This window comes from Brevundimonas sp., from assembly GCF_041648615.1.
Lineage (GTDB): Bacteria > Pseudomonadota > Alphaproteobacteria > Caulobacterales > Caulobacteraceae > Brevundimonas.
Genome location: NZ_JBAZOS010000003.1, coordinates 1 through 56,624, shown reverse-complemented (window position 1 = coordinate 56,624; position 56,624 = coordinate 1). Strand labels below are relative to the sequence as shown.

Annotated in this window: 53 protein-coding genes, 2 tRNA genes and 4 pseudogenes (1 of these 59 running past the window's edge); 15 read left to right on the top strand and 44 right to left on the bottom strand. The window is 68.1% G+C overall.

All coding sequences use genetic code 11. The annotated features are described in order from the left end of the window. A protein-coding gene (locus tag WC555_RS02500; protein ID WP_373250861.1) for a COX15/CtaA family protein crosses the window boundary here: on the bottom strand, window positions 1–135 show its beginning. The gene continues 933 nt to the left of window position 1, outside the view; the window shows 135 of its 1,068 coding nt (coding positions 1–135); its start codon is at window positions 133–135; the stop codon falls past the left edge of the window. Between the two features lie 134 nt (window positions 136–269). Here WC555_RS02500 and WC555_RS02495 point away from each other — a divergent pair, with 134 nt between their 5' ends. Then, complete coding sequence (locus WC555_RS02495) at window positions 270–521, top strand: transglycosylase (RefSeq protein WP_373250860.1); 252 nt, start codon at window positions 270–272, stop codon at window positions 519–521. A 2-nt stretch (window positions 522–523) separates the two neighbouring features. Next, on the top strand, window positions 524–730 hold the full coding sequence (locus tag WC555_RS02490; protein ID WP_373250859.1) for a DUF2842 domain-containing protein: 207 nt from the start codon (window positions 524–526) through the stop codon (window positions 728–730). A gap of 80 nt (window positions 731–810) precedes the next feature. Here WC555_RS02490 and WC555_RS02485 read toward each other — a convergent pair whose 3' ends face one another. From WC555_RS02485 to WC555_RS02430, 12 genes are all read right to left on the bottom strand, one after another. Continuing rightward, on the bottom strand, window positions 811–2,037 hold the full coding sequence (locus WC555_RS02485) for an efflux RND transporter periplasmic adaptor subunit (RefSeq protein ID WP_373250857.1): 1,227 nt from the start codon (window positions 2,035–2,037) through the stop codon (window positions 811–813). 4 nt (window positions 2,038–2,041) lie between these two features. Next, window positions 2,042–4,417: an ABC transporter permease gene (locus WC555_RS02480; protein ID WP_373251032.1), complete on the bottom strand. Its 2,376-nt coding sequence runs from the start codon at window positions 4,415–4,417 to the stop codon at window positions 2,042–2,044. Window positions 4,418–4,422: 5 nt separating this feature from the next. Beyond that, a complete protein-coding gene (locus WC555_RS02475; RefSeq protein WP_373250856.1) occupies window positions 4,423–5,166 on the bottom strand; it encodes an ABC transporter ATP-binding protein in 744 nt (247 codons plus the stop codon). A gap of 109 nt (window positions 5,167–5,275) precedes the next feature. After that, window positions 5,276–6,547, bottom strand: a complete 1,272-nt coding sequence (locus WC555_RS02470; protein WP_373250854.1) for an MgtC/SapB family protein — start codon at window positions 6,545–6,547, stop codon at window positions 5,276–5,278. 319 nt (window positions 6,548–6,866) lie between these two features. Continuing rightward, entirely contained in the window at window positions 6,867–8,372 is a 1,506-nt protein-coding gene (locus WC555_RS02465; protein WP_373250852.1) for a CHAD domain-containing protein, read from the bottom strand. A 278-nt stretch (window positions 8,373–8,650) separates the two neighbouring features. Beyond that, a tRNA-Pro gene (locus tag WC555_RS02460) sits at window positions 8,651–8,727 on the bottom strand. Window positions 8,728–8,781: 54 nt separating this feature from the next. After that, on the bottom strand, window positions 8,782–9,207 hold the full coding sequence (locus WC555_RS02455; protein ID WP_373250850.1) for a MerR family transcriptional regulator: 426 nt from the start codon (window positions 9,205–9,207) through the stop codon (window positions 8,782–8,784). Window positions 9,208–9,212: 5 nt separating this feature from the next. Then, the gene (locus tag WC555_RS02450; RefSeq protein WP_300468990.1) at window positions 9,213–9,521 is read right to left on the bottom strand and encodes an integration host factor subunit alpha; all 309 of its coding nucleotides are present in this window, start codon (window positions 9,519–9,521) and stop codon (window positions 9,213–9,215) included. Between the two features lie 75 nt (window positions 9,522–9,596). After that, window positions 9,597–10,574, bottom strand: coding sequence for a beta-ketoacyl-ACP synthase III (locus WC555_RS02445; RefSeq protein WP_373250848.1), 978 nt, complete (start codon window positions 10,572–10,574; stop codon window positions 9,597–9,599). Next, window positions 10,571–11,659 carry a phosphate acyltransferase PlsX gene (plsX, locus tag WC555_RS02440; protein WP_373250846.1) on the bottom strand — a complete coding sequence of 363 codons (1,089 nt, stop codon included), beginning with the start codon at window positions 11,657–11,659 and terminating at the stop codon, window positions 10,571–10,573. Before plsX ends, WC555_RS02445 begins: the two co-directional genes overlap by 4 nt. Window positions 11,660–11,752: 93 nt before the next feature. Next, window positions 11,753–12,265: a DUF177 domain-containing protein gene (locus WC555_RS02435; RefSeq protein ID WP_373250844.1), complete on the bottom strand. Its 513-nt coding sequence runs from the start codon at window positions 12,263–12,265 to the stop codon at window positions 11,753–11,755. Then, window positions 12,262–12,795, bottom strand: a complete 534-nt coding sequence (locus WC555_RS02430) for a ubiquinol-cytochrome C chaperone family protein (protein WP_373250842.1) — start codon at window positions 12,793–12,795, stop codon at window positions 12,262–12,264. The genes WC555_RS02435 and WC555_RS02430 overlap by 4 nt, the downstream gene beginning before the upstream one ends. Before the next feature lie 83 nt (window positions 12,796–12,878). Between WC555_RS02430 and WC555_RS02425 the strand changes: the two genes are divergently transcribed. Next, complete coding sequence (locus WC555_RS02425; RefSeq protein ID WP_373250840.1) at window positions 12,879–13,355, top strand: outer membrane protein assembly factor BamE; 477 nt, start codon at window positions 12,879–12,881, stop codon at window positions 13,353–13,355. A 107-nt stretch (window positions 13,356–13,462) separates the two neighbouring features. Here the strand turns inward: WC555_RS02425 and WC555_RS02420 are convergent, their stop codons facing one another. The 11 genes from WC555_RS02420 to WC555_RS02370 all read right to left on the bottom strand — a co-directional run bounded on the left by WC555_RS02420 (window position 13,463) and on the right by WC555_RS02370 (window position 22,761). Further along, a complete protein-coding gene (locus WC555_RS02420) occupies window positions 13,463–15,610 on the bottom strand; it encodes a sodium-translocating pyrophosphatase (protein ID WP_373250838.1) in 2,148 nt (715 codons plus the stop codon). Window positions 15,611–15,788: 178 nt separating this feature from the next. After that, on the bottom strand, window positions 15,789–16,217 hold the full coding sequence (locus tag WC555_RS02415; protein WP_373250836.1) for a hypothetical protein: 429 nt from the start codon (window positions 16,215–16,217) through the stop codon (window positions 15,789–15,791). Window positions 16,218–16,254: 37 nt separating this feature from the next. Next, complete coding sequence (gene thiL, locus WC555_RS02410) at window positions 16,255–17,244, bottom strand: thiamine-phosphate kinase (protein ID WP_373250834.1); 990 nt, start codon at window positions 17,242–17,244, stop codon at window positions 16,255–16,257. 7 nt (window positions 17,245–17,251) lie between these two features. Beyond that, entirely contained in the window at window positions 17,252–17,782 is a 531-nt protein-coding gene (gene nusB / locus WC555_RS02405) for a transcription antitermination factor NusB (RefSeq protein ID WP_373250832.1), read from the bottom strand. Beyond that, window positions 17,779–18,243 carry a 6,7-dimethyl-8-ribityllumazine synthase gene (ribH, locus tag WC555_RS02400; protein ID WP_373251031.1) on the bottom strand — a complete coding sequence of 155 codons (465 nt, stop codon included), beginning with the start codon at window positions 18,241–18,243 and terminating at the stop codon, window positions 17,779–17,781. The genes nusB and ribH overlap by 4 nt, the downstream gene beginning before the upstream one ends. Continuing rightward, the gene (gene ribB / locus WC555_RS02395; protein WP_373250830.1) at window positions 18,237–19,370 is read right to left on the bottom strand and encodes a 3,4-dihydroxy-2-butanone-4-phosphate synthase; all 1,134 of its coding nucleotides are present in this window, start codon (window positions 19,368–19,370) and stop codon (window positions 18,237–18,239) included. Before ribB ends, ribH begins: the two co-directional genes overlap by 7 nt. Next, the gene (locus WC555_RS02390; protein WP_373250828.1) at window positions 19,370–19,960 is read right to left on the bottom strand and encodes a riboflavin synthase; all 591 of its coding nucleotides are present in this window, start codon (window positions 19,958–19,960) and stop codon (window positions 19,370–19,372) included. The genes ribB and WC555_RS02390 overlap by 1 nt, the downstream gene beginning before the upstream one ends. Window positions 19,961–20,114: 154 nt before the next feature. Continuing rightward, entirely contained in the window at window positions 20,115–20,759 is a 645-nt protein-coding gene (locus tag WC555_RS02385) for a RibD family protein (protein WP_373250827.1), read from the bottom strand. Continuing rightward, a complete protein-coding gene (nrdR, locus tag WC555_RS02380) occupies window positions 20,759–21,217 on the bottom strand; it encodes a transcriptional regulator NrdR (RefSeq protein ID WP_325743850.1) in 459 nt (152 codons plus the stop codon). The genes WC555_RS02385 and nrdR overlap by 1 nt, the downstream gene beginning before the upstream one ends. Before the next feature lie 7 nt (window positions 21,218–21,224). Beyond that, window positions 21,225–22,508 (bottom strand): serine hydroxymethyltransferase, encoded by a 1,284-nt coding sequence (glyA, locus tag WC555_RS02375; RefSeq protein ID WP_373250825.1) that lies wholly within the window; start codon window positions 22,506–22,508, stop codon window positions 21,225–21,227. A gap of 67 nt (window positions 22,509–22,575) precedes the next feature. Next, a complete protein-coding gene (locus WC555_RS02370; RefSeq protein ID WP_373250824.1) occupies window positions 22,576–22,761 on the bottom strand; it encodes a hypothetical protein in 186 nt (61 codons plus the stop codon). A 29-nt stretch (window positions 22,762–22,790) separates the two neighbouring features. Here WC555_RS02370 and WC555_RS02365 point away from each other — a divergent pair, with 29 nt between their 5' ends. After that, a complete protein-coding gene (locus WC555_RS02365) occupies window positions 22,791–23,303 on the top strand; it encodes a hypothetical protein (protein WP_373250823.1) in 513 nt (170 codons plus the stop codon). Here the strand turns inward: WC555_RS02365 and hemA are convergent, their stop codons facing one another. The 5 genes and pseudogenes from hemA to WC555_RS02340 form a co-directional block, all read right to left on the bottom strand. Beyond that, window positions 23,304–24,530 (bottom strand): 5-aminolevulinate synthase, encoded by a 1,227-nt coding sequence (gene hemA / locus WC555_RS02360; protein ID WP_373251029.1) that lies wholly within the window; start codon window positions 24,528–24,530, stop codon window positions 23,304–23,306. A gap of 175 nt (window positions 24,531–24,705) precedes the next feature. Then, window positions 24,706–25,665 (bottom strand): annotated as a pseudogene (gene mmsB / locus WC555_RS02355) (3-hydroxyisobutyrate dehydrogenase); the annotation flags it as partial. A gap of 25 nt (window positions 25,666–25,690) precedes the next feature. Then, window positions 25,691–26,464, bottom strand: a complete 774-nt coding sequence (locus WC555_RS02350) for a class I SAM-dependent methyltransferase (protein ID WP_373250821.1) — start codon at window positions 26,462–26,464, stop codon at window positions 25,691–25,693. Window positions 26,465–26,522: 58 nt separating this feature from the next. Continuing rightward, on the bottom strand, window positions 26,523–27,572 hold the full coding sequence (locus WC555_RS02345; RefSeq protein WP_373250819.1) for an enoyl-CoA hydratase/isomerase family protein: 1,050 nt from the start codon (window positions 27,570–27,572) through the stop codon (window positions 26,523–26,525). Window positions 27,573–27,595: 23 nt separating this feature from the next. Then, window positions 27,596–28,735: an isobutyryl-CoA dehydrogenase gene (locus WC555_RS02340; RefSeq protein WP_373250818.1), complete on the bottom strand. Its 1,140-nt coding sequence runs from the start codon at window positions 28,733–28,735 to the stop codon at window positions 27,596–27,598. A gap of 306 nt (window positions 28,736–29,041) precedes the next feature. Here WC555_RS02340 and hemB point away from each other — a divergent pair, with 306 nt between their 5' ends. Further along, window positions 29,042–30,046, top strand: a complete 1,005-nt coding sequence (gene hemB / locus WC555_RS02335; protein WP_373250816.1) for a porphobilinogen synthase — start codon at window positions 29,042–29,044, stop codon at window positions 30,044–30,046. On the opposite strand, the gene WC555_RS02330 is transcribed toward hemB, so the two are convergent. From WC555_RS02330 to WC555_RS02305, 6 genes are read right to left on the bottom strand one after another with little or no spacing between them, the layout of a single operon-like run. Further along, window positions 30,043–31,119 (bottom strand): alpha/beta fold hydrolase, encoded by a 1,077-nt coding sequence (locus tag WC555_RS02330; protein WP_373250814.1) that lies wholly within the window; start codon window positions 31,117–31,119, stop codon window positions 30,043–30,045. The two genes, hemB and WC555_RS02330, sit on opposite strands and share 4 nt — an antisense overlap. Then, window positions 31,116–31,943: an MBL fold metallo-hydrolase gene (locus WC555_RS02325; protein ID WP_373250813.1), complete on the bottom strand. Its 828-nt coding sequence runs from the start codon at window positions 31,941–31,943 to the stop codon at window positions 31,116–31,118. Before WC555_RS02325 ends, WC555_RS02330 begins: the two co-directional genes overlap by 4 nt. Continuing rightward, window positions 31,940–32,728 carry a TatD family hydrolase gene (locus tag WC555_RS02320; protein ID WP_373250811.1) on the bottom strand — a complete coding sequence of 263 codons (789 nt, stop codon included), beginning with the start codon at window positions 32,726–32,728 and terminating at the stop codon, window positions 31,940–31,942. The genes WC555_RS02325 and WC555_RS02320 overlap by 4 nt, the downstream gene beginning before the upstream one ends. Further along, a complete protein-coding gene (locus tag WC555_RS02315; RefSeq protein ID WP_373250810.1) occupies window positions 32,728–33,705 on the bottom strand; it encodes a DNA polymerase III subunit delta' in 978 nt (325 codons plus the stop codon). The genes WC555_RS02320 and WC555_RS02315 overlap by 1 nt, the downstream gene beginning before the upstream one ends. Further along, window positions 33,702–34,328, bottom strand: a complete 627-nt coding sequence (tmk, locus tag WC555_RS02310; protein ID WP_373250808.1) for a dTMP kinase — start codon at window positions 34,326–34,328, stop codon at window positions 33,702–33,704. The genes WC555_RS02315 and tmk overlap by 4 nt, the downstream gene beginning before the upstream one ends. A gap of 39 nt (window positions 34,329–34,367) precedes the next feature. Next, on the bottom strand, window positions 34,368–35,240 hold the full coding sequence (locus tag WC555_RS02305) for a septal ring lytic transglycosylase RlpA family protein (protein ID WP_373250806.1): 873 nt from the start codon (window positions 35,238–35,240) through the stop codon (window positions 34,368–34,370). Window positions 35,241–35,336: 96 nt separating this feature from the next. On the opposite strand from WC555_RS02305, the gene WC555_RS02300 reads away from it, so the two are divergent. After that, window positions 35,337–35,426, top strand: a tRNA-Ser gene (locus tag WC555_RS02300). A gap of 95 nt (window positions 35,427–35,521) precedes the next feature. Here WC555_RS02300 and WC555_RS02295 read toward each other — a convergent pair. Next, window positions 35,522–36,565 carry an NAD(P)-dependent alcohol dehydrogenase gene (locus WC555_RS02295; RefSeq protein ID WP_373250804.1) on the bottom strand — a complete coding sequence of 348 codons (1,044 nt, stop codon included), beginning with the start codon at window positions 36,563–36,565 and terminating at the stop codon, window positions 35,522–35,524. A gap of 99 nt (window positions 36,566–36,664) precedes the next feature. On the opposite strand from WC555_RS02295, the gene WC555_RS02290 reads away from it, so the two are divergent. Continuing rightward, window positions 36,665–37,612 (top strand): LysR family transcriptional regulator, encoded by a 948-nt coding sequence (locus WC555_RS02290; protein WP_373250803.1) that lies wholly within the window; start codon window positions 36,665–36,667, stop codon window positions 37,610–37,612. A 757-nt stretch (window positions 37,613–38,369) separates the two neighbouring features. Beyond that, a complete protein-coding gene (locus tag WC555_RS02285) occupies window positions 38,370–38,693 on the top strand; it encodes a hypothetical protein (RefSeq protein ID WP_373250802.1) in 324 nt (107 codons plus the stop codon). Between the two features lie 203 nt (window positions 38,694–38,896). Here WC555_RS02285 and WC555_RS02280 read toward each other — a convergent pair whose 3' ends face one another. Next, window positions 38,897–39,829, bottom strand: coding sequence for a LysR family transcriptional regulator (locus tag WC555_RS02280; RefSeq protein WP_373250800.1), 933 nt, complete (start codon window positions 39,827–39,829; stop codon window positions 38,897–38,899). A gap of 85 nt (window positions 39,830–39,914) precedes the next feature. Between WC555_RS02280 and WC555_RS02275 the strand changes: the two genes are divergently transcribed. Genes WC555_RS02275 through WC555_RS02265 form a run of 3 tightly spaced genes read left to right on the top strand, consistent with a single transcriptional unit; the run spans window position 39,915 to window position 43,657 of the window. Further along, window positions 39,915–40,949, top strand: a complete 1,035-nt coding sequence (locus tag WC555_RS02275) for an SDR family NAD(P)-dependent oxidoreductase (RefSeq protein ID WP_373250798.1) — start codon at window positions 39,915–39,917, stop codon at window positions 40,947–40,949. 58 nt (window positions 40,950–41,007) lie between these two features. Next, window positions 41,008–42,459, top strand: coding sequence for an OB-fold domain-containing protein (locus tag WC555_RS02270; protein WP_373250797.1), 1,452 nt, complete (start codon window positions 41,008–41,010; stop codon window positions 42,457–42,459). A gap of 1 nt (window position 42,460) precedes the next feature. Further along, window positions 42,461–43,657, top strand: coding sequence for an acetyl-CoA acetyltransferase (locus WC555_RS02265; RefSeq protein WP_373250796.1), 1,197 nt, complete (start codon window positions 42,461–42,463; stop codon window positions 43,655–43,657). A gap of 86 nt (window positions 43,658–43,743) precedes the next feature. Here WC555_RS02265 and WC555_RS02260 read toward each other — a convergent pair whose 3' ends face one another. After that, complete coding sequence (locus tag WC555_RS02260; RefSeq protein ID WP_373250795.1) at window positions 43,744–46,065, bottom strand: TonB-dependent receptor; 2,322 nt, start codon at window positions 46,063–46,065, stop codon at window positions 43,744–43,746. A 321-nt stretch (window positions 46,066–46,386) separates the two neighbouring features. Between WC555_RS02260 and WC555_RS02255 the strand changes: the two genes are divergently transcribed. After that, entirely contained in the window at window positions 46,387–47,871 is a 1,485-nt protein-coding gene (locus WC555_RS02255; protein ID WP_373250792.1) for an aldehyde dehydrogenase, read from the top strand. On the opposite strand, the gene WC555_RS02250 is transcribed toward WC555_RS02255, so the two are convergent. Beyond that, entirely contained in the window at window positions 47,866–49,473 is a 1,608-nt protein-coding gene (locus WC555_RS02250) for a GMC family oxidoreductase (protein WP_373250789.1), read from the bottom strand. The genes WC555_RS02255 and WC555_RS02250 overlap by 6 nt on opposite strands. A 58-nt stretch (window positions 49,474–49,531) precedes the next feature. After that, window positions 49,532–50,563 (bottom strand): Rieske 2Fe-2S domain-containing protein, encoded by a 1,032-nt coding sequence (locus WC555_RS02245; protein WP_373250787.1) that lies wholly within the window; start codon window positions 50,561–50,563, stop codon window positions 49,532–49,534. A gap of 386 nt (window positions 50,564–50,949) precedes the next feature. On the opposite strand from WC555_RS02245, the gene WC555_RS02240 reads away from it, so the two are divergent. Beyond that, window positions 50,950–52,419: an AMP-binding protein gene (locus WC555_RS02240; protein WP_373251027.1), complete on the top strand. Its 1,470-nt coding sequence runs from the start codon at window positions 50,950–50,952 to the stop codon at window positions 52,417–52,419. Window positions 52,420–52,512: 93 nt separating this feature from the next. After that, window positions 52,513–53,304: an enoyl-CoA hydratase/isomerase family protein gene (locus tag WC555_RS02235; RefSeq protein ID WP_373250784.1), complete on the top strand. Its 792-nt coding sequence runs from the start codon at window positions 52,513–52,515 to the stop codon at window positions 53,302–53,304. 19 nt (window positions 53,305–53,323) lie between these two features. On the opposite strand, the gene WC555_RS02230 is transcribed toward WC555_RS02235, so the two are convergent. Next, entirely contained in the window at window positions 53,324–54,640 is a 1,317-nt protein-coding gene (locus tag WC555_RS02230; protein WP_373250781.1) for a spinster family MFS transporter, read from the bottom strand. An 815-nt stretch (window positions 54,641–55,455) separates the two neighbouring features. Here WC555_RS02230 and WC555_RS02225 point away from each other — a divergent pair. Then, complete coding sequence (locus tag WC555_RS02225) at window positions 55,456–55,611, top strand: hypothetical protein (protein ID WP_373251040.1); 156 nt, start codon at window positions 55,456–55,458, stop codon at window positions 55,609–55,611. A gap of 151 nt (window positions 55,612–55,762) precedes the next feature. On the opposite strand, the pseudogene WC555_RS02220 reads toward WC555_RS02225, so the two are convergent. The 3 pseudogenes from WC555_RS02220 to WC555_RS02210 form a co-directional block, all read right to left on the bottom strand. Beyond that, a pseudogene (locus WC555_RS02220) lies at window positions 55,763–55,978 on the bottom strand (hypothetical protein); the annotation flags it as partial. Further along, a pseudogene (locus WC555_RS02215) lies at window positions 55,965–56,150 on the bottom strand (ABC transporter transmembrane domain-containing protein); the annotation flags it as partial. The pseudogenes WC555_RS02215 and WC555_RS02220, both read right to left, overlap by 14 nt. A gap of 121 nt (window positions 56,151–56,271) precedes the next feature. Beyond that, window positions 56,272–56,553 (bottom strand): annotated as a pseudogene (locus WC555_RS02210) (ABC transporter transmembrane domain-containing protein); the annotation flags it as partial. Window positions 56,554–56,624 lie beyond the last annotated feature (71 nt).

Below are 56,624 nucleotides of genomic sequence, written 5' to 3'. Positions count from 1 at the left end.
CTCGGTGATGGAGAGGCCCGAGCCGGTCAGACGGGTCACGCCTCCGACCACCACCATGGCGAAGACCAGCACGGCGCAGGCGAACAGCCAGATGGCCACGGCCCGGCTCTGATCGCCCCCGATGAAACGCTTCATTCGACGCCCGCCGTCCCGACCGTTACAGTGACCGCGCGTCTCTGGTCCGACGCCGGACTGAGCGGTATGCCCGCCCTGTGCGGCGAGATCGAGTCGCTTTTCGGCGTCGCATCGCCGCAAGTCAGGAGAGGCCGTTGCAGTACGCCGACATCGCCATCGCCATTCTGGGGGCCTTCGCCCTGGCCTGGCTGGCTGATCTGCTCACCGGCCGCCGCGGCCTGTTCGCGACCTCCCTGGTCTCGGGCGTCGCCGCCGCCGCCGGATGGTTCCTCGCCATCCGCGTCTTCGCCATCGGCACGATGGACGAATGGGACTGGGTCGCCTGGTCGCTGACCGCCTCCGCCCTGGCCTTGGGCGGATTCTTCCTGTTCCGGAGCAAGCGTTGACCATGGGCCCCCGCACGCGCCGCTTCGTCGCCATGCTGGGCGTCGTGGTTTTCCTCGTCGTCTGGATCTGGGGCGCGATCGCGATCCGGGGTCTGTTGCCGGCCTCGCCGCTGATCGATCTGCTGGTCTACGCCGTCGCCGGCGTCGGCTGGGGCGTGCCGCTCTACCCTCTGTTCCGCTGGGCCGAAGGCGGCTCGGAAAGGAAATAGACAGCGGGTCGGACAGCGGATTTTTGCCGCGTTCACACGGGGCCGTGTTTAACGGTCAGCGAGCAAGGATCGAGGTGAGGCTATTTGCGGTCGGGTGTGGACGATCGAACGCGTACCGCCAGGCCGTCAGCGATGGACTGCCCCGGATGGAGCACCACCCGCTCCCCCGGACCCAGCCCGGCGCGAACCTCGGCGAACTCACCGTTGCTGTGGCCGATCTCGACCCGCTGCAGGCGGGCGCGGCCGCCCACGACCTTGAACACCGCCCACTGGCCCTGATGGCGGAACAGGGCGGACACGGGCGCCCGGACCACCGCGTCCGCGCTCCACACCGTGACCGCCGCCTCGACCCGATAGCCGTGGCCGACCGCCGCCCAGGCGGCGGGAGGATCGACGGGATCGATGATCACATTGACCCGCTGCTCCTCGACGCCGAGGGCCGAGACCTTGAGGAAGCCATAGGGTTCGACCTGCCGGACCCGGCCCTGGAGCGCCGGACCCTCGCCCCAGGCGTCGATCACGGCCGGCGCCCCGGCGGAAATCCGCGCCGCATCGCTCGACAGCAGTTCGGCGACCACCTCGAGATCGCGAGGGTCGCCGATCTCCATCACCGGCGCGCCCTGGACGACCACGCTTTCGCTCTCCTGCAGCACCCGCAGGACCCGCCCGGCCACCGGCGCCCGGATTGTCACCGTGCGGCCGCCGGAACTCGCGGCGGCCGGCTCGATCAAACGCACGCGGGCCGCCTCGAGGGCCGCCTGCCGGACGCCGACGCCGGCGCGGGCGTTGCCGACGGCGGCCGCGGCGGTGCGGACATCGAGGCGGGCGCGGTCCAGGGCGCTTTGCGACGCGATCTCCGCGGCGAACAGGGTCTCGGTCCGTTCGGCCTCGATCCGGGCATGGGCCAGCCGGGCTTCGGCGCCTTCCAGCTCCGCGCGCGAGAGAGCCAGGGCGGCTTCGGCCGAACGAACCCCGGCCTGGATTTCCTGGCGGGACCGTTCGTCGACAAACACCGCGGGACCTGGCTGGATGACCGCGATCACCGCCCCCGCCTCAACCCGTTCGCCCGTGCGGTTGCCCACCCGCAGCAGCCGCCCGGAAACAGGAGCCGAGACTACATAGATGTCGCGCACGCGGGTGCGCGCCTCGTCGCGAACCGCGACCGTCAGCGCGCCCCGGGTGATCTCCCCGAGGTCCGCCAGGACCGGCCGCGGGCGGAAGGCGAAGACCAGCAGCGCCGCCAGCGCCAGCGCGGCGGCGACCCAGAACAGCGTCCGGAATTTGAGATTGAACCGGTTGATTTTCACCGCGCTACTCTCCGGTCTTCAAGGCTTCGGCCAGGTCGAGCCGGTCGATCTGTCGCCGCACCATCAGGCTCGCCACGACCGTGATGACCAGCACCACCGCCGCGGCCAGGCCGAAGGTCGCGGGAGCGACGGCGAAGGGCAGCCGGAACAGGTCCGAACTCATGGCATGGGCCAGATACCAGGCGAGACCGGCCCCCGCCGCCGCGCCCAGCGGCAGGGCGAGCAGCGTCAGGAAGGCGACCTCGCCCAGCAATATGTAGGACACTTCGGCGCGTGAGAAGCCGAGCACACGCAGCGACGCCAGCTCACGCTGACGCTCGGCGAAGGAAATGCGCACCGTGTTGTAGACCACGCCTGAAGCGATCAGACCGGCGAAGAAGAAGAAGGTCAGGATGGATCTCCCGAGGTTCTCATCGAGCATGGCGGCCAGGCGTTTGACGGCCTCAGCCTGCAATCCCACGCCGGCGACCGAGGGAGTCTCCTTCAAATGGGCATAGAGATTCCCGGTCCGGTCGCCGTCGACCGTCAGCCAGGCGCCTGACACCTGAGGCCCCTCGCCCAGCGCCCGGTTCAGGTCCTCGATCCGCATCCGCGCTCCGGAGCCCACATAGCTGACGGTGACGGCCGAGACCGGAAGCGCGAGCAGCGGCCGGCGGCCTTCCGTGACCTGCGCCTCGACGATGTCGCCCGCCTCGATCCGGAGCCTGGCGGCCAGGTCGCTGGACAGGACCAGGCCGCCGGGATGCGGCTGGACCGGCCGGTTGTGCGTGTCGACCATCCTCGACAGGGTCCCGTCCAGCGGCGCGCCGGTGATCACCGCCCGCTCCTCGCGGGCGCCGTGGCGCAGGCGGACCGGGACGATGCGAAAGGGCTCGGCCGCCAGCACGCCGTCCTCGCGGGCGAGACTGAACAGGGCGGCGCGCGACCGGGGCTCGACGAAGCTCACCGAGACATCGTGGGGGTTCGATACGGTGAAGCTGGAATCGATCATCACCTTGATCCCGTCCATCATCGACAGGGTGCCGATCAGGAGGGCGCCGGAGGCCGCGATCCCGGCCACGGTCAGGGCCGCCCGCCAGGGCCAGCGGATGATCTGGCGCAGGATCATGCGCGATTGCTGGTCGAGAACCCTCATTCGGGTGATCCAGGCCCCCGCGGCGCGGGAATAGTCGGGCGGGGGCGCGGGGGTCATCGCTTCCGCCGGGTTCAGGGCGGCGGCCCGCCGCACCGCCAGGGCCGCGCCGCCCATCACCGTCAGCATCGCCACGCCGACCACGGTGGCGTAGTCGGCCGGGTCCGCCTGGAACAGCAGGAAGGGGAAGCGGTAGTATTCCATATAGAGCTCCGCCATGCTCCGACCGAGCCAGATGCCCGCCGCGCCCCCGATCAGCACGCCCGTCGCCGCGATGACGGCGACCAGCTTGAGATAGTGTCCGATGATGTCGCGGTCCCGATAGCCGAAGGCTTTCAACAGTCCGATGCCGGCGCGCTGGACGGCGATCAGCCTTGAAACCACGACATTCACCAGGAAGGCCGCCACCAGCAGGAAGACCGGCGGCAGCACCCGCCCCATGGTCGCCAGCTGGTCGATCTCGCTGGACACGAAGGCGTCCGAGACCTGATCGGCGCGGCCGTAGGCGCCGGGCGCGCCATAGGGCTCCAGAAGGCGGTCCAGCCGCGCGATCACCGCCGGCTCGGAGGCGTCGCGAGAGAGGCGCACCACCGCCTCGTTGAAGGCCTCGTCCTGGTTGACGGCCTGCGCCAGGGCGCTGCGTCGCATCCAGAGAACGCCGAACAGCCGGTCGTCGGGAACGAACTGGCCCGGGCCGATGGCGTAGACGTGCTCCGGCGACAGCGCGATCCCGACCACGCTCAGACGCCGGCGGCCGCCATAGAGGGTGGCCGGAACCGTGTCGCCGATCTCGAGCCGGTGCGCGTCGGCGAAGGCCTGGAGCACCACCGCCTCATCCCGCTGTCCGGTGGTCGGAAGGCGACCGCGGACCAGGTGGAGCCGATTGACCGCCGCCTCTCCCACGTCCGGCAAGGACAGGACCTCGCCGGTGGCGGGCGCGCTCATCCCCTCCATGGCGAAGAGCGCCGGAACGCGGATGCGGGTCGCCGCGGCCTGGACGCCCTCGATCACCCGAATGTCGGCGATCAGGCGCTGCGGCGCGCGCACCACCGGGGCCCAGACGTCGGCGAAAAGATAGCGTTCATAATAGGCGCGCCGGGTTTCCTGCAGCGAACTCAGCATCCCGGCGGCGAGCAAATGGACGGCGACGCCGCCTGCGATGACGAAGGCGATGGCGAGAGCCTGGGTCTTCATGCGCCAGAGCTCGCGCACCAGCTTGCGGTCCAGCGCGCCCATCCAGGCCGGCATGCGGTTCACCAGGAGATCTCCCCGGGCAGTCGCTTGTCGGCGTTCTCGCGCACCTCTCGCACGCGCCCGTCGGCGAAGATGACCACACGATCGGCGATGGCGGCGATGGCGGCGTTGTGGGTGATCAGCAGGGTTGTGGCGCCCAGGCTGTCGTTGACGGTCTTGAGCGCCTCCAGAACCCGCACGCCCGTGGCGGAATCCAGCGCGCCCGTCGGCTCGTCGCAGAGCAGGACCGACGGCTGCTTGGCCACGGCGCGGGCGATCGCCACCCGCTGCTGCTCGCCGCCGGACATCTGGGCGGGGAAGTGATCCAGCCGGTTCTCCAGACCGACCATGGCGAGGGCCTCTTCCGGACTCAGCGGGGCCTCGGCGATCTCGGTGACGAGGGCGACGTTCTCGCGCGCCGTCAGGCTCGGCATCAGATTGTAGAACTGGAAGACGAACCCGACATGCCGGCGGCGGTATTCGGTCAGCTGATGCTGGTCCGCCCGGCTGATATCCTCGCCCCGGAACAGCACCTCGCCGCCGGTCGGCGTGTCCAGCCCGCCGAGAATGTTCAGAAAGGTCGACTTGCCGCTGCCGGACGCGCCAAGCACCACGACCATCTCGCCCTCCGGCAGATCGATGTCGACGCCGCGCAGGGCGTGGACCGCCGCCGGACCGGAGCCGTAGACCCTGGTCACGGCGCGGGCCCGGAAGCAGAGCCGGGATGACGCCGCCCCGGCGAGCGTGTCGACAGCGCCTCTCATGGGATCACGGTGACCCCGCTGATCGGCAGGAATCTGAAGCGGAAGCGCCCTGCGCCGTCGCCGCGCTGACGTCCGGAAGAGCGTGTCTGCGGCAACCGCGGCGGACGCATCAAGGCTGCTTCCCCATCGAGAGCCTTCCGGCTTCGCCGGTCAGGACTTCCAGGATCCCCCCCATCCAGAGGCCCGCAATCAGCAGCAGGACGCCGATGGTCACCTGGCGCCCGTAGGCTCGTCCCCCCGTCATAACGGCTGTCGGAATCTTGACGGCCATGTTGGTGGTTAGGGCCAGAACCACCCCGAGCGCAGCCGCGGACAGTGCGATCCGCTCCCCTTCCAGTAGTGTGGCCATGGACACCGACGCCGCCTGCGCATCAGCGAGACCCAACACCGCGCCGCCCATCAGGGCTCCGGGCGCGCCAAGCCAGCGGATGAGCAGTTCGGCGACAAGGCTGAAGGCGCCCATCAGGGCCACGAACAGGAGAACCGCTCCGCCGTTGAAGGTCCGGCCGAGGGTTTCACCGCTTGCTGTGTTCGACGTGCGGCGCACGAGCCAGACGGCGTAGGCGAGCATCAGCAAGGCGGACAGGCCCAAAGGGATCGCCAGGACGATGATGAGCGGCGGACTGACGGCTGCAATGAGCGCCAGGAGATAGCCAAGGCTGCCGATCATTGAGGCGACCGCGCCCGCCGCGCTGGCTGCTGTCAGATCGGGTTGGGCCCTGGCGCGCGCACCCATGGCGGCGACCGTGGCCGTGCTTGAGACCAGTCCCGAGGCAAGGCCGGCGATCAGCAGCCCGTACCGTCCGCCCAGCAGGCGCTGTGCGACATGGCCCAGGAAGCCGAGCGCCATCCCCACTACGGCGAGGCGCCAGAGGGTGAAGGGATTGAGCAAGCCGAACGGATCGACCGGTCGATTGGGCAGGAGGGGAAGAATGACGACGGCCGCGATCGCGATAACCAGGGCGTCCAGGAGTTCCTGCTCCGTGATCCGGTCCCGCACTAGGCTGTGCAGTTGCCCCCGAAACGCCAGCAAGGCGGCAACCACGACGCCGACTCCAAGCGCGACGGAGGGCCGGGTCTGCGCCAGGACTCCAAGGGCGTAGGTCACGACAAGCGCCACCTCGCCGGTGAGTCCGGGATCCTTGCGATCTCCGAGCCAATAGGCCGCGAGGGCCCCGAGGGCGACAAAGCCCCCGGCCAACAGGACAAGGCCAGGATGGCCGATCAGGGCCGCGACACCCCCCAACAGTCCAACCAGTCCAAAGGTGCGCAACCCGGCGGCCGAACGGGTTCCGCCATCACCCTTGCGCCGTTCGCGATCGAGGCCGATCAGCAGTCCGATCGCCAATGCGACCACCAGCGGCCATTCAGGTCGGTTCAACCAGGGCGCGGGGTCATGGGCAGGCATGGGCTGACGCGCAGGGAGCCGTCGCGGCGTTTTCAACGGTCAGGTCTTCGATATCCTCGACAAAGCCCTTCACAGAGGGTCTCCTCGTTTGATCCCGCGGACGCCACCGCGTCGGAGAACGTCAGTCAATGGCGACGACCGCGTCGTGAACCCCCAGAGGCCTGAGCGCTCGCACGCCCCCGTCGAGGCCGAGGTCCGCCAATCCTGACCCTCGCGCGTTCGCAGACTTTGTCCTTGATCGAGATCATGTCGCGACAGGCCCGGCGCCTTGGCGCAGCTACGCGTGAGGCCGTCAGGGGATGCGGGCGACAGGCGTTCGGACGGCCGGGTGCGCCCCGGCCCAGAAGGGCTTCAGATCGAACACTTCCTTGTAGGCTCTCGCGGCCGATTTGATGGACCGACGCTTGTGCAAAGCGGGTCGCCCGCCATGCGCCGCGTCGGTCAGGTCGAAGCGCTCGAGCAACGCGCTGCCGGTCGCATGATCGGTCAGGCGTCCCAGATGGGTCTGAAGACGTTCGACGGCTCCCATGAAAGCCTCGAGCCGCTCGGACGCGACGGGCCCGGGAAACAAGCCGCTGAAGAACTCCGCCGAGTACCGAAGTTTCTTCGCCGCGATCCGGACGGCATGGCGCCCCGAGGCGTCGAGATGCGCCAGATGCGCCCCGCGACGCCTCAGGCGGCGCCGGCAGCGGCGAAGCCTGCGGACGGCGAAGGGTCGGATGGCCTCGCGGCGCAACGCCTCCGTGGCGGGGTCGGACAGCCAGGTCCCGGCGCTGGTCCAGGCGGTGAGATCCAGCATCAATTCCCGCATGGTTGACGATCGGAGGTCCGCGACAAGCGCATCGTAAATCTGCTTCCGGTGCGTGTTGAGTCTGGCGAGCACGCTCGCATCATCGATGAGTCCCGTAAGCACATCGATATTCCGCCCGTCGCCAAACATCCGGGCGGCCCGCTTCAGACGCCCGTCCAGGGCCCGGGATTCGGGATCGGAGAGCAGGGGCTTGAACAGATCCAGCGCCGATCGGAGACGCCTGAGCGCGACCCGGCATTGATGTAGCGTTTCGGATTCAGGCTCAGACAACAGTCGCGTTTCGTTCAGTCGATAGTGGCGTATGCATGTGTGGCAGATCGCCTGAAAGGCCGCCTGCACCGAGAAGTCCTCGGTCAGAGCTATGCTTTCCGCCTTGACCGCCTCGCCCCGCTGCTGTTCGTCCAGCGTATAGCCGCGCTCCGCCTTGCTCTGGACGCCGATGCGCAGCGGGCTTGTCTCCCCGATCCCGGCGGCCAGATCGAATAACGTCCTGAGCGGTCCGGTCCTCAGTTCGATCTCGATTTCGTGAATCCGAACCGACCGGCCGTGCGCGCGGATCGCCCCATAGTCACTGACGAGTTCCAGCTCCGCGCCTGCCCGATCCACGCGCCACAGTCGCCGATCGACATCGGTTGTGAATTGAACCTCCAGCGGCAGATCACAATTCGAAGCCCCGATCATTTTGGCGATCAACGCCCGCATCGACGAATCGAGCTCGGGCTGATCGCCCGAAACCTCGGACTCCAGTTCGGCCCGGACGAACAATCCCGCCGCTGCAGCGCTCTCGACCTTTATCGTCTGGATGCGACGCGCGCCTTCCTGTCGGACCCTGAGTGTCACGCCGGCTTTCCAGAGACGCTTGTCGGCGGTGTCGAAATAGATCGAGACCAGGCGGAGATCTCCGACCGGTGAGCCGTAGTCGATGGCAAGCCGATGCCGGACCTGGTCGACGGAGCCATCCATCTCGAGCTTCAGTTCAGTCTCCATCAGCAGCCTGCACGCGCACGCCCGCGTCCCGGGTCTCAACCGTTTGGATCGAGGGAGCGGAGGCGCCTGGCATTGTGAACTCCATTCGAGCCGGGATCCGAAGCTGACGGCATCCTAACACCAGACGCGCGGAACCGCCGCTTCGAGTCAGGACATGACCAAGAGCGCGGCGCCGCGGAGCAACCGGCGTCCCAAAGCCAAGCTGTAAACAGGTCGCCCAATTGCAAAGGGGCCGCCCGAAAGCGGCCCCTCTAACCAACCGTCTTCATTGAGGAAGATGGTCGGAGCGACAGGATTCGAACCTGCGACCCCTTGACCCCCAGTCAAGTGCGCTACCAGGCTGCGCCACGCTCCGAGAGGCGCTCCCTATAGACGGGGTTGGCGGCGCCGCAAACTGAAAAAGCAGCCGTCAGACGCTTCTCGACAGGACAGCTTCCAGCCGGGCCCGCGCACCCTCCAGTTCGGCCAGCGCCTGACGCAGATGGATGGCCGCCGAACCCGCCCCGGGCGAAGCCGAAACCCCGGTCGGCGCGGCGCCCTCCGGCTCGAAAATCACCTTGCCGTCAGGGTCGCCATAATGGGCCAGACGCTTCAGCCCCTGCTCCTTGTGCAGCCGCTGCACGCCCTTGATGGTCAGGCCTTCGTCGTGCAGCAGCCGTTTGACGGCCTTGAGCACGACGATGTCCTGCGGACGATAGAAGCGTCGCCCCCCTGCCCGCTTCAGCGGCGTCAGGAACAGGAATTTCGTCTCCCAGAAGCGCAGCACATGCTGGGGGGCGCCGACCTCGTCAGAGGCTTCTGAAATGGTCCGGAACGCGTTCGGGCTCTTGGCCACGGACTTCAGGCGCTCACGACGGCGTCGTGAACCCGGCCCTTCATGATCTGCGAGGCGCGGAAACTGATGACCCGGCGCGGATGGATGGCCGCCGGCTGGCCCGTCTTGGGATTTCGGCCCATGCGGGCGCGCTTCTCGCGCACCTGGAAGACGCCGAAGCCCGACAGTTTCACGGTCTCGCCGCGCTCGAGCGACTCGATGATCAGCTCGAGCGTGCGCTCGACCAGAGAGGAACACTCCTGTCGGGAAAGACCGACCTCCTCATGCACCGCTTCACACAGGTCAGCGCGTGTCAGGGTCTGGTGTTCGGCCAAGGTCCGCTCCCCTCCAAAGGTCGGTCGCCGACATAAAAGGGCAAGCGTCGTCAAATGGAAAGCTGGAAATACGCCCTACAGACGAAAGGCGCAGGCTCCCCAGGTCAGGCCGCCGCCCATGGCCTCCAGAAGAACCAGATCGCCGCGCTTGATGCGGCCGTCCCGGATGGCGGCGTCAAGCGCCAGCGGAATCGAGGCCGCCGATGTGTTGGCGTGCATGGCGACCGTGGTGATCACCTTGTTTTCGTCAAGTCCAAGCCGGTCGCCCACGCCCTTGATGATGCGCTGGTTGGCCTGGTGCGGCACGAACCAGTCGACGTCCGCGACCTCGATGTTTGAAGCCTCACAGGCGGCGGTGATGGCTTCGGCGATATTGACCACGGCATGCCGGAACACCTGGTTTCCCGCCATTCGCAGATGGCCGACCGTGCCCGTCGTGGCCGGGCCGCCGTCCACGTACAGCAGGTCGGTCTTGGTCCCGTCGCAGCGCAGGGCGAAGCCCAGAAGGCCCTGGTCTTCCTTGGTCCCCTGCCCTTCACGCGGCTCGACGACGACGGCGCCGGCGCCGTCGCCGAACAGGACGCAGGTCGAGCGGTCGGTCCAGTCCATCAGCCGGGTCATCTCTTCGGCGCCGATGACCAGGGCGCATTTCGCCAGGCCGCGGGCGACGAATCCATCGGCGACGCTCAGCGCATAGACGAAGCCCGAGCACACGGCCTGGATGTCAAAGGCGATGCAGGTCGGGGCGCCGAGCTTGCGCTGCACGATCGAGGCGACCGACGGAAAGGTCATGTCCGGCGTGGTCGTGGCGACGATGATCAGGTCGACGTCCGCGGTCGTCCGGCCGGCGTCGATCAGGGCCTTCTTCGCCGCCTCGACCGCCAGATCGCTGGTCGGCTGGTCGTCGCGGGCCTTGTGGCGCTGGCGGATGCCCGTGCGCTCCTGAATCCACTCGTCGGAGGTGTCGACGATCTTCGCCAGGTCGGCGTTGGTGACGACCTGTTCCGGCAGGAAGGAGCCGACGCCGGTCACGGCGCTGCGAATGACGCTCACTGGGGAGTCTCCATGGCGTGTTCCGCGGCGGGCGCGGGCGGCTGTTCCATGACGGCGGTCAGGCGGTTGAAGCTCTCGCTGACCTTGACCAGATAGTCGCTGCGGCCCAGCTCGACCGCAATACGAATGGCGTTGCCGAAGCCCTTGGCGTCGGCGCCGCCGTGGCTTTTCACCACAATGCCGTTCAGGCCGAGCAACGGGCCGCCGTTGATGGCGCTGGGGTCGATTTTCTGGCGCATGCGTCTCAGCGCCGGCAGGGCCAGCAAGGCTCCGGCCTGGGCCATGACGCCCGAGGTCAGCGCCTCCTTCATCAGGGCGGAGATGAAACGGGCGACGCCTTCCGCCGTCTTCAGGGCGATGTTGCCGGTGAATCCGTCCGTCACCACGACATCGACGGTGCCCTTGGCGATGTCGTCGCCTTCAACGAAGCCCCGGTAGTCCAGGCCCAAGCCCTCGCCGCCCTCGCGCAGGATGCGGTTGGCCTCGCGCACCTCTTCATGGCCCTTCATGTCCTCGGAACCGACGTTCAGGATGCCGATGGTGGGTCTGCCGCCATTGCTGTGCACGGCGGCGTGGAACGCCTCGCCCATGATGGCGAACTCGACCAGCTGTTCGGCATCGCTCTCGACATTGGCGCCCACGTCGAGCACCGCCGTCACGCCTCTCAGCGTCGGCCAGCTGGCCACGATGGCCGGTCGCTCCAGCCCGTGCGCGGACATTCGCAGCAACAGTTTGGAAATGGCCATCAGGGCTCCGGTATTTCCGGCCGAGACGATCGCCCCGGCCTCGCCCAGCTTGACCGCCTCAATGGCGTTCCACAGGCTGGAGCCCTTGCCGCGGCGCATCGCCTGGGCCGGCTTTTCGTCCATCGCCACGACCTTGCCGGTGTGGCGGATGATGCAGATGTCGTCGGTCAGCGCACATCGGGCCATCTCGGCCCGGATCGCCGTCTCGTCGCCGTGCAGCAGAAAGCGCACACCCTCGCCGCCGTGGCGTTTGCGGTAGTCGCGGACGCCTGCAACCACGACCGACGGACCGTGGTCCCCGCCCATGGCGTCGAGCGAAATCAGGATGGGGGATGACAAGCCGTTTCGACTCCGTCGCGCCGTCAGTCCGGCGCTTGTCAGTAAGGCGACGATAGCGCCGCACCGGGGGGATGCAACCGCGCCGCCCCGACGTCAACCTTCGTCGGAGGGACGCAGCTGTTTCAATACGGCGAAGGGCGAGATTTCGGCCGGTTCCGGCGGCTGGACGAACTCGGCGCCAGGCTTGCGGGGGAAAGGGTCCAGCCGCAGCGCCAGCTGTTCGACGGCGTACTGGCCCAGGTCGATCTGGCCGTCCTCGATCAGGTCGGGCGATTCGTCGTCCAGGGTGATGACGATCTCGTCGGAATCCTCATCCACAGCCTCGGCCAGGGTCAGGGAGAAGGGCGCATCGATCTCGACGGGCAAGGGCTCCAGGGTGATGCCGCAGGTCTGGGCGAGGCTGGCGCGGACCCGTCCGGACAACCGCCAGCCGGCGGCCGTCGGAACCAGATCCATCTCGGCGGTGAAGGACTCGAGCGAGGCCAGATCCAGAGCCTTGGCGATCCGCGCTCGCGCCGCCGCGTCGGGCTCCAGCGTCCGCTTCACGCCGCCGGGAACCTGATGCAGGCGGACCGGCACGCTGTAGGGAAGGGTTGGAACGCTCATTTGACGACCTCCGCCCAGTCAGGCCCCGCCACGACCGCATCGAAATCCTGCGCCGCAAGACGGGTCCGGCTGGCCAGCGCATAGGCCGCCAGCGCGGCCCCGATCGCGGGATCGTCGCTCTCGTAGACATTCCGCGCCAGACTGGCGGACACGGCCGCAGCGTCAGCCTCGCGCAGGGGCCCCTCATACGCGGTCATCCGCCCGTACAGGGCCTCGCCCAGCTTGCGCATTTTCTTGCCGACCGAGATGTCGCCGACGCCCAGTTCGCGCAGGGCGTGGTCCAGGGCCGAGACGTAGGTGTCGAACAGGGCCTGTCCGGCCTGCGCCCCGCGCTCGCCCTCGTCACGCATGCGCATGACCAGCAGCAGCACATGCAGGGTGTAGAGTTCGAATCGCGCATCGATCCGGTCAGCGACGCCCAGCGTCGTATAGAAGCCCGGGTCGCGGGCCTGGCGCACCGCCAGTTCATACAGCGGCTGGCCCAGGCGCTCTCGGGGACGGGTACGGAACAGATTCTGCAGCATGATCATGCGGCCCCTTTTCCGCCGCGCCGTTGAACTAAGGCTCGGGTCCGGTTAGGTCAAAGACCTTGTTGAAGTCGCAGGCGCCGCAAATGCTCCGTTCCAAGCTCCTTATCGCCGTTCTGTCGGCCACGGCCCTGACCGCCGCGTGCGCGCCGGTGGTGGGCCAGAACGGTTTCCAGGCGATCGACGCCAAGCCGGCTGACATCGTCGCCGGCACGGACACCAAACAGACCGTGCTGACCAAACTGGGCACGCCGTCGACCACCTCGACCTTCGAGCGTGACAACGTCTGGTACTACATCAGCCAGGTGACCGAGAAATACACCTACAACCGCGCCCATGTGACCCAGCGGTCCGTGACCGAAATCACCTTCGACGAAGCGGGTCAGGTGTCGGCGGTCAACAACCTCGGTCTCGAGGACGGCCAGGTCGTGGCCATGAATGGCCGTGAAACCCCGACCCGCGGACGCCAGCTGACCATACTGGAGCAACTCCTGGGCAACGTCGGCCGCGGACAGCTGCCCCGCACCGACGAAGACACGCCCGGCCAGCAGCGCCGGGAATAGGGTCTCCCGTCGAGAACCAACGAAGAAGGCCCCGGAGAGCGATCTCCGGGGCCTCTTTCTTTTCAGGACAGCCGGCCCCTCCGGCGAACCGGAGAGGCCGGCCGGACTCAGACGATCTTGCCGCTCGCCAGCACCGCCAGCAGAAGCAGGGCGACGATGTTGGTGATCTTGATCATCGGATTCACCGCCGGGCCGGAGGTGTCCTTGTAGGGATCGCCGACGGTGTCGCCGGTCACCGCGGCCTTGTGCGCCTCGGAGCCCTTGCCGTGGACGACGCCGTTCTTGTCGGTGAAGCCCTCCTCGATCACCTTCTTGGCGTTGTCCCAGGCGCCGCCGCCCGAGGTCATCGAGATGGCGACGAACAGGCCGGTGACGATCACGCCCATCAGCATGGCGCCGAGGGCCGCGAAGGCGTCCGCCTTGTCCGACAGGAACAGGATGGCCACGAACAGCACGATCGGAGACAGCACCGGCAGCAGCGACGGCACGATCATCTCGCGGATCGCCGCCTTGGTCAGGATGTCGACCGCGCGGCCGTACTCGGGCTTGACCTCATAGGTCATGATGCCCGGGTTCTCGCGGAACTGGCGGCGGACCTCTTCCACGACCGATTCAGCCGCCCGGCCGACCGCCATCATCGACATGCCGCCGAACAGGAAGGGCAGCAGCCCCCCGAACAGCAGGCCGACGACGACATAGGGGTTGGTCAGGTCGAAGGCGACCTCGCGCATGTTGGCGAAGAACGGGTACAGGTCCGGATTGGCCGAGAAGTACTGCAGGTCCGACGTATAGGCCGCGAACAGCACCAGGGCGCCCAGACCGGCCGAGCCGATCGCATAGCCCTTGGTCACCGCCTTGGTGGTGTTGCCGACGGCGTCGAGGGCGTCCGTGACGTGGCGAACGTCCGAGGGCAGGCCCGCCATTTCGGCGATGCCGCCGGCGTTGTCGGTGACCGGACCGAAGGCGTCCAGCGCCACGATCATCCCCGCCACGCCCAGCATGGTCGTGGTGGCGATGGCGATGCCGAACAGGCCCGCCAGCTGGTAGCTGGCGATGATGCCGACGATGATCGTCAGCGCCGGCAGGGCGGTCGATTCCAGCGAGACGGCCAGACCCTGGATCACATTGGTGCCGTGGCCCGAGACCGAGGCGTTGGCGACCGAGCGGACCGGGCGGAAGTTCGAGCCGGTGTAGTATTCGGTGATCACCACGATGGCCGCGGTGACGCCCAGACCCACAAGGCCGGACCAGAACAGGCTCATCGGCTCGATGACCAGGCCGCTGGTCGTCGTGACCGGGCCGGTGACCAGGTTGGTGATGACCCAGTACACCGCGCCGACCGACAGCACGCCGGTGACGATCAGGCCCTGGTACAGGGCGCCCATGATGTTCTGGCTCTTGCCCAGACGGACGAAGAAGCTGCCGATGATCGAGGTCACCACGCAGATGGCGCAGATGGCCAGCGGCAGCAGCATCATGGTTTCGACATAGGGCTGGTCGCGGAAGAAGATCGCCGCCAGCACCATGGTGGCGACCGTGGTCACCGCATAGGTCTCGAACAGGTCGGCGGCCATGCCGGCGCAGTCGCCGACGTTGTCGCCCACATTGTCGGCGATGGTGGCGGCGTTGCGCGGATCATCCTCCGGGATGCCGGCCTCGACCTTGCCCACCATGTCGCCGCCCACGTCGGCGCCCTTGGTGAAGATGCCGCCGCCCAGACGGGCGAAGATGGAAATCAGCGAAGCGCCGAAGCCCAGGGCCACCAGGCCGTCGATGACTTCGCGGCTGGTGCTCTCGAAGCCCGCGCCGGCGGTCAGGAAGGCATAGTAGCCGGCCACGCCCAGAAGGGCGCCGCCCGCCACGAACATGCCGGTGATGGCGCCCGACCGGAAGGCCAGATCCAGGCCTTTGGCGAGGCTCTCCGACGCCGCCTGGGCGGTGCGGACGTTGGCCCGGACCGAGATCAGCATGCCGGCGAACCCGGCGAGGCCCGAAAGCACCGCGCCGATGACGAAGCCGATGGCCGCATAGGGGCCGATCAGCAGATAGGCCGCGATCAGGATCACGACCCCGACCATGGCGATGGTGGTGTATTGACGGCGCAGATAGGCCGAGGCCCCTTCCTGGATCGCCGCGGCGATCTCGCGCATCTTGTCGTTGCCGGTGCTGGCCTTCATCAGCGCGGCGGTCTGGACGAGGCCGTAAAGCACTCCCAGCGCGCCTGCGGCGATGACCAGCCACAGATAGTTACTCATGGCGTTTCCAAACCCTGTGTATCAAGGCGCCCGGTTCCTTGGCGCGGCGGGCGTTATTCGCCTCTGTCCGCCTTCCGGTCCCCCCGTGCGCACCGGACGCATGTCGCGTCCCTCGGGAGATTGCGGCGGAAACGTGCCAAATGCCGGAGGCCGACGCAACAGCGTTGGCGAACGAAGTTCAGCGCGCCTGAACCCCGGTGCGGCGACGGGGCGCCTGGCTGACGATCTCGACCCGGACGACGGAGCCGCGTCCGGCTATCGCAGCCGCCGATCGCATCAGGCTGGCCGACAGCGCGGCCTCGTTGATCCGGGTCCAGTCGTCGGCCACGAGGAAGGGTGTCCGGTGTCCGGCGCGCACGAGAGCATCGCGCAGGAAGGCCTCTTTCGACCGCATCGACTCGGGCGTCGCCGACCCGCCCAGGTGCAGACGCAGCGAGACGAAGACGTAGTTCCTCAGCCGGCCGCCGGCGATGACGGGCAGGCCCACGCCCGGCATGCTGATGCTGGCTCCGCCCGGCGCCGGGGCCTTGTCGCTGGCCAGCGCTTCGCTCCCGACAGCGAGAACCGGCAGGGCGGCGGAGGCGGCGATGAGGTCACGACGGCGCATGGCGTCATCCTGACCGCCAACGCTTGAGATTTCGTTGTCAGCGGTGGGTGAAGCCCGGCTTGTCGAACGTCACGGGCTGACCGCCAAAGCGGGCGACGACCCCCTGCCCCGCCGTCACGCGACCGATCCGCGTCAGGCGCAGATGGCGGCGCTCGGCCTCGCGTCGGATCGCCGCTTCGTCGCGGGGCCCCACGGTCAGGGCGATCTCATAGTCGTCGCCGCCGGTCGCCAGCGATTCCAGGGCCGCCTGCTCATCCACCCGGCCGTCGAACCAGGCCTGGCCCGCGGCCGACAGCGGCATGGTTTCCAGATCGATCTCAAGGCGCACCCGCCCCGCCTCGGCCAGATGCCCGAGATCGGCGATCAGGCCGTCGGAGATGTCGATGGAGGCGGTCGCCATATCCCGCACCGGACCGGCGAACTCGATGCGCGGCGTGGGGGTGCGGTAGTGATCCGACAGGGCGGCGATCCGTTCGGGGTCCAGCGACAGCTTGCCCTGCACCGCCTCAAGCCCCAGCCAGCCGTCGCCGATGGCTCCGGTCACGAACACCAGATCGCCGGGCCGGGCGCCGGCGCGGCCCACGGTCCGTCCCCTGGGACTCCAGCCGAGCATGGTCATGGAGAAACTGGCCGGACCGGGCGTCACGACGGTGTCGCCGCCCAGCAGGGCGACGCCGAACGCCTTCTGGTCGACCCGCAGGCCCTCGCAGAACAGCATCCGTTCGGGCCAGCCGCAGCGCTCCGACCAGTGGCAGGCCAGCAGATAGCCGAACGGCTCGGCCCCCTTGGCGGCCAGATCCGACAGGTTCACCCGCATCAGCTTGCGGGCCACGCCATCCAGGGGATCGTCAGGCAGGAAATGCACACCCTCGATGATGGCGTCCTTGGTCAGGACCAGGTCATAGCCGGCGCGCGAGGGCACCACGGCGACGTCGTCCATGAGGCCCCGGCCCCATTCGGGATGGGCCAGGGGCGCGAACAGCCGGCGGATGGTTTCGAACTCCCCGGCGACGTCGACCGCGGGCATGTCCGTGTCAGCCCTTCGGCCGGGCGTCTCGGGCGACGCCATCCAGTGCGGCATTGACGAATTTGGCCTCGGCGTCGTCGAAGAAGGCCTTGGCCAGTTCGACGTATTCGTCGATGACGATCTCTCGCGGCACGTCCTGACGCTCGCGCAATTCCCAGGCCCCGGCCCGCAGCAGGGCCCGCAGGGTGGAGTCGAGACGTTCCATCCGCCAGTTCGACGCCAGCCGCGCCTTGACCGCGTCGTCGATGGCGCGCTGGGCGCCGACGACGCCCCGCACGATCCCGGCGAAATAGTCCTCGTCGGCCTCGGCCAAGGGTTCGCCCTCGATGTCCGTGTCGAAACGATGGGTCGAGAATTCGGAAATCACCGTCTCGACGCCTTCGCCGGCCAGCTCCATCTGGTAGAGGGCCTGAACGGCGGCGAGACGCGCGACGGTGCGCGCGCGGCGCTGGCGGCTGGTCAGCTGCGGCTCGGCGCGCTGTTTCTGGGCCTCGGCGAGCTGGGCGAGGACGGACTGGAGGCTGGCGGGTTCGGTCACCCGCCCAGTCCTACGCGCAGCCGCTTGCGCAAGGCAATGAGGTCCAGACAGGCGCGGGCGGCGCCGCCGCCCTTGTCGCCCTCGCTGATGCGGGCGCGGGCCCAGGCCTGGTCCTCGTCCTCGGTCGTCAGAATGCCGTTGCCGATCACCACGCCGTTGAGGCCCAGATTGCGGATTCCCGCGGCCGACTGATCCGAGACGATCTCGAAATGATAGGTCTCGCCGCGGATCACGCAGCCGAGGGCGACGAAGCCGTCGTAGCGCGGCGCGGTCGGATAGCGGCCGGCCTCGACCGCCAGGGCGATGGCCGTCGGGACTTCCAGGGCGCCGGGAACGGAGACCACGTCGAACTCCACGCCCTGCGCCAGCAGGGCGTCCTTCGCCCCTTCCAGCAGGGCGTCGGCCAGATCGTCATAGAAACGCGCCTCGACGATGAGGACGCGATAGGGGTCGCTTACGATTGGTCTTCTCCGTCCATGTCGCGCCAGCCGACGATGCGCAGGCCGTAGCCGTCCAGCGCGGTGGGATTGGGGCGGGTCGAACTCATCACGATCATGTCGCGGACGCCGAGATCCAGCAGGATCTGGGCGCCGACGCCGTAGTTGCGCAGGGAGCGATCGACCGCCGCCGGCTTTTCGACGCCGGTCAGCCGCTCGGCCAGTCCCTGCAATTCCGGGTCGCGCAGGAAGACGGTGACGCCCGGCCCGGCGTGTTCGCTGATCTGTTTGAGGGCGCGCGGGACATAATTCTGGCGCGCCTCGACATGGCCCAGCAGGTCGGCGGCGAAATCGACCTGGTGCATGCGCACCAGGGTCGGCTTGCCCGGCTCGATCTTGCCCTTCACGAGGGCGACGTGTTCGACGCCCTCGATGGCGTTGCGGTACAGCATAAGGCGGAAGGGGCCGCCGTGGACGCTGTCGAACGGCGTATCCATGACCCGCTCGACCAGCCGTTCGGTGCGGCGGCGATAGGCGATCAGGTCGGCGATGGTGCCGATCTTCAGCCCGTGCAGCTGGGCGAAGGCGACGAGGTCCGGCATCCGGGCCATGGAGCCGTCGTCGTTCATGATCTCGCAGATCACGCCGGCGGGGGTCAGGCCGGCCATGCGGCTGATGTCGACGGCCGCCTCGGTGTGGCCGGTGCGGACCAGCACCCCGCCGTCGCGGGCGACCAGGGGGAAGACGTGGCCCGGCGAGACGATGTCGTCGGCGCCGCGGGTCGGGTCGGCGGCGACCTGCACCGTGCGGGCGCGGTCGGCGGCGGAGATGCCGGTGGTGACCCCTTCCCGCGCCTCGATCGAGACGGTGAAGGCCGTGCCCATGCTCTCGCGGTTCTCGGCCGCCATCGGCGGCAGGCGCAGCTGGCGGGCGCGGTCGGCGGTGATGGCCAGGCAGATCAGGCCGCGGGCGTGGCGGGCCATGAAATTGATCTGGTCCGGCGTGGCGAACTGGGCCGGAATGATGATGTCGCCCTCGTTCTCGCGATCCTCGGCGTCGACGAGGATGTAGGGCTTGCCGTTGCGGGCGTCCTCGAGGATGTCCTCGATGGGGCTGATCGGGCTGTCGTTCATGTTCGCGGCCAATTGCATCACGCCGTCTCCTGCCACCGCGCGAGGTATCGCGCCAGCATGTCGATCTCGAGATTGACCGCATCGCCCGGTTTCAGGGCGCCGAGGGTGGTCGCTTCCCAGGTGTGGGGAATGATGTTCAGGCCGAAGGTCCGGCCCTCGACGGCGTTGACGGTCAGGGACACGCCGTCGACGGTGATCGAGCCCTTGGGCGCGATGTAGCGGTGCAGCGGCGCCGGGGCCTCGATGTCGATCCGGTGCGAGCCGCCTTCGGGCGTGACCGAGACGACCCGGCCCAGGCCGTCGACATGGCCCGAGACGACGTGGCCGCCCATTTCATCGCCCAGCTTCGCGGCGCGCTCCAGATTGACCCGGCGGCCCTCGGACCAGTCGCCGAGGCTGGTCTTCGACAGGGTCTCGCCCGAGACCTCGACGGCGAACCAGCCGGGGCCCTTTTCGGTCACGGTCAGGCAGCAGCCCGCGTGGCTGATCGAGGCGCCGAGGTCGATGCCCGACGTGTCCCAGGCGGTCTCGATCTCATAGCGGCGGTCGCGCGCGGTCTGATCGACCCGGCGCACCCGACCGATATCGGTGACGATGCCGGTGAACACTCAGACCATCCCCAAGGTAGACTCTTGACCGAAAAAAATACCGTCTACACAGTCTACACCGTCTACCTGGCGAGAGCGGGAAACGCTGCGACACAGACCCTGGAACGGACCCTGGCACGCCCGCGCGTCAGGATCGGTCGCATCCCGGCGACGGCTAACGAACGGCGTCATAGCGTTCCCAGAGATCGTCGCCGACAGGCTCGGCGGACAGTCGCCGGAAGGTGGGGGCGTCGGCCAGCTTCGCAAGGGCCAGCGCCGCCACGCAGGGCCGGCCCTCGGCGCCCAGCAGGATCGGGGCGCGGAACCACTCCAGCCGGTCCACCAGACCGGCGCGCAGGAAGCTGGCCGCCACCTGCCCGCCGCCCTCGATCAGCACCGACGACACGCCGCGGCGCTTCAGCGCCGACAGAACCGCGCCGACCGACGGCCGCCCGTGATCCGCCTCGACCCGCTCCACGACGGCGGTTCCGATCGGCGACGGCTCCGCGACCGTCAGGATCAGGGTATCGCCATGGCTGACCCGGGCGGTCGGCGGGGTGCGGAGACGGCTGTCGAGCACGACGCGGAGAGGCTGGTCGACCGGGCGGCCCGGCAGCCGGGCCGTCAGTTCGGGGTCGTCCGCCAGAACGGTTTCGACGCCTACCAGAATGGCGTCATGGGCGGCCCTGAGGCGATGGCCTTCCAGCCGCGCCGCCTCGCCCGTGATCCACCGGCTTTCGCCCGCGGCGGTGGCGATCCGGCCGTCCAGCGATGTGGCCAGCTTGAGGGTGACGCGGGTTCTCGGGCCCGAAGAGGGCATCAGTTTTCGTCCAGACCCTCGTCGCCGAGGAAACGCGCGAAATCGCCGGTGTGGCGGAAGTCCTTGTAGACCGAGGCATAGCGGACATAGGCGACCTCATCGACCGACTTCAGCGCCTTCATGATGAAGTCGCCGACGGTCGAGGATGGAATCTCCGTCTCGCCGAGGCTTTCCAGCTGGCGGGTGATGCGGCTGACCAGCTGTTCCACCTGCTCCGGCTGAACCGGACGCTTGCGCAGGGCGACGTTCAACGACCGCTCCAGCTTGTCGCGGTCGAAGGGCGTGCGGCGGCCGTTGCGCTTGAGGATCATCAACTCGCGCAACTGGACCCGTTCGAAGGTGGTGAAGCGCCCGCTGCACTGCGGGCAGGACCGGCGGCGACGGATGGCGGCGCCGTCATCCGACGGGCGGCTGTCCTTCACCTGGGTGTCCTGATGTCCGCAGAAAGGGCATTTCATCAGAGACTTATCCGTAAATGGGGAAGCGGCGCGTGAGCTCGCGCACCTCGCCCGCGACGCGTTGCGACACGCCGGCGTCGGCCTCGTCCGTGCCCTTCATCGAGTCGATGATGTCAGCGATCCAGTGGCCGACCTGCTGGAATTCGCCGACGCCGAAGCCGCGGGTCGTGCCGGCGGGCGTGCCGAGGCGAACGCCCGAGGTGATGGTGAAGGGGGCGGTGTCGAACGGCACGCCGTTCTTGTTGCAGGTCATCAGGGCGTGTTCGAGGGCCGCCTCGGTGGCCTTGCCGGTCACGCCCTTGGGCCGCAGGTCGACCAGCATCAGATGGCTGTCGGTGCCGCCCGAGACGATGGCCGCGCCGCGCTCGACCAGCACCGCGGCCAGGGCGCGGGCGTTGTCGACGACCTGCTGCGCATACAGTTTGAACTCGGGCTTGAGCGCCTCGCCGAAGGCCACGGCCTTGGCGGCGATGACATGCTCCAGCGGTCCGCCCTGCAGGCCGGGGAAGACGGCGGAGTTGATCTTCTTGCCCAGCTCGACGTCGTTCGACAGCACCATGCCGCCGCGCGGGCCGCGCAGGGTCTTGTGCGTCGTGGTGGTGACGACGTGGGCGTGGGGGAGCGGGTCGGGATAGACGCCGCCGGCGATCAGACCCGCATAGTGGGCCATGTCGACCATCAGATACGCCCCGACGCTGTCGGCGATCTCGCGGAAGCGTTTGAAATCGATGGGACGGCTGTAGGCGCTCGCGCCGGCGATGATCAGTTTCGGCTTCTCGCGCTCGGCCATCTCGGCGACGTTGTCATAGTCGATCAGGCAGTCGTCCTGGCGGACCGTATAGGTCACGGGCCGGAACCACTTGCCCGACTGGTTGGCGGGCGAACCGTGGGTCAGGTGGCCGCCCGCGGCCAGATCCATGCCGAGGAACGTATCTCCCGGCGTCAGCAGGGCCTGGAACACCGCCTGGTTGGCCTGGGCGCCCGAGTGGGGCTGGACGTTGGCGAAGGCGCAGCCGAACAGCTGTTTGGCGCGCTCGCGGGCGAGGTTCTCAGTGACGTCGACATATTCGCAGCCGCCATAGTACCGGCGCCCGGGATAGCCCTCGGCGTATTTGTTGGTCAGGACCGAGCCCTGCGCCTCCAGCACCGCCTTCGAGACGATGTTCTCGGAGGCGATCAGCTCGATCTGCTCCTTCTGGCGGCCCAGTTCGCCCTGGATGCCGCCGAAGATGTCGGGATCGGCGTCGGCGAGGGTCTTCGAGAAATAGTCGGCGTGGGTGAAGGCGGTCACTGGAATCCCCGGAGCTCTGGCGGCGATCCATTTAGGCCCGGCGACGGTTTACCACAACATCTTGTGGTCAGCGGGCGGCCAGCGCCCGTTTCAGCTTGGCCAGCGCGATCCGCTCCAGCCCCCTGGGCTCGTTCACCGGACCGACCGCCGAGACCTCGAGACCGGAGGCCACGTGGATCGCCGAACATTTCAGGTACGGCCCGTTGCGGGTCAATTCGACGATGACCTCGCCAATGTCTTGAGCATCGTTCAATAATCTGGCTCGCAAGTCATGAGGGCTCAATGCAACTCGACCCAGACGCTGTCACATTTACCAAATCAGCGCTCGCCTATCTAGCACCCTTTCTGCTCGCCGCGCTGGCAGGCCTTGGGACGCTTTACAAGTTGGAGCGGGATAAAAGGCAGCAGATTGAGCAGAAGCTGAACGAGAACAAAGCGAAAATATATGCGAGTTTCGTAGAGGACTACAGCGCGCTCTTCTTCAAGCCCGGCGGCAAAGATCACACGCCTGAGGGCTATATGCAGATCGTGGAACGGGTCCAGAACTTCGCCAGAAACTCGCTGATGTACGCGTCCGATGATGTCGTTGAAAAATTCTCCCGCTTCTACAAACTACAGAACACGGCAGTGGACGGCCAGATGACCATGGCCGATGTCTACGAACGGTTGGACTCGTTTTCGGATGTTGTGATCGCGATCCGAAAAGAGCTCGGCCATGCCAAAACCAAGCTCTCATACGACACGATCGGAAGCCTGCTCGTGACCGACTATGAAAATCGGCACCGCCCGATGTAGTCAGGCCACCGCCGGCAGGCGCGCCACGTTGCAGTGGGTCCACAGGCGGTCCATCGCCTTGACCAGGTCGTCCATCATGGCGTCGGTGTGGTTCGGCGACGGGGTGAAGCGCAGACGCTCCGTCCCCTTGGGCACGGTCGGATAGTTGATTGGCTGGACGTAGACGCCGTGCTCTTCCAGCAGCATGTCCGAGATCATCTTGGCGTGGACCGGATCGCCGACGAAGACCGGGACGATGTGGCTGACCGAGTCCATCACCGGAATGCCGGCGGCGGCGAAGCGGGCCTTCAGCGTCGCGGCCCGTTCCTGATGGGCCTCGCGCACCTCGGGGTGGGCCTTGAGCCAGCGCACCGAGGCCAGGGCCCCGGCCGTCAGGGCCGGCGGCAGGCTGGTGGTGAAGATGAAGCCCGAGGCCCAGCTGCGCACGGCGTCGATGATCACCGCGTCGGCGGCGATATAGCCGCCCATGACGCCGATGGCCTTGCCGAGCGTGCATTCGACGATGTCGATGCCGTCCAGCACCCCGTCGCGCTCGGCGACGCCCGCGCCGGTCGCGCCGTACAGGCCGACCGCATGGACCTCGTCGAGATAGGTCAAGGCGTTGTATTTGCGGGCCAGGGCGATGGTCCCGGCCAGGTCGGCGATGTCGCCGTCCATGGAATAGACGCTCTCGAAGGCCACCAGTTTGGGGGCGGCGGCCGGGGCCGCGGCCAGCAGGGCCTCGAGGTGTTCCAGATCGTTGTGGGCGAAGATGTGCCGTTCGCAGCCGCCGTTGCGGATGCCGGCGATCATCGAGGCGTGGTTCAGCGAATCGGAGAAGACGATCAGCCCGGGCAGGATGCGCTGCAGCGTCGTCAGCGTGGCCTCGTTGGCGACATAGCCCGAGGTGAACAGCAGGGCGGCTTCCTTCTGGTGCCAGCTGGCCAGCTCGGCTTCCAGATCGACGGCCGACCGCGTGGTGCCCGAGATGTTGCGGGTGCCGCCGGCGCCGGCGCCGACCGTGTCGATCTCGGTCTGCATGGCCTCAAGCACGTCCGGGTGCTGGCCCATGCCGAGATAGTCGTTCGAGCACCAGACGATGACGTCCTGGGACGTGCCGTCTTCACGGCGCCGAATCGCTTTGGGGAATTCGCCGCGGACGCGCTTGAGGTCGGCGAAGACGCGGTAGCGCCCCTCCCCCTTGACCTGCTCGACGGCGGTCTCGAATGCGGCCCTGTAGTCGAACAACCCTGTCACTCGCGCGGTCTTTTCGAATCCCCCGGTATTTGCGCCGGGAGGCCGCAAAAGTCTATCGACGCGGGCCGCTAAATCGTCGCAACCTTCTAATTGATAACGGTTCTCAGTTTCGATCGTGCGCATGCGCCACAATCCGTGAACGGTCCTTGCGCCGCCTTGAGATGGATCAAGTCTTCGGCAGTTCGTCCAGCTTGCCGCGCAGCATCTGCAGGATGGCCGAGAAGTCGCGCCCGCCGTAGCCGAGGCCGTTGAACATCTGGAACAGGGCCTCGGTCTGGGCGCCGAGGGGCGTCGAGGCTCCGGCCTTCGCCGCGGCGTCCTGCGCCAGCTTCAGGTCCTTCAGCATCATGGCCGTGGCGAATCCGCCCTCGTAGTTGCGGTTCGAGGGCGCCGTGGGCACGGGACCGGGCCACGGATAGTAGGTGGTCACCGACCAGCTCTGGCCCGACGACTTGGCGACGATGTCGAACATCTTCACCGGGTCCAGGCCCAGCTTCTCGGCCAGGCCGATGGCTTCGCAGGTGCCCAGCATGGTGATGCCGAGAATCATGTTGTTGCAGATCTTGGCCGCCTGCCCCGCGCCGTGGTCGCCGGCCCGGAAGGTCGCGCGGCTCATCGGCTCCAGCGCCGCCTCGATGCGGACGAAGTCCGGCTCGTCGCAGCCGACCATGAAGGCCAGGGTCCCGGCGTCGGCCGCCATGGTTCCGCCCGAGACCGGGGCGTCGGCGAAGGCGTAGCCCGCCTCTTTCGCCAGGCCGGCCACCTTGCGCGCCGTGTCGACGTCGATGGTCGAGCAGTCGAGCAGCAGGGCGCTGGACGTCGCCGCGCCGATCACCTGTTCCGAATAGACCTTCAGCACATGCGGGCCGGCCGGCAGCATGGTGATGACGACATCGGCGTCCCGGACCGCCTCGACGACGGACGAAACCGGCGTGCAGCCCGCCGCGGCGGCGCGGTCCAGCGCCTCCTGCGACAGGTCGAAGGCGGCCACGGCGTGGCCGGCCTTCGCCTGGTTGGCCGCCATGCCGCCGCCCATGTTGCCGAGGCCGATAAAGGCGATCCTGAGGGTCATGGCGTCATCTCCCGGGTGATTTTCGGGAGCGTTAGCCCGTCCCCCGCCCGGTCGCCAGCGGCGCCGGGCGGAATTCGGGTCAGCCCGGCTTGCGGAAGCGGTAGACGAAGCGGTCGGTGCGCCCGCGAATGCTCCCGTCGAACACGCTCAGCGTATGGTCGTCGGCGGGGACGCGGACCGCGTCGCTCTCGCCGTCGAAGACGAAGCCGGCGGCCTCGACCTGCCGGCGCAGCTCGGCCGCCTCGATCCGGTGCAGGGTTCCGGCGACGCCGATCCCGGCGCCGTCGGCGGCCTGGTGATCGAGGATGACATAGAGGCCGCCGGGCTTGAGCGCCGCGAACACCGCCGCGTTCATCCGGGCCACGTCCACCCCGAACCGGGGGATGGTGAAGTCGTGGTACTCCTCGCCCATGAAGACGACGTCCAGCGGCCGGTCGAAGGCCATGGTCTCCAGGGCGCCCGTCACGCGGCTGACGTTGGGATAGGTCGCGGCCATGGCGTCGGCGAAACCGTTCTCGCGCGACGCCGTCTGGTTGGGCACGAAGGCGTAGACATGGCCTTCAGGGCCGACCGCCGGCGCGAACAGACGGGTGAAATAGCCTTCCTCCGGGCGGATGTCGGCGATGGCGTCGCCCGGCTCCAGCCGCGCGAAGGCCAGCATTTCGGCGGGCTTGCGCAACGGATCGCGCGCCACCTCCTCGGGCAGGCGCCGGGAATCGGCGACCGCCGCGGCGTAACCGGCCTGCAGGTTCGGCCTCACGTCGTTGCCGGAGACGACGACCGCGTCGCCGCCCGTCGCGCAGCCGCCCAGGGCCGCCGAAACCGCCAGCACCAATCCCAAAGTCCTGATCATGACCACCCTCGCTGTTGCAGGGGGCAGCTATGCGCCGGACGGAAGGGGATGCAAGGCCTCAGGGCAGCGGCGACCATTCCTGGTCGGCCGGCAGCGGCGCGAACAGGGCGTCCAGCGCCGCGTCCGTCACCCCGGCCAGATCGGCCGGCGACCAGTCCGGCGTGTTGTCCTTGTCGACGATGACGGCGCGGACGCCCTCCTGGAAGTCGTGGCTGCCCACCATCCGGCCGCCGAGCCGGTATTCCATGGCCATGGCGTCGGCGAAGGTCTCGAGCGAGGCCCCGAGACGCAGCTGGCGCAGGGTGACCTTCAGCGATTGCGGCGACTTGGTCTTCAGCGTCGCCAGCTGGGCCAGGGCCCAGTCCGAACCGTCGGCCTCGAGCGCCGCGAAAATGGCCTCCACCGTATCGAAGGCGAACAGCCGGTCGATGGCCTCGCGATGCGCCGCCGTGGGCGCGGGCCCCGGATCCGAGGCCAGGGTGTCGGCGACCGTTTTCGGTTCGGCGGGATGGGCGATCAGAGCGCCTTTCAGGGCCTCGATCCGGTCCGACGGGAGGAAGTGGGTGTGGATGCCCAGGGCCACGGTGTCCGCCGCCTTCAGCCGCGCCCCGGTCAGCGCGATCCAGACGCCGGTCTGGCCCGGCAGGCGGGGCAGAAACCAGCCGCCGCCGACGTCGGGGAACAGGCCGATGCCGGTCTCGGGCATGGCGTAGGTGGTGCGTTCGGTGGCGACGCGGACGTCGGCCGGCTCGGAGATGCCGACCCCGCCGCCCATGACGATCCCGTCGACAACCGCAGTGATCGGCTTGGGGTATTCGAACATCAGGTGGTTCAGCCGGTATTCGGCGAGGAAGAAGGTCCTGGCTTCCGACGCATCCCCTGCCCCGCTTTCGGCGATCATGCGGATGTCGCCGCCGGCGCAGAAGCCGCGCTCGCCCGAATGGTCGAGCAGGACCGACTGGACGGCGTCGTCCTCGCGCCACGCCAGCAGGGCCGCCGTCATCGCCTCGCACATGGCCCGGTTCAGCGCGTGCAGCGCCTTCGGACGGTTGAGGGTGATGCGGCCAACGCCGGATTCGACGCGGGTCAGGACTTCGGAATCGCTCATGGCGCCGCTCTACGGGCGCCGGATCACTGCCGCAACATCTCACGCGCCGTGATCACCCGCATGATCTCGTTGGTGCCCTCGAGGATGCGGTGGACGCGCAGGTCGCGGACGATCCGTTCCAGCGGATAGTCCTTCAGATAGCCGTAGCCGCCGTGCAGTTGCAGGGCCTCGTCGGCGATCTCGAAACAGGCGTCGGTGGCGAACCGTTTGGCCATGGCGCACCATTTGGTGGCCTCGGGGTGGCGCGTGTCCAGGGCCCAGGCGCCGCGCAGGACCAGCAGGCGCGCCGCCTCCAGCTGGGTCGCCATGTCGGCCAGCTTGAACTGGACATTCTGGAAGTCAGACAAGGGTTTGCTGAACTGTTTTCGCGTCGTGACGTAGGCCTGTGCCGCCTCCAGGGCCAGCCGCGCGCCGCCCAGCGAACAGGCGGCGATGTTCAGCCGGCCGCCGTCCAGACCCATCATGGCGTAGCGGAAGCCGTCGCCCTCCTTGCCCAGCAGATTCGCCGCCGGAATGCGGCAGTCGTCGAAGGCGACGATGGCGGTGGGCTGGCTGTTCCAGCCCATCTTCCTCTCCTGGGCGCCGAAACTCAGGCCCGGCGCGTCCTTCTCGACCACGAAGGTGGAGATGCCCTTGGGCCCGTCCTGTCCGGTCCGGGCCATGACGACATAGACGTCCGACGTCCCCGCCCCCGAGATGAAGGCCTTGGAGCCGTTCAGCACATAATGGTCGCCGTCCAGCCGCGCCGTGGTGCGCAGGCCGGCGGCGTCGGAGCCCGAACCGGGCTCGGTCAGGCAGTAGCTGGCGATCCGCTCCATCGACACCAGCGACGGCACATAGCGGGCGCGCAGGTCGTCGGAGCCGAATTTGTCGATCATCCACGTCGCCATGTTGTGGATCGAGATGAAGGCCGCCGTCGACACGTCGCCGCGCGACAGCTCTTCGAAAATCAGCGCCGCCTCGACGCGGCCGAGGGCCATGCCGCCGTGCTCCTCGCCCGTGTAGATGCCGCAGAAGCCCATCTCCGCCGCCTGACGCATGACATCGACCGGGAAATGTTTGGTCTCGTCCCATTCGGCGCTGTGCGGGGCCAGTTCGGCCTCGGCGAACTGCCGGGCGGCGTCCTGGATGGCGCGCTGGTCGTCGTTGAGGGCGAAGTCCATGAAATCTCCTGGGTCGTGAGCGGCCTCTCCCGGGTCGCTTGCCGTGCTTCTATCCAACCCCTCGCGGAACGTCACCCTCGACCCTACGTCCGTTTCTGACGCAGGGCTGCGCCAGTATTGCCCGATAGCCGGAGAAGGAGGCCGAAGCGAACGGTGTGAACGGTGTGAACGGTGTTTTTCGGTGCGGACGCGGGGGTCTCCTCTTCGCCTGGCGCCGTGTTGTTCGCACGGGACCCGACCGCAGCTGACGCTTCAAACCCTTCGCGCCCTGTTTGACCCGACCGCCAAGCCGCCTATGAACCCTGCATGACCCAGCCGTTCGCCCCTGCCGCCTTCCCCTACGCCCGCCCCCGCCGCCTGCGCAGCAGCCCGTGGGTGCGCCGGCTGGTGGCCGAGACGACGCTGACGCCCGCCGATCTGATCTGGCCCCTGATCGTCCACGACGGCGCCGATGACCGGGTGCCGGTCGCCTCCATGCCCGGCGTCTTCCGCCTGTCGCCGGGAGCCGCCGCCGCGGCCGCCGTCGAGGCGCGCGATCTGGGCATTCCGGTCGTGGCCCTGTTCCCCAATGTCGACAGCGCCATCAAGGACGGCGTCGGCACGGGCGCGACCGATCCCGACGGCCTGATCCCGGCCTGCATCCGGGCCATCAAGGACGCCGCGCCGGAGATCGGCGTCATGACCGACGTGGCGCTGGACTGCTACACCGACCACGGCCACGACGGCGTGGTCGAGAACGGCCGCATCCTGAACGACGCCAGCCTCGAACGGCTGGCCGAACAGGCCTTCATCCACGCCCACGCCGGGGCCGACATCGTCGCCCCGTCCGACATGATGGACGGCCGCGTCCAGGCCATCCGCGAGGCGCTGGAGGCCAACGGCTTTCACGACACCCTGATCCTGTCCTATGCGGCCAAATTCGCCTCGGCCTTCTACGGCCCGTACCGCGACGCGGTCGGCTCGGCGAAACAGCTGACCGGCGACAAGAAGACCTACCAGATGGACTACGCCAATTCCGACGAGGCCCTGCGCGAGGTGGCCATGGACATCGCCGAGGGCGCCGACGCCGTCATGGTCAAGCCCGGGATGCCTTATCTCGATATTGTTCAACGGGTTGCGGAGACATTCAAAGTCCCGACCTTCGCCTATCAGGTGTCGGGCGAATACGCGATGATGCAGGCCTCCATCGCCAACGGCTGGCTCGACGAGGATCGCGCCATCCTCGAGACCCTGCACGGCTTCAAGCGCGCGGGCTGCGCCGGAATGCTGAGCTATTTCGCGCCGAAGGCGGCGCGGTTGCTGGGGACCTAGGGCCGCTCGGATCGCGCCAGCAAGTCGATCAGATCCTGCTTCCAGAACACCGCCCAGGTATGGGTCCCGTGGCCCTTGCCGCCGACGCTGTTGGGGATCAGGCGGTAGCGGACATCGGCGATGCGGGGAACGAACTGCTCCGACAGGCCCAGTTCCGGCGGATTGATGAAGTCGTCGGCCGAGTTGATCCAGGTCACCGGCGCCGTGATCCGCTCCAGCCCGGCGGAGGGATCGTAGTCGTGCGAGGCGTTGACCTGATACCACAGGTCGTTGGCGTCCAGCGCCGGGATGCGCCGGTCCAGCTGCGTCTTCAACCATGCATCGACCGCGTCGGGCGTGGCCAGATCCTGTTGCATCGGCATCGGCGCCGAGCCGGCGAGCAGCAGCAGATCGACCGCCGTGCGCAAGCCCTCGACCGGCTGGGCCGCGTAGTCCCCGCCCGCCCAGGCCGGATCGCTGCGGATCGCGTCTTTCAGCATCGAGCGCCACAGGCGGTTGCGGCCGACGATGGCGGTGGGCTGGCAGGCCAGCGGCATCAGGGCGTCGGCGAAGTCCGGATGGGCCTCGGCCCAGACGAAGATGTGCATGCAGCCCATCGAGGTGCCGAGGATCAAGCGCAGGCGGTCGACGCCGAGGCCGTCGGTCAGCAGCCGCCGCTGCGCCTCGACCATGTCGGCGTAGCCGTACTCCGGGAACCGCGCCCTCAAACCGTCGGACGGCTTCGAAGACCCTCCGTGGCCGAGGTTGTCGGGCATGATGATGTAGTAGCGGGCGGCGTCCAGCGGCTGGCCCGGCCCGAACAGGTCGGTGGCGAACTGCGGCGACAGGAACTGGGCCCCGGTCCCGCCGGTGCCGTGCAGCAGCAGGACGGCGTTCTCGACCCGCCCGTCGGCGCCCCGCCGCGGCGCGCCCAAGGTCCGGTAGTGCAGCCGCAACCCCGACAGCCGTTGTCCGTCGGCGAGAGCGAAGTCGGCGGCGGTGAAATCCCCCTCCGTCGGCGCCGGCTGGGCGAGGACGGCTGATGACAGGGCCAGGGCGGCGAGGCCGAAGACAGCGGACAGCAGGCGTTTCATCGGATTTGAACTCCATCCAGCGGCAGCCGCGCGCTCCAGCCATCGTAAGCCACATCGACATGGGCGGGGACGGCGGCCCTCAGGGCGTTGTAGTCGAGATCGAGGTGCAGATTGGTCAGGACGGCGCGCCTGACCCCCGCGCGGGCGATCCAGTCGAGGGTCTTTTCGACATGGGCGTGGGTCGGATGCGGCGTCCAGCGCAGGGCGTCGACGATCCACAGGTCGCAGCCGCGCACGGCGTCCAGCGCCGCCTCGTCCAGATCGGACACGTCGCTCGAATAGGCGACGGGCCCGATGCGGTAACCGACCGAGCGAATGGGCCCGTGCGCCTGATCAAAGGTCACGACCGGAACCGCGCCCCCCGCGCCGCTGACATCCCATGGATGCCCGTGGGACGGTATGGTCATCTCATCCAGAATGGCGGGATAGCCTTCCTGACTTCTGAAAATATACGGAAACCTTCCGACGAGGGCGGTCCGGGTCGCGGCGTCCATCCAGGCCGGAATCCGTCGGCGGGCGCCCATCGCGAAAACCCGCAGATCGTCGATCCCGTGCACCTGGTCGGCGTGATCATGGGTGTAGAGGACCGCGTCGACGTGTCTGACCCCGGCGGCGAGCATCTGGGCGCGCAGGTCGGGCGAGGTGTCGATCAGCACGCTGGTCACCCCGTCCGGGCCGTGTCGCCGGATCAGGGCCGAGCAGCGGGTGCGGTAGTTCCTGGGCTCGGCCGGGTCGCAATCGCCCCAGTCGCCGTCGCCGCGGGGCACGCCGCCGGACGAGCCGCATCCGAGGATGACGACCTCCAGCTCGCCCGGGCCGCTCATGCCCCCTCCGGTCGGGGAATGCGGTCGAACAGGGCGAAGAAGGCGTCGGTGGTGCGCGTCTCCGCCTCCCCGCGCGTCCAGCCGCGGATCTCGGCGAGGGCGTCCAGCACGTGGCCGACGTAAGCGGGTTCGTTGCGCCGCCCCCGGTGCGGCACGGGCGCCAGATAGGGGCAGTCCGTCTCGATGATGATCCGGTCAGGCGGCATGGCGCGGACTGCGTCCCGCACGTCCCCCGCGGCCTTGAAGGTGGCGATGCCGGACACCGAGAACCATGCGCCGAGTTCCGCTGCCTTTTCCGCCAGTTCCGGACCGCTGGTGTAGCAGTGCATCAGGAATCGGAAGGGCGCCTCGGCCTGTTCCTCGGCGAGGATGCCGGCCATGACGTCGTCCGCCTCGCGCGTGTGGACCACCAGCGGCAGGCCGGTCAGGCGGGCGGCCTCGATGTGCTGACGGAACACCGCCGCCTGCACGTCGCGCGGGCTGAGGTCGTAGTGGAAATCCAGCCCGCATTCGCCAATGCCCACGACGCGGTCGCGACCGGCCAGGTCCGCAAGATGCGCCGCCGTCAGGTCGGCGTGGTCCTTCGCCTCATGCGGATGGACGCCGACCGTGCACCAGATGTCGTCATGGGCCATGGCCAGGCCGTGGGTGGCCTCGAAGGTCGACAGCTTGTCGGAAATCTCGACCATCAGGCCGACGCCGGCGGCGCGGGCCCGGGCGATGACCGCGTCACGATCCTCATCGAACTGCGGCGCGTGCAGGTTGACGTGACTGTCGATCAGCATCAGGCGCCGGCCTTGGTGCGCTGCAGGTCGGCCAGCGCCCCGGCCAGGACGTCGCCCCGGTCCAGATTGATGGCGGCGGTGCGCTCTGGCAGCTCGGACAGCCGGCTCCACAACTCGGCCCAGCGCGCGCCGGACGCGCCCTCCTCGAGTGCGCGCACCTTCACGGCGGCGATCAGCCGGTCCATCAGGGTCTCGAACCGCTCCTGCCCCTCCGCGCCGCGGAATTTGTCGGCCACCGCCAGGGCCTCGGCGCGATCCACCGTCGGGGCGGAGACCCAGGCCTGGGCCAGTTGATCGGCTTCCAGGGTCGCGCCCGAGGCCAGGGCCAGGGCCTGTCCCGGCGAGCCGCCGGCCATGCCGGCGATGCGGGCGGCCTCGCCGGAGGAGACGCCGGTCCGGTTGCGCACCAGCTCCTCCAGCGCATGCAACGGCCAGACCGGGAAGGCCAGACGGCGGCAGCGCGAGCGGATGGTCGACAGCAGCCGCCCGGGCGCATGGGTGACGAGAAACAGGACGCCGCGCTCCGGCGGCTCCTCAAGAACCTTCAACAAGGCGTTGGCTGCGTTCAGGTTCAGGTCATCAGCGGCATCGATGATGGCGACGCGGTACCGGGCCTGGGACGGGCTCTTGGAAAAGAACTCCGGCAGGTCGCGGGCCTGATCGACCGAGATCGACTTCTTCGTCTTGCCGCCCTCGACCGCCCGTTCCAGCACCAGCAGGTCAGGGTGGGACCGGGCCGTGACCAGCCGGGCGACCGGATCGTCCGGCCGGGTCCCCAGCAGCCCGCGCGACGGATCGGGCGCGGCCCCCAGCAGGCGACGCGCGGCGCGAAAGGCGAAGGTCGCCTTGCCGGACCCCTCGACCCCGCACAGCAGCCAGGCGTGGTGCAGCCGTCCCTTGTCGAAGGCGTCCAGGAAGGCGGCCTCGGCCGCGGCGTCCGGGATGAGGTCGAACTGGTCCCTCGGATGCTCGCTCACAGCAGGCGCGCCTCGACCGCGGCCCGGACGCGCGCCGCGACGGCGTCCACATCGCCGTCGGCGTCGATGACGACGCAGCGCTGCGGATAGCGCTCCGCGATGTCGAGAAAGCCGCGCCGCAGCCGTTCATGGAACGCCAGACCCTTCGATTCGAAGCGCGTCTCGAACAGGCCGCGTCCGAAGGCACGCTCGAGGCCGATACTGACCGGCAGGTCGAAGATCAGGGTCAGGTCCGGCTGGGTCTGGCCCACGATGGCGGCGTCGAGGGTCTCGATGAATTCCGCCGGCGTGCCGCCCCCGACGCCCTGATAGGCGCGGCTGGAATCGGCGAACCGGTCGCAGACCACCCAGCGCCCCGCCTCCAGCGCGGGGCGGATGGTGCGCTCCAGATGGTCGCTGCGGGCGGCGAACATCAGCAGGGTTTCCGTCATCGGCGACCAGCGGCCGGCGTCCCCGTTCAGGGCGATGGCGCGAATGTCCTCGGCGCCGGCGGATCCCCCGGGCTCGCGGGTCTGGACGACCTCGAGATCGCGCGCGCGCAGGTCCTCGACCAGCCGCGCGACCTGGGTCGACTTGCCGGTCCCCTCCCCGCCTTCGAAGGTGATGAATCTGCCCTGGGTCACCCGGCGCACAATGGCGGCGCCGGCCGGGTTCGCAAGGGTCTAGACGCCTGAAATCATCGTCGCTTCGGGATAACCCCGGGAGATCACCGCGCGCCGCGAGCGCTCGGCGGCTCCCGCGTCCGGCCACGGGCCGACCAGCACGCGGAACTGACCCGGCCCGGCTTCATCGACCGTCGCCCCGCCGCCGAGGTGGAGGGCCGCGCGGCGGGCCTGACGCGCATCCGGCCAGGTCCCGGCCTGAACCCAGACGACCGGGGTCGGCGCCGCCGGAGACTCTGGAGCAAGGAGTGCCGGCGCCGGTGCGGCCGGGGCGGACGCGAGGTCGGGAACCGGGCGGGGCGGAACCGCCGCAGAAGCGGGCGGTCGCGGGCCGGCCCCGGCATATTGCAGGACCGCGCCGCCGCCCAGACGCGGGGCGTGACCGAGATAGCGGACCCGCACCTCGCCGACGCCGGCGCGGCGCAGGTCCAGGGCGTCGGCCGCGCCGCGCGACAGATCGATGATCCGCCCGTCGACGAAGGGCCCGCGGTCGTTCACCCGCGCCACGATCCGGCGGCCATTGGCCAGGTTGGTGACCTCCACCAGACCGGGCAAGGGCAGCGTCTTGTGCGCGGCGGTCAGGGCCTGCATGTCGAACCGTTCGCCGGTCGCCGTCGGCCGGCCGTTGAACTGGTCGCCGTACCAGGAGGCCAGGCCGGTCTCGTCATATCCCGGCTGCTCGGCCGGCCGATACCACCGCCCCCGGATCTGATAGGGCCGCATCGTCCCCGGGACGATCGGCGCGGGATCGGTCACGACCGGCAGCCGGCCGCCGTCCGGCCGGGCGCCGCCGCCGGCGCAGGCGGCCAGAAGCGACAGCAGCGCGACCGCCAGGGCGCCCCTGGCCAGTGTTGTGGAGAGTCCTGCGATCATCGCCCCATCCCTGAAGGCTGAAAGCATGCCGGCAGACATTTCCGCTTTGGTTAACGGGGCGTTTGGCGCTATGCGGCCATTCCGCTCAACAGGCACGGACAGGTGGCCGAGTGGTTTAAGGCAGCGGTCTTGAAAACCGCCGTAGGTGAAAGCCTACCGTGGGTTCGAATCCCACCCTGTCCGCCAAATACCGCCGCTTCTACGCCATGGCGCGATACCCTGCGCCATAGCTACGCAAACCCCGCCGAACACCGCACGCCACGACAGGGCGGATTTGAGAATCAGCTTCCAACTTCACTCTTGAACCGAACGACCACCTTACCGAACGGCCCGCGTTCGAGATGAACGAACGCCGCTCGTGCATCCTTGAAGGCGTAGACCTTGTCGATCACCGGCTTGAGGACATGCTCGTCAATGGCGCGGTTCATGTCCTCGAACGCCCGTCTATGCCCGACCGAAATGCCCTGGATGACGGCCCTTTTGAGCATCATGGGAACCGCTGACAGCACGATCTCCGATCCCTTCATGAAGCCGATCTGGGCGATACGCCCGCCGCTCGCCAGGGCGGCCGCCGACCGGCTGATATTGTCGTCGCCGATCAGTTCGAGCACATGATCGACACCACGCCCGTCGGTCAGGTCCAGCGCTGCAGCGGACCAGTCCGGGTTGGCACGCGTATCGATCACGCCGAAAGCGCCGAGCGCCCTTGCGTGCTCCAGCTTCTCCGTGCTCCGCGAGGTGACGATCACGCGGGCTCCGAAAGCCTGTGCAAACTGGAGCCCGAACAGGGCGACGCCGCCGGTGCCCTGCACCAGAACGGTTTGGCCCGCTTTCAGATGACCTGTCTCGATCAGGGCGGACCATGCCGTCAACGCCGCAACCGGCAAGGTGGAGGCCTCCTCGTCCGTCAGCGACGCGGGCGCCTTGACGGCGATGTTCTCGTGTAGTGTCACATATTCAGCCAGCATGCCCGGCAGCGGTCCGCCGAGCGACAGGCCATGCCGGGCCATCTCCTGTGGTGGCTCACCGTCGATCCATTGCGTCCAGAAGTTTCCGAGCACCCGATCGCCGACCTTGAATCGCGATACGCCAGCGCCGGTTGCCACGACCTCTCCCGCCATGTCCGATACCGGAACGAACGGCATGGTTGGCCTGTCGGGCAGCAGCTTACCTTCGACCACCAGCTTGTCACGATAGTTAAGGGAGACTGCCGCAACCCGGATCAGCAACTCGTTGTTGCCCGGCGTTGGCACCGGCGCTTCGGCCAATTCCAGGTTCTTCAGTCCGAATGACGGCAACTGCCATCGTTTCATTGTCTCGCTCATGGCCGATCCTCTCATGCGTCACGCGAGACCTTATTGACAATCACATAGATCGTGTTGCGATGTATTTTTCTAACACCTCCTCCATTTGGTCTCCAATTGATGAGCCTGAACATTCATTCCCACCTTCAAGGCATGTCCGCCTTCGTCCATGCGGTGGAAACAGGCAGTTTCACGGCCGCCGCCGCACGCATGGGCGTGTCGAAATCCGCGACAGGCAAGAGCGTCGCTCGCCTTGAGGAGCGCCTCGGCATCCGGCTGCTGGACCGCACGACGCGCAGCCTCAACCTGACGGCCGACGGGCGGGCCTATTATCAGAGTTGCCTCAAGGTCCTCGAAGAACTGAACGCGGCGGAGACGCTGCTGGCCTCGCGAACGCGCGTCGTATCGGGAACCTTGCGGATCAACCTGCCGATCTCGTTCGGCCGGTTGTGCGTCATGCCCGTGCTAACGAAGGTCGCGGAGGGGAATCCCGATCTCAATCTCGATATCTCATTCACCGACCGCCAGGTCGATCTCGTCGAGGAAGGAATCGACCTTGTGGTCCGGCTTGGCGATCCCGGAAATCATGCGAGCCTGATCGGGCGGCGCACTGGTATGCAACGGTCGATCATCTGCGCCGCCCCGGCCTATCTGGACCGTTGCGGGCGTCCGGCCTCCGTAGAAGAACTCGTCAATCACGACTGCCTCGCCTTCGCCAAAGATGGCCGCCCGCTGCCATGGGCGGTTTGCGGCCCGGACGGAACGGTCAGGCGGTTCGTCATCCAGCCACGCCACGCCATCAGCCATGGCGAAGCCCTGCGGGACGCCACCGTGAACGGGCTTGGCATCGCCTGTCTCTCGACCTGGCTTGCGGCGGACGACCTCCGCAGCGGGCGGCTTGAGGTGGTGCCGATTCCCACCCCCGCGGAAGATGGCCCCATTTCCGCGCTTTGGCCGCGCTCGCGGGATCTGGCCCCCAAGGTGCGCGTAGTCGTGGATGCGCTCGTCGAGGCGTTGATGCCTACCCACCTGACCGGCTCGAAAAAAGGCGGCGTTAGAGGGCTATAGCGTGGACATAGTGCTCATCATCATCGAGCGTGGCCCGCCACGCACCCCGGGAAAAGGTCTCTGATCTGACCCCGGCCCCGCAAGGTCCCGGAACGCCGGGGCTATTCGCGGCCAAACTCCCGGACCGCCCGCTGTTCCGGCCCCCTCAGAGCAGGCATTCGGCCTCTGCAGGCGGGCCAGTCTCTGCGCGAACCGCATCTGGTGGAGTTTCCCTGCTAACGGCCAGAACAGGGAAATCAGCTGTTTTTCGGGAGCCCGATTTCGGGACCAGGAAGCTGCCGCTTCTCGGAAAGCCAGTCACCGCGGGCCGCACCGCTGAACTTCGCTCCTGCCCGGGCTGAAATTAGCAGGGAACGATATTCCGCCGGAACAGGGATCATTTTCAAAAGGAACAGGGATCGGCTTTTCCCGGAACAGGGACCGGCCCTGATCGAAACAGGGATCATTTTCCGTCGAAGCACAGCGCGCGCCGCTGCTCGGCCCAGGCCGGCGGGATGCGCATCTTGAGCAACTGGTCGAGCGTAAGCGCCGGCGGCTGGCGACGGTACTCACCTGCTCCCGCACCGCCTCCTCCAACGCCTCCGCCGAGACCCGCCGCAGCACCCCGTCCCGGTCCTCAACCTCGCGACCTGCTGCAGCGGGGCCGAGACATAGTAGCGATAGACCCTGCCGCCCCGGCCGTAGCCGAACGACGGGCTCATCGGGTGGCCGTCCGCATCGAACACCAACCCCACATCCTCACGAAATCCGCCTGAACATGCGCACCACGGAGGTCACCGACAACGGACCGGAGACGCCGGATGACAAGGCGAAATGGGACAAGCTCATTGCCCGCCGGGAGGCGGCTCTTTCAGAAATTACCGAAAGCACAAAGCTCAAGAAGCGCAAGGCCTGGGCCGACATGCAGGAGATTCTCGACGGCGAGATCGCCTCTGAACAACGGATCGCTGACTTGATCGAGGACATTATTCCCGATGAGAAGACCCGCCGTGAGCCGGACTTCGATCTACGGGAATGGCGAACCAGAAAGCAGGCGATCAGAAAGGTGAAAGAGAGCTTCAAGAATGCCGCAGAACGATGAGCCGGCCCCGTCGGCAGAGTCTCCTTCGCGCCAGTAGCGGACATCCCCGCCTCGCCAGAGATACGGCGTTCACGGTCCAGGCTGGCCGTAGTGATGTCCGCACCCGTGACGGATCATTGTCGACCCCAAGCTGATTGGGAGACGGTCCGGGCGGCTAGCATACCGCTATTTGGCGCCTCAGATCGCGGCTCCGCAGGCCGCCCTCAAGCCTGGACGACGCCGGAGCCCGTGTGAGGTTCGAGGGCCGCCGCTTGGGTCTCCCGGACAGCCTTGATGAAGGCTCGCACGGCGGGTTTCGGCTCCCAGCGCTTGCGAATGGCGCAACACATCAGCGAGGGCGGCAGACCCGCCGCCTTGTCGAGGATCGCGAAGCGGGCCTGGAAGGACGGCAGGGTGGCGTAGGGCGCCGCCACGACGCCGATGGCGTTGGACCGGGCGACGATGCGGCGGGCGAGCGGGAAATAGTCGATGATATGCACGCGGCGCCGCCATTCTATCCCTTCATCCTCGTAGATCTTGCGGATCACCGCGCCGTACGGCCGCCCGTCCGAGGGACTCACGAAGTCGAACTCCGCCAGATCGCTGGAGGTGATGGTCTCGCGTTCCAGAATCGGGTGGCCGCGCCGCACGAAGTGGATGGACTGGACGCCCGAGATCGGTTCGCGCCGGATGTCCGACCACTCGCTGAAGGCGGCGTCGAAGCCGAGGGCGACGTCGATACCGCCGTTGCGCAGCATCTCCACAGTGCGCTCGAAGGTGGAGCCGAGGATGTCGAACTTGATGCTTGGGTGGCGTTGCAGCAGCAATGAGAGCGGCTCGATCAGCCGCCATTCGATCGAGGCGGGACCCACGCCGATCCGCAGCGTGCCCGCGTAGACATCCTCCTGGTCCCGGGGCTTGCGAAGCAGATCGCCCGCGTCCTCGAGAAGCCGGGCGGCCCGATCGATGAAATCGCGGCCCTCGGCGGTCAGGAACGATCCCCGGGACGTCCGGTAGAAGATCGAATAGCCGATCTGGCGCTCCAGGTCGGCGACGCTCTTGGTGATGGCCGACTGGGTGACGCCGACGGCCTCGGCCGCGGCCGTGAACGATCCGGCCCGGGCGACGGCGACGACATAGATCAGGCGGGAGTCCATCGCGACATTCCTCGGGCGCATGTTTGTGCCGGATAATGACTTTGCGAACCTGGGCGTCAACCGGCATCACAGAGGTCATGATGGGTTGGAGGACGTCGCGACCGCCCGCGGCGCCACCGGCCCTGCCCTGTTCGAGACCCCGTCGCATGCCCGTTCCGATCTCCACGCCCGCCGTATTTTCAAACACCGTCCTCCGGGCCTCGCGATGACCGGGGTGCTGCAGGACAAGGTCGTCGCCATCACCGGGGCGGGCCGCGGCATCGGCCGGGCGATCGCTCTTCTGTGCGCAGCGGAAGGCGCCCGGGTGCTGGTCAACGACCTCGGGGGCGGCCCGGACGGCCAGGGCGAGGACGCCGGTCCGGCCGCGTCCGTGGTCGAGGAAATTCGCGCCGCCGGCGGCGAGGCCATCGCCAATTCGGCCAGCATCACCGACCCGGAAGGCGCGGTCTCGATCATCGAGGACGCGGTGTCGGGTTTCGGTCGCATCGACGCGGTCATCAACAATGCCGGCTTCCTGCGCGACAGCATCTTCCACAAGATGACCCAGGCCGACTGGGACGCCGTGATCGGCGTTCACCTCAGCGGCTATTTTTCCGTCTCGCGCGCGGCCGCGCCCCATTTCAAGGCGCAGGGGTCGGGGGCCTTTGTCCATTTCACCTCGACCACCGGCCTGATCGGCAATATCGGCCAGGCCAACTACGGCGCGGCCAAGGCCGGGGTCGTGGGCCTGTCGACGGCCATCGGGCTCGACATGAAACGCTACGGCGTCCGCTCGAACTGCATCGCGCCCACGGCCTGGACCCGATTGGTCGACACCGTGCCGGCCGACACCGAGGACATGCGCGAGAGGTTGGACCAGGTCCGCCGGATGACGCCGGAAAAGGTCGCGCCGCTCGCCGCCTTCCTCTGTTCCGACCAGGCCGCCGACGTCAGCGGCCAGGTGTTCGGCGTACGCGGCGACGAGGTCTTCCTCTATGCCCGGCCCACCATCCTGCGCACCATGCAGATGTCGGGCGGCTGGACCGTCCAGGCCTGCGCCGATGTGCTGATGCCCGCGCTCAGGCCCAGCTTCCATCCCCTCGAGACCACGGCCGAGGTCATGTCCCGGGACCCGCAATGACGCGGGCCCGCAGCGTGCATGGCCGCGGCGTCGTCGACCTGATCGAGGGCGCGCGCTGATGGTCGGGATCGTCGCCGCCGGAGCCTATGTGCCGCTCCTGCGCCTGCAACGCGCCGCCATGGCCCGGGCGACCGCCTGGTTCAATCCGGGTCTGGCCGGCCACGCCCGGGGCGAACGCGCCCTGGCGAACTGGGATGAGGACACCCTCACCATGGCCGTCGAGGCCGCACGCGATTGCCTGTGGGAGCGGGATCGCGCCGGCATCGGCAAGGTCATTCTGGCCTCCACCAGCCTGCCGTTCGCGGATCGGCTCAACGTCGGCGTGGTCAAGGAGGCCTTGAACCTGCCGGACGCCCTGGCCGCCCTGGATGTCACCGGTTCGCAACGCGCGGGAACGTCCGCCTTGCTCGCCGCCCTTGAAAGCGGCCGGCCGACCCTGTGCGTCGCCTCCGAACGCAGGCTGGCCAAGCCGGCCTCGGAGGCCGAGTTCGTCAACGGCGACGCCGCCGCCGCCTTCCTGGTCGGCGATCAGGCGCCGATCGCGGAGTTCCTCGGCTCTCACAGCACCACCCTGGATTTCGTGGATCATTTCCGGCCGACGGACCGCCCCTACGACTATGAATGGGAGGGCCGCTGGGTCCGCGACGAAGGCTATCGCAAACTGATCCCTCCGGCGGTCGCCGAGGCCCTGAAGAGTCTCGATCTGGAGGCGGCCGTCGTGGATCATTTCATCGCCGCCCTGCCGGTTGCCGGCCTCGACAGCGCCCTGGCCGGCGATATCGGCATCCGCCCTGAGGCGGTCTGCGCCTCGCTGCGCGACACCCTCGGCTTCGCCGGCGCCGCCCATCCGCTGATTCTGCTCGCGCAGGTGCTCGAGACCGCCAGGCCGGGCGCCCTGATCGTTCTGCTCGCCTTTGGCCAGGGATGCGACGTCCTCGCCTTCCGCGTCACGGACGCTGCGGCGCGGCGGAGCAAGGCCCTGGGAGTCGCCGGTTGGCTGGCGCGTCGCCGTGCGGAGACCAACTATCTCAAACACCTGTCCTTCTCCGGCGCGGTGACGCTGGACGGGGGCATGAGGGCCGAGATCGACCTGCGCCAGTCGCCGTCGATGCTCTACCGGGAGCGCAAGACCATCCTCTCCTTCGTCGGCGGCCGCTGCCGCGAGACAGGGACCGTACAGTATCCGAAGACCGCCGTTTCGGTGGCCCGCAATGCGCGGCTGGTGAACACCCAGGACGACTATCCGATGGCTGAACTCAGGGCGGAGATCGTGTCCTTCACCGCCGACCGCCTGGCCTACTCGCCCGATCCCCCGAGCTGCTACGGCATCGTCGCCTTCGAGGGCGGCGGCCGGGTGATGGCCGACTTCTCGGATGTCGATCCCGACGCCCTGGCGGTCGGACAGTCGATGCGAATGATGTTCCGGATCAAGCGTCAGGACGGCGCCGGCTTCAAACACTATTTCTGGAAGGCCGTGCCGGACTATCGGCCCGCGCCGGGAGATCACTGACATGGCGACCGGAATCAAGGACCGGGTGGCGATCCTGGGCATGGGCTGTTCGAAATTCGGCGAGCGCTGGGACATGGACGCCCCCTCCCTGATGGTCGAGGCCTTCGAGGAGGCGATCGCGGACGCGGGCATCGATCCGTCGCAACTGGAGGCGGGGTGGTTTGGCCACGCCGGCAATGCGGTCGGTCCCGGCGCCATCCCCCTCGCCATCGCGCTGCGCCTTCACAATGTGCCGGTCACCCGCGTCGAGAACGCCTGCGCGACCGGCACCGAGGCGTTGCGCGGGGCCGCCTACGCCGTGGCCAGCGGGGCGTGCGACATCGCCTTCGCCCTGGGCGTCGAAAAGCTCAAGGACGCCGGCTACGGCGGCCTCGCCGGCGGGTCGCGCGGTCCCTATTATGACGCGGTCAACGCCAATGTGACGGCGCCCGGCGGCTTCGCCCAGCTCGCCTCGGGCTATGCCGCGCGACACGGCGTCGACATGCCCGACCTGAAGCGGGCCATGGCGCACATCTCGGTCAAGAGCCACGCCAATGGCGTGATCAACGAGAAGGCCCACCTGCGTCGCAGGATCACCGAGGCCCAGGCCATCGACGCGCCGATGATCGCCTATCCGCTGGGCCTGTTCGACTGCTGCGGCGTGTCGGACGGCGCGGCGTGCGCCATCGTGACCACGCCGGAAATCGCCCGCGCGCTCGGCAAGAAGGATATCGTCACGATCAAGGCCCTCCAGCTGGCCGCGACCGGCGGCTGGGAGGCGCAGGGCGAAGGCTGGGACTATTCCTATGTCCCGACCACCCGCGCCGCCGCCGCCCGCGCCTACAAGGAGGCCGGCATTTCGGATCCCCGGACCGAACTCAGCCTGACCGAGGTCCACGACTGCTTCTCGATCACCGAGCTGGTCACGATGGAGGATCTGGGGCTGAGCATGGAAGGCGAGGCGGTCCGCGACGTGCTGGACGGCAAATTCGACGCTGACGGCCAGATCCCCTGCCAGATCGACGGCGGCCTCAAATGCTTCGGCCACCCGATCGGGGCCACGGGCATCCGCATGGTCTATGAGAACTACCTTCAGCTTCTCGGTCGCGCCGGCGACCGTCAGCGGCAGACTCCGGTCGTCAACGCCCTGTCGCACAATCTCGGCGGCGCGCCCTTCCACACCATCTGCTCGATCGCGATCGTCGGCCTTCAGACCTAGGCGTCGCAGAAACCGGCGCGCAGGCAAAAAGGAGGGCGCCCCGCGGGGCGCCCTCGGTCAGTTTCGGTCAGGACCGGAAGACCGGATCAGAAGCGCGCGCTCAGCCTGACCCCGTAGGTGCGGGGTTCGCCGGCGTAGCGGCGGATGACGTCGGAGAGACGCGCGACATTGGTCCAGTAGTATTCGTCGGTCAGATTGCGCACGAAGACCGACGCCTCCCAGCCATCCGACGATCGGACGCCGGCCCGGGCGTCGACCAGGGTGTAGCCGTCGATGTCGAGGCGCGGGTCTCCGCCGAAGCCGGCGTTGGTTCCGCTGCGGGAGGTGGCGTTGATCCCGAGGACGAGGTCCAGACCATCGTTGATGGGCCGCTCATACTGGGCGTCCGCCACGAGCTGGTATTTCGGCGTATAGGGGAATTCGTCGCCCTTGAAGTTGGCGGCGAGCCCCAGGATGGTGAAGTTGTTGAAGTCGTCGGTGACCTCGGAGTCGAGATAGGTCCCGGCCAGCGAAAGCCGCAGGCCGTCCATGACAAAGGCGTTGAGCTGGAACTCAGCGCCGGCGACGCGGGATTTGGGCACGTTCACCAACGAAGGCAGCACACCCAGGATCGCGGGCTGGGCGTTGCTCCGGCCAAGCAACTGCTTGTCTTCATAGTCGTAATAGAAGACCGCGCCCGTGGCCTCCAGCACCCCTCGCACCACCGGCGCCTTGAAGCCCGCCTCGTAGGCGACCACCGATTCCTGGGTCACCGGAATGAGGGCGTTGGCGGCGATGGCGGGAAGGGTCGGCGAACTGCCGGATTTGTATCCGCGGCTGATGTTGAAATAGACGAGAGTCTGGGGCGCGGGCTTCCAGTCGAGCCCGGCGCGCCAGGACACATTGTCCTCGCTCAGGGTATCGTCCACGCCGACCGGGTTCAGGCCGGAGTCCAGGGAAACACAGCCACCGACGGTCAGGGGCGCGATCGGCGGCGCTCCAATCCGACCCCGCAGGACGTTGATCAGGATAGTGAACGAGTTGGCGGTCTGCGCGTCCCCGGCCCGGGCGCAGGACTGATAATCAAGGTCCGTCGTTGTGAAGCGCATGCCGGCGTGAGCGACGACCGTGTCCGACAGCTCATAGTCGACGTTGCCGAAGATCGCCCGGGAATCGAACTCCTGGCTGCCCTGCAGATCCGTGGCCCCGGTCAATCCGGTCGATCCCGAAAAGTTGCTGGTCGTGTACGGGTAACGGAACCGGTCGTACTCGTCCGACTTGTCGAGCGCGTAGTTGGCGCCGACCACGAACTGGGCGTGGCCCAGATCGCCGGACAGCCTCAGCTCTTGCGAGAAGGACGACAGGGAACCCGTGACCTGGGTCAGGGAGGCGCGCAAGTTCGTGCCGTCCTGGTCCACCAGTTGGTCGATGGTCATGTCCGAATAGGCGGTCAGGGAGGTCAGCGTCAGCTGGTCGTTCAGGTCGAAATCGGCCCTCAACGACGCCTGATAGAAATCGTTGTCCTTGCGCAGGCGCTGATCCGCATCCCAGTCCGCCGCGCGATTGTCACGCGGGGTCGCCGGATAGTTGACCATGAGCGGAATGCGATTAACGAAAGTCGGGGACGACGGGATCAATTCGATCCTCTGCGCCGCCTGGGTGTCGGATTCGTCCTTGAAGCCATTGAGGTTCAGCGACGCCCGGAAGCGGTCCGTCGGCTCCCACTCGAGGATGAGGCGCCCCTGGTAGAAGCGCTTCGCCCCAAGGGTGTCGTCGCGGGTGAAGCTCTGCTGCCAGTCACCGCCGGACAACACCCGTCCTGACAGCCGGGCCTGCAGGGTCGAACTCAGCGGGCCGCTGACATAGGCCGTGGTGTCGACAGTCTCGAACCGGCTGAGGCTGGTCGTGACGCCTGCGGCGAAGACGTCGGTCGGACGGGCGGCGACATAGTTGATCGCCCCGCCCGTCGCATTCTGCCCGAACAGGGTCCCCTGCGGTCCTTTGAGGACCTCGACGCGGGCCGGATCGAGACCGGCGCCCGAGGCCATGATCGAGAACGGGAGCGGCGCCTCGTCCACATAGACGGCGACCGACGGACGGGCGCCCAGCGAGGTTTCGAAGAAGCCGACGCCGCGCAGGGAGTAGACCGGCACTCCGTTGCCGCTTTCGACATAGCTGAGGCCCGGCGTCACCTTCACCAGCGACTGGACGTCGGTCACGCCGCGGCTCGACAGCTGTTCGCCGCTCAGGGCCGTGATCGACATCGGCACGTCGTTGAGCGCCTGTTCGCGCTTCTGGGCCGTGACGATGATCTCATCCATCACGGTCGTTTCCTGCTGCTCCGGCGCCTGCTGGGCAGCGACCGGAGTCGCCAGGACCAGCAGGGATCCCGCCCCCATCAGCGCCGCGCGCAATCCGACCTTCGACATGTGCCTCATCCCTTGTTCCCCTCTTGGCCGCCCGTGTGTTCCGGACTGTTTTCCAGGCTTCGCCTGGAGGCGGATCGCTTTGCCGCGGTCCATCCTCAATGGGACTGTGATGCCTCCGCCTGCAAGGCGTCAAAGTCGTTATCGGGCACTCCTATTCCTTGAGCGAATGACGCCATCGGGTCGGTCCAAAGCGGACCCGCCGCGCGCCAGCATGCTTTCAGGGAATGTGTCGGACGCAGAATGAACTGGACGAACTTTGTCGGACCCGGAAAGGGTCGCGGGGCCGCGCGGCGAATGCAAGGCGACCAGTCCGGAGACCACATGACCCACCCTCCCCTGCCGTCGGACGCCACCCAGGCCAGCCTGGCCAGGCCGTTCCTTATGCTGATCGATGGGAAGTGGTCGCCCGCCGCCAGCGGCGAAACCCTGGATGTCGTCAACCCGGCGGACGGAGCCGTCTTCGCCGTCATTCCGGCGGGAGACGCGGCCGACATTGATCGCGCGGCGTCTGCGGCCCGCGCGGCTTTCGAGGATCGGCGGTGGACGGCCATGACCCCCGGCGCCCGCGCCCGTATCCTGTGGAAGGTCGCCGAGCTGATCGAGGCGCGGGCGGCCGAATTCGCGGAACTCGAGACCCTCGACAACGGCAAGCCCGTGACCGCCGCCCGGGCCATGGACGTTCCCGCCGCCGCGGCCGCGTTTCGCTACTGGGCCGGGTGGTGCACCAAGCTGTCCGGCGAGACCCACGCGGTCGACCTGCCCGGAGAGTATCTCGCCTGGACGGCCCCGGAACCCGTCGGCGTCGTGGGCCTCATCACCCCCTGGAACTTCCCGCTCGTCATGGCCTCGGCCAAGCTGGCTCCGGCCCTCGCCGCCGGCTGCACGATCATCCTGAAGCCGGCCGAGCAGACGTCGCTGACCGCGCTGCGGCTTGCCGAGGTGATGATGGACGCGGGCGTCCCGCCAGGAGTGGTCAATGTCGTGACCGGTCCGGGCCGAACGGCGGGCGCGGCCCTCGCCCATCATCCGGACGTCGACAAGATATCCTTCACCGGCTCGACCGCCGTCGGCAAGGAACTGGTCGCGGCCGCCCGCGGCAACCTGAAACGACTCACGCTGGAGCTCGGGGGTAAATCGCCGACGATCATCTTCCCGGACGCCGACCTGACGCGCGCCATTCCCGCCGCCGCCAACGGCATCTTCCGCAACGCCGGCCAGATGTGCGCGGCCGGATCGCGCCTGTTCGTCGCGCGGAACCGGTTCGACGAAGTGGTCGAGGGGATCGTCTCCGAGGCCGGCCGGTTCCGCATCGGCGCCGGTCTCGATCCGGCGACCACGCTGGGGCCGCTGGTCTCCCGGGTCCAGCGCGACCGGGTGCTGGGCTACATCGACTCCGCCCGTCAGGAGGGAGCGACCCTCGCGACAGGCGGGCGGACCCACGGCGACGCCGGCTATTTCGTCGAACCCACCCTGGTGATCGACGCCGGTCCCCGCATGCGGGTCTCGCGCGAGGAAATCTTCGGACCGGTTCTGGTCGCTACGCCGGTGGACGATCTGGATGACCTTGAGGCCCTCGCCAACGACACCGAGTTCGGACTTTCGGCCGCGATCTGGACCCGCGACGTTTCCGCCGCCCATCGCCTCGCCCGGCGCCTGAAGGCCGGAACGGTGACGATCAATACCGGAATGGTGACTGGACCCAATCTGCCGTTCGGAGGTTTCAAACAGTCGGGATGGGGCCGGGAGGGCGGCGCCGAGGGCATTGCGGCCTATACGGAATCCAGGACGGTCATCACGGCGCTATAGGCCCCGGATCATGGCGGCCGCCCGCTCGCCGATCATGATCGCCGGCGCGTTCGTATGGCCGCCGATAAGGGTCGGCATGATCGAGGCGTCGGCGATCCTGAGGCCCTCGACGCCGCGAACGCGCAATTCCGGGTCGACCACTGCGTCCGGATCGGTCTCCGCGCCCATCCGGCAGGTGCCGACGGGATGCTGGGCGGTCACGACCGTGGCGCGGATGGCCGCATCCAGCTCGGCGTCCGAGCGTGCGCCCGGGCCGGGAAAGGCCTCGTCGCCGACATGGTCCGCGATCGGGCCCTGGCTGAGTACGTCCCGTGTCCATCGGGCGCAGTACCGGAGCTGCGCCAGATCCGACGGGTCCGAGAGCAGGTTGAACCGGATCACGGGCTTGTCGTCGGGATCGCCGGACCGCAGCTCCACCGCACCACGGCTTCCGGGTCTCAGGGCGACGTTGAGAACGGTCAGCCGGTCCTCGGCGCGCTTGCGCAGCCCGGGGAACCAGACCCGGGCGTCGAAGCTCGTCGGCATGAACATCGTCTCCAGGTCGGGCTTTTCCAGCCCCTCGCGCGACTTGTGGAAGGCGATCGAGGTCAGGGGCTGGGTGCCCATCATCCCGCGACCGGTCAGGGCCCAGAGCGCGGCCGAGGCGGCGACCTTGTCGGCGCGCAATCCGCTCCCGAAGGGGAACGGTTTCCTGGCCCTGAAGCTCATCGGCGCGAGGGGATGCTCCTGCAGGTTCTGGCCGACGCCGCCCAGGTCGGCGGCGACGGCGATGCCGTGCTGTCGCAGCCGGTCCGCCGGCCCGATCCCGGACAACATCAGGATCTGCGGCGAGGCGTAGGCGCCCGCGCAGAGCACCACTTCCGCCGCCGCGCGCACCGTATGCAGCACGCCTCCCGACACGTAATCCACGCCGACGGCGCGGCCGCCCTCGATGACAAGGCGCCGGACCTGGGCCGAGGTGATGATCGTGAGGTTGGGCCGGTGTCGCGCGGGGGCGAGGAAGGCCTGCGACGCGCTGGCCCGGACGCCGCGGCGCGTCGTCAGGTCAGGCAGGCCGAAACCGTCGGGCTGGGCGCCCTCGAAGTCGTCGGTGACCGGATGACCGGCGAGCCGCGCCGTCGCCTCCAGGGCCCGGGTCAGGGCATCCGTTCTCGACATCGGCGAGACGGACAACGGGCCGCCGTCCCCGTGCCAGTCTGAGGCGCCGCGCCAGTTCCGTTCGCTCTTGCGGAACCAGGGCAGCACCTCGTCGAACGACCAGCCGCGGGCCCCCATCTGCGCCCACTGGTCGTAGTCCCGCGGATGGCCGCGCGAATACATCATCCCGTTGACCGAGGAGCTTCCTCCCAGAACCCGCCCGCGCGCCGCCGGCACCCGGCGATCGTTGGCGAAAGGCTCAGGCTCGGACTCCAGCCCCCAGTCAAACAGCATCTTCGAGCGCAGCAGTCTGAAGGCGAGCGGCATCTTCAGCAGCAGGCTACGGTCCGTCCCTCCGGCCTCGAGGAGAAGGACCTTCGCCTCCGGTTGCTCGCTCAGGCGGGCGGCGACGACGCTGCCCGCCGAGCCGCCGCCGATGACGATGTAGTCGAAGCCTGATGCCACCCGATGTTTCCTGTTCGTGAAGTCGCCAACGCGTGGTGACGCGCGGCCGCGAGACGGCTCAGGCGAGCGCGAGCGCCGCATCCTGTTCGGCGGCGATCCGCCTGTCGAGTTGGCGACGCACCTGAACGGCGCCGGCGTCGATCGCAAGCAGCACGGGACGTGAGCCTTCGAACGACGCGTTTCCGAGACGAGCCTGCTGGGCTTCCAGCATGGGCTTGTCTTCATGGATGAAGGCGTTGGCCAGCATCCCTCTCAGGCGCTCGGAGTATTCGACGTCCTCAAGCCGGTCGCCGCGCGTGCCGCAGACGAAATAGTGGGTGGTCGATGCGGTCTCGGGCGTCATGCTGTGCAGGGCCCGAACCTCGTCCTCGTCGCGCCTTTGCGTTCCGGTCGGCACCAGCGAAGTGGAGATCACCATCACGGCGGGAGCCTGCCAGACCGCTTCCGTCCAGGCGTCGGCGCGCTGTGGCGGCGGCACGCGGGCGTGGAACCGCGCCGGAGCCAGGCAGTCCCGGTTGATCCACTGGGTGACGACGGTCTCGCCCTTCAACGACGTCGTGACCTCCGCTCCCGTCATGACCCCGCCGAGCGAGGTGGGATGAAGATAGTCGGCGTGGCTGAGGTCCATGAGGTTGTCGGTGACAAGCCGGTAGTTCGCCGAGGTGGGAATGTGGAAGCGGATCCGTGCGGTTTCCGGCGTCCGGTCGATGAAGCCGAGGTCCGGGATAAGCGCGGCGTCCGCCTTGAGCGCCTCTCCCATCCAGATCCAGACCACCGTGTGCCGCTCGACCACGGGAAAGGCTCTGACGCGCATCGCGGCGGTGATCTTTCCGTGGGGATTGTGTTTGCAGGCGCCATCCGCGCCGAAGGCCAGGCCGTGATAGCCGCAGACCACCGCGCCATCGCGCACCGATCCCATCGAGAGCGGTGCGAACCGGTGCGGGCATCGATCCTCAAGCGCCGCGATCGCGTCTCCGGCCCGGTACAGAACAACAGGGATATCGAGGAGGGTGCGCGCCAGGGGCGTGTCGCCGACTTCCTCGCTGAAGGCGGCCTGGTACCATCGATCGAGGAGATAGCGTTCGGACATCGGTCGCTCCAGTCGGCAGGGGCGCTGCGACCCCCGGGGTCTCGCCCGGCGGCGGCCGGTCGCTGCGGCAAAGTTCTGCGCGGCGAGGCCGGCATGCGTCCAATGACTTTCCGGGCGAAACCATTACCCATGCTCATAAGGAGGTCGCGGTCGGGCGGCGCATTCTCTGAAGGAATGACGGCCGCCTGTAATGCATTGGCCATCCGGATCGCTGTTGACTATCCCGTTGGAAAAGCGTGACCGGCCGTAAGGCGTGGCGATACCGGGGAGTGAAGGTGCAGTCTCAATCCAGCGCGCAGACGGCGAGAGTTGAAGGGTCCCACCAGGCCGACCGGCCGGGCGACGGGCCATCGACGGCTGCTGCCGTTCCTGGGGCGGACAAGCGCATCCCGCTCGGAGATATTCTCGCCTTCCATGCCGCCCGCGCGCCTGATCGCCCAGCCCTGACCCATGACGGCGTGACCCTGACCCATGCTGATCTGGACCTCCGGGCCAATCGAAGGGCCCGATGGCTCGCCGGGTTCGGCGTCGCCCAGGGCGACTTCGTGGTCCTGGCCCTCCCCAACGGCCTCGAATTCTTCGAGACGACCTTCGCGCTGTGGAAGCTCGGGGCTGTCCCCTGTCCCGTGTCGCCTCGCCTTCCGGACGCGGAGCTGTCGGCGATCGTCGATCTGGTCGCGCCCCGGGTGGTCATCGGACCCGAGGCCTCGCGCCTCCCCGCCTGGCCCACGGCTCCGGCGGGCTCCGGACCTGGCCCCGAAGTGTCCGACGAGCCTCTGCCGCCCGCACGGTCTCCGTTCTGGAAGGCTTTGACGAGCGGAGGATCGACCGGGCGCCCGAAGGTTATCGTCACCCATGTCGACGGCGCCGCCGATCCCGACACGTCGGGCTATCTTCTCCAGCGCGTGGGCGAGACGATCCTCAATCCGGGACCGCTCTACCACAACGCCGCTTTCAGCGCGGCCCACCAATGCCTGTTTGCGGGCGGCCACGTCGTCAACATGGAACGGTTCGACGCCGAGACGGCTCTGCGGCTGATCGACCGACACAAGGTCGGCCATGTCGTCCTTGTCCCGACCATGATGAACCGCATCTGGCGCCTGCCGACCGGGACCCGCGAAGCCTATGACGTATCGAGCCTGAGGGTCGTGCTGCACCTCGCGGCCGCCTGCCCGATCTGGCTCAAGGAGCAGTGGATCGCCTGGCTCGGCTGCGAGAAGGTGTTCGAGGTCTACGCCGGAACCGAGGGCGTGGGGGCCACCCTGATCACAGGACAGGAATGGCTGGAGCACAAGGGCTCCGTAGGCCGGCCGGCGCCGGGCGTCGGGCTGCGCATCCTGGACCCCGAGGGTCGCGACTGCGCGCCGGGCGACATCGGCGAGATCTATTTCCGCTCGGCGGCGAACCAGGCCAGGGGGTACCACTACATCGGGGCCGAAGCGCAGACGACGCATGACGGTTGGGCGTCGCTTGGCGACCTCGGCCGACTCGACGCGGACGGCTATCTCCACCTCTCGGATCGGCGCACGGACATGATCGTCTCCGGCGGGGTGAACGTCTATCCGGCGGAGGTGGAGGCCGCGCTCGATCGCCATCCCCTGATCCGGTCCAGCATCGTCATCGGCCTGCCCGACGAGGATCTTGGCGCGCGCGTTCATGCGATCATCCAGGTGGCGCCTGACGCCCGGACCGGGATCGACCCGGCGACCGTCGCCGCGTTCCTCGCCGAGCACCTGGTTCGCTACAAGATACCCCGCAGTTTCGAGTTCGTGGGCGAGGACCTGCGCGACGACGCCGGCAAGGCCCGCCGCCTCCAGCTGCGCGAACAACGCCTCGGTTCATGCGCATCCGGTTGACCCGGAACAGAGGCCGGGCCGGGCCCCCGACCCGACGGACGCCACCTCTCGACGCGTCGCTCGTTCACTCCAACATTGGCGGACCTTATCCCTATGCGTGACAAGCCTGTCGCAGTGATGGCCCCGGATCCGGCCCCGCCCTTCGAGGTCTCCCTCGAGCGAATCGGCGCCGTCGGCCTGGTGCGGTTCTCCCGGCCGCCGCACAACCACTTCAGCACCGAGCTGATCGCCGCTCTCGCCGACCGGTTCGAAGAGGCGGACGCCTCTCCCGAAATCCGCGCCACGGTGCTTGCCTCCGACGGCTCGAACTTCTGCGCCGGCGCGGACCTGGTTACAGGCAAGGAGGAGCCGCCGCGTCTCTATGCGCAGGCCGCCCGTCTGTTCGCGATCCGCAAACCCGTGGTCGCCGCGGTGCAGGGATCGGCGATCGGCGGCGGCCTGGGCCTGGCGGTCGCCGCCGACTTTCGGATCGTGTCCCCCTCCAGCCGGCTTTCGGCCAATTTCGTCAAGCTGGGGATCCATCCCGGCTTCGCGATGACCTACACCCTGCCCCGCCTGGTCGGGCATCAGGCCGCCGCCCTGTTGCTGTACACGGGCCGTCGGCTCGGCGGCGCCGAAGCCGTCGCCATGGGTCTGGCGGATCAGATGGTTCCGGAAGACGCGCTTCGGCAGGCCGCGATCGACCTCGCCGCCGAGATCGCCGAAAACGCGCCGCTCGCCGTCGAGGCCACGCGGGCGACGCTTCGCGCGGGCCTGGTCGCCGACATTCTTCGACAGACGGACCGTGAAGCCGGCGAACAGATCCGCCTGAGCGCCACCGAGGACTTCGCCGAGGGCGTTCGCGCGGTGGCGGCGCGTCGCCCGGGACGGTGGACCCGCCGCTAGACGCCGCGGCGGTCTCGCGTCAGGCCGCGGCCCTGGCCTGATCGCGTCGCAGGCTCCATGCCGTGGCGATCTGGCAAGCGACCGCGAGCACGATGAAGGGCGTGAGCCACTGTAGGGCGTAGCGCAGCGAGTCCGCCCCGAAGCGAGGTTCCAGCGCGTCGCTGACGACGCCGACGAACAGCGGCCCGCAGCCCAGCCCGATGAGGTTGATCAGGAAAAGCACGAGGGCGCTCGCCGTCGCGCGATACTGCTGCGGCGTGCGGTTCTGCAAAAGCGCGATCGCCGGAACGAGATAGATGTGGGTCAGCACCAGGGGTACGAACAGACAGGCCAGCGCCACCTGCCAGCTATCGGCGAGCGTGAAGCCGAACAGGAAAGGCGTCGAGATCACCAGGCCCAGCGCCGGCATGAGAGCGTAGTTCATGGGATTGCGCGCGCCCAGGCGATCCGCGACGACGGCTCCGAGCCAGGCCGCGATCACCATGGCGACGCCGATGGCCAGACCGTAGTGGGAGGCGATCTGGGACAGGGGCATGCCCTGCACCCGGCCGAGGTAAGCCGGGGCCCAGTTCAGGATGCCGTAGCTGACGAACGCCGTCAGGCCGCACGCGACGGCGTTGAGAATGATCGTCCGTGAGCGGAAGAAGAAACGAAAGGCGTCCCAGGTCGACGCCTTGCCCTCCGGTCGGGCGGCGGCCGACACGAGACTGATGCCGCCGTCGGACTGGCCACGGCGCGGTTCGCGGACGAGAAGCACGATGAGCGGGGCGAAGAGCAGGCCCACGACGCCAACGCTGAGGAAGGCGGCCCGCCAGCCGTAGTGGGCGGCGATCCAGGCGCCGGCCATGGTTCCCACCAGGCTGCCGATGGGGACGCCCAGCATATAGATGGCGAGGGCGCGACCCCGCTTCTCGGGTGGAAAATAGTCCGCCAGCACAGAGTAGGACGGCGGCGAACATCCCGCCTCGCCCACCCCGACGCCCATCCGGGCCAGGGCCAGGGTCAGGAAGTTCGACGCCATGCCGGAGGCGGCGGTGAAGAGGCTCCAGACCCCGCAGGCGATGGCGATGATCCGCACGCGATTCCAGCGGTCGGCCAGGGCCGCCAGCGGGATGCCGAAGACCGTGTAGAACAGCGCGAAGGTCAGGCCCGTGAGCATGCCCAGCTGGGTGTCGCTGAGACCGAGCTCGAGCTTGACCGGTTCCGCCAGCACCGACAGCAACTGACGATCAATGAAGTTGAGCATGTAGGTGAGGGAAAGCACGACAACCACGACATAGCGGTAGCCGTCTGTGCCGGACGTCGGGCTTGCGAGAGGATTGTCTGGGCTCGCCACGGGATGGCTCCTTTGTTGTCGGACCTTGACGCGTCCTGGACGCGCCGTCGTGCATGGATCGGAATTCAGCGGGCGGCGGTGACGGATGTGGGGATGTCGACCTGTCCGACCGCGTCGCCCCTGGGCCCGTCCTGAAAACGGCAAGGCGACCGCGCGCGGCCGCCCGCGGCCGACCATCGCCCTCGCGGGGCTGCGGCCGGGTCAGCGAGCATCGGCGGCGTCGTGAATTCGCCCGGTCCGGTGCGAAGGAGGAATTCCCGCCACCCGGCAGACAAGGCGTCGGCCCGGCTCGTTTCGGGTCTTCGGTGGTGCGGAGAGAAGCGATGCACGGCCATCCGGGCGGCGGGATATGGCGCCCCCTTCGCGACCGGCTCCGCCCCCGCGGGGCGCATCACGCGTCCGAAGAGCGGCCCCTCCGGGCCGAACCCGTCAGTCGGCTTGTTGGCTTTCACTGCGGACGCAGCATCCATGTCGACTCCCTGCGGCCTCTGACGGGCCATGTCGCTGAGCCTATTCGCCGGGGAGGCCGGGACGCAAAGTCCAACAATAGCCGCTTCATGCCTTGCAGGAATGGAGAGCCTCGCGCCGCCCGGGTTAGCAGGGCTGGTTCATGCGCCAGGGAATCGTGGATGGCGGCCGACGTTTCGAACCGCTGCAACGAGTCAGGCTCGGTCACGCGGTGATGTCGGAGTTGCGCCATGAGTGGACATTGGCATCTCGTCGGCAAGCGGACGTTCGCGCCCCAGGCCGAGGAGCCACACGCTGATTGCCTCGTGTCGGGTTGATAGTTAAACGGATCGGCGGAGCCTGGACATTTGACTCACGCCCTACGCCACATCTGCATCGGTCCGTGCGTCGCCCTTTTGGCGGCCATGAACCTGCATGGCCTGTCGCAGTCGCAGCACGACTTCGCCCATGCAGCCGACTGGCCCGCTGTCGCTTTGCCGGATCCGAACCGGCCGGCGGCGTGAAGGCGCGGCTTCCCGTGGCGATGTACGACAGGATGGCCTCGGCCCGGGCCCGGGTCAGCAGGGCCGAGGCCAGCTCGGCCCGCGCCGTGTCGGCGTCGGCGGCGGCGAAGGTCGGGTCCAGTTCGATCAGCGGCTGGCCCGCGCGCACATGCTCGCCCTCGCGCACGGCGATGGCGCGGATCACGCCGGATTCGGCCGCCTCGACCGACCGCAGCCGGCCGGTCGACCCCGACCCGCGCCTCCTGAAACTGCTGCCACAGGCCGGCGAGGCGCAGAACGGGTTCGGCAACCCGTCCCGCCAGCATGTTGAACGCAACCAGCTCGCCGACGGTGATGTGGCCGCCGATCGCCAACTTGGCCCCGACATAGAGAATGAGCGCGGTCGAAAGCTTGCTGGTCAGCTGGATGGCTTGACCGCCCCAGATGTTGAGTTTCGCTGCCTTGAACCCCGCCTTGACATAGGCCGCCAGCAGCCGTTCCCACCGCACCTGCATCTGCGGTTCGACGGCGGCGGCTTTCAGTGTCTGCACGCCGGTAATGCTTTCGACGAGGAAGGCCTGGCTCTCGGCGTTGCGCTGAAAAGCGCTCCTCGATGCGCTTGCGCAGCGGTGGCGTGATCAGGAAGCAGATGATGGCGTAGAGCACGATCGACGCGATGACGATCGCGAGCAGGTAGGGCGAAGAGAACCACATCACGACGAGGAAGATGACCGTGAACAACAGATCGACGATGAGGGTGACCGACGACGAGGTCAGGAATTCGCGGATGGTTTCCAGCTCGCGGACGCGGGCAATGGTGTCGCCGACGCGACGCGACTCGAAATAGGCGAGCGGGAGGTTCAGCAGGTGACGGTAGAGTTTGCTCCCGAGCTCGACGTCGACCCGGCTGGTCGTGTGGGTGAAGACGTAGGAACGGAGCCCCCCGAGGAAGCTCTCGAACACGACGACCGAGATCAGGCCGATCGCCAGAACATCGAGTGTCGTCAGGCCCTGATGCACCAGCACCTTGTCGA

What these genes read in the sequence shown, in the direction of transcription:
- WC555_RS02385 (WP_373250827.1), bottom strand. Translation starts at nt 20,759, where the DNA reads ATGCCCTCTTCGGGCCCGAGAACCCGCGTCACCCTCAAGCTGGCCACA.
- WC555_RS02430 (WP_373250842.1), bottom strand. Translation starts at nt 12,795, where the DNA reads ATGATCATGCTGCAGAATCTGTTCCGTACCCGTCCCCGAGAGCGCCTG.
- hemB (WP_373250816.1), top strand. Translation starts at nt 29,042, where the DNA reads ATGACCCAGCCGTTCGCCCCTGCCGCCTTCCCCTACGCCCGCCCCCGC.
- WC555_RS02340 (WP_373250818.1), bottom strand. Translation starts at nt 28,735, where the DNA reads ATGGACTTCGCCCTCAACGACGACCAGCGCGCCATCCAGGACGCCGCC.
- WC555_RS02420 (WP_373250838.1), bottom strand. Translation starts at nt 15,610, where the DNA reads ATGAGTAACTATCTGTGGCTGGTCATCGCCGCAGGCGCGCTGGGAGTG.
- WC555_RS02345 (WP_373250819.1), bottom strand. Translation starts at nt 27,572, where the DNA reads ATGAGCGATTCCGAAGTCCTGACCCGCGTCGAATCCGGCGTTGGCCGC.
- WC555_RS02255 (WP_373250792.1), top strand. Translation starts at nt 46,387, where the DNA reads ATGACCCACCCTCCCCTGCCGTCGGACGCCACCCAGGCCAGCCTGGCC.
- WC555_RS02245 (WP_373250787.1), bottom strand. Translation starts at nt 50,563, where the DNA reads ATGTCCGAACGCTATCTCCTCGATCGATGGTACCAGGCCGCCTTCAGC.
- WC555_RS02290 (WP_373250803.1), top strand. Translation starts at nt 36,665, where the DNA reads ATGAGCCTGAACATTCATTCCCACCTTCAAGGCATGTCCGCCTTCGTC.
- WC555_RS02260 (WP_373250795.1), bottom strand. Translation starts at nt 46,065, where the DNA reads ATGTCGAAGGTCGGATTGCGCGCGGCGCTGATGGGGGCGGGATCCCTG.
- WC555_RS02465 (WP_373250852.1), bottom strand. Translation starts at nt 8,372, where the DNA reads ATGGAGACTGAACTGAAGCTCGAGATGGATGGCTCCGTCGACCAGGTC.
- WC555_RS02475 (WP_373250856.1), bottom strand. Translation starts at nt 5,166, where the DNA reads ATGAGAGGCGCTGTCGACACGCTCGCCGGGGCGGCGTCATCCCGGCTC.
- WC555_RS02425 (WP_373250840.1), top strand. Translation starts at nt 12,879, where the DNA reads ATGCTCCGTTCCAAGCTCCTTATCGCCGTTCTGTCGGCCACGGCCCTG.
- WC555_RS02320 (WP_373250811.1), bottom strand. Translation starts at nt 32,728, where the DNA reads ATGCTGATCGACAGTCACGTCAACCTGCACGCGCCGCAGTTCGATGAG.
- WC555_RS02330 (WP_373250814.1), bottom strand. Translation starts at nt 31,119, where the DNA reads ATGAAACGCCTGCTGTCCGCTGTCTTCGGCCTCGCCGCCCTGGCCCTG.
- ribB (WP_373250830.1), bottom strand. Translation starts at nt 19,370, where the DNA reads ATGCAATTGGCCGCGAACATGAACGACAGCCCGATCAGCCCCATCGAG.
- nrdR (WP_325743850.1), bottom strand. Translation starts at nt 21,217, where the DNA reads ATGAAATGCCCTTTCTGCGGACATCAGGACACCCAGGTGAAGGACAGC.
- WC555_RS02295 (WP_373250804.1), bottom strand. Translation starts at nt 36,565, where the DNA reads ATGAGCGAGACAATGAAACGATGGCAGTTGCCGTCATTCGGACTGAAG.
- WC555_RS02305 (WP_373250806.1), bottom strand. Translation starts at nt 35,240, where the DNA reads ATGATCGCAGGACTCTCCACAACACTGGCCAGGGGCGCCCTGGCGGTC.
- WC555_RS02235 (WP_373250784.1), top strand. Translation starts at nt 52,513, where the DNA reads ATGCGTGACAAGCCTGTCGCAGTGATGGCCCCGGATCCGGCCCCGCCC.
- WC555_RS02270 (WP_373250797.1), top strand. Translation starts at nt 41,008, where the DNA reads ATGGTCGGGATCGTCGCCGCCGGAGCCTATGTGCCGCTCCTGCGCCTG.
- WC555_RS02325 (WP_373250813.1), bottom strand. Translation starts at nt 31,943, where the DNA reads ATGAGCGGCCCGGGCGAGCTGGAGGTCGTCATCCTCGGATGCGGCTCG.
- WC555_RS02415 (WP_373250836.1), bottom strand. Translation starts at nt 16,217, where the DNA reads ATGCGCCGTCGTGACCTCATCGCCGCCTCCGCCGCCCTGCCGGTTCTC.
- WC555_RS02365 (WP_373250823.1), top strand. Translation starts at nt 22,791, where the DNA reads ATGCAACTCGACCCAGACGCTGTCACATTTACCAAATCAGCGCTCGCC.
- WC555_RS02480 (WP_373251032.1), bottom strand. Translation starts at nt 4,417, where the DNA reads ATGCCGGCCTGGATGGGCGCGCTGGACCGCAAGCTGGTGCGCGAGCTC.
- WC555_RS02285 (WP_373250802.1), top strand. Translation starts at nt 38,370, where the DNA reads ATGCGCACCACGGAGGTCACCGACAACGGACCGGAGACGCCGGATGAC.
- WC555_RS02265 (WP_373250796.1), top strand. Translation starts at nt 42,461, where the DNA reads ATGGCGACCGGAATCAAGGACCGGGTGGCGATCCTGGGCATGGGCTGT.
- WC555_RS02435 (WP_373250844.1), bottom strand. Translation starts at nt 12,265, where the DNA reads ATGAGCGTTCCAACCCTTCCCTACAGCGTGCCGGTCCGCCTGCATCAG.
- WC555_RS02350 (WP_373250821.1), bottom strand. Translation starts at nt 26,464, where the DNA reads ATGATCAGGACTTTGGGATTGGTGCTGGCGGTTTCGGCGGCCCTGGGC.
- WC555_RS02280 (WP_373250800.1), bottom strand. Translation starts at nt 39,829, where the DNA reads ATGGACTCCCGCCTGATCTATGTCGTCGCCGTCGCCCGGGCCGGATCG.
- thiL (WP_373250834.1), bottom strand. Translation starts at nt 17,244, where the DNA reads ATGCCCGCGGTCGACGTCGCCGGGGAGTTCGAAACCATCCGCCGGCTG.
- WC555_RS02490 (WP_373250859.1), top strand. Translation starts at nt 524, where the DNA reads ATGGGCCCCCGCACGCGCCGCTTCGTCGCCATGCTGGGCGTCGTGGTT.